Source organism: Serratia sp. BNK-4 (assembly GCF_048685115.1).
Classification (GTDB): Bacteria; Pseudomonadota; Gammaproteobacteria; order Enterobacterales; family Enterobacteriaceae; genus Serratia; species Serratia bockelmannii.
This window is the reverse complement of sequence record NZ_JBLQTM010000001.1, coordinates 228,823-285,510: the sequence shown is the minus strand read 5'-3', so window position 1 is coordinate 285,510 and position 56,688 is coordinate 228,823. Positions and strand designations below refer to the sequence as shown.

59 protein-coding genes (2 of these 59 cut by a window edge) are annotated in these 56,688 nt (G+C 56.3%); 29 read left to right on the top strand and 30 right to left on the bottom strand.

Annotation, left to right across the window (positions count from 1 at the left end):
- The 7 genes from ACMGGW_RS01360 to ACMGGW_RS01330 all read right to left on the bottom strand — a co-directional run.
- Positions 1–103 carry the 5' portion of an energy transducer TonB family protein gene (locus tag ACMGGW_RS01360; protein ID WP_049294785.1) on the bottom strand. The gene continues 644 nt to the left of window position 1, outside the view, so the window shows 103 of its 747 coding nt (coding positions 1–103); the start codon lies at positions 101–103; its stop codon lies off the left edge, out of view.
- A gap of 1 nt (position 104) precedes the next feature.
- Positions 105–515 (bottom strand): ExbD/TolR family protein, encoded by a 411-nt coding sequence (locus ACMGGW_RS01355; protein ID WP_025305164.1) that lies wholly within the window; start codon positions 513–515, stop codon positions 105–107.
- Positions 516–759: 244 nt separating this feature from the next.
- A complete protein-coding gene (locus tag ACMGGW_RS01350) occupies positions 760–1,083 on the bottom strand; it encodes a helix-turn-helix domain-containing protein (protein WP_049294784.1) in 324 nt (107 codons plus the stop codon).
- Entirely contained in the window at positions 1,046–1,426 is a 381-nt protein-coding gene (locus tag ACMGGW_RS01345) for a type II toxin-antitoxin system RelE/ParE family toxin (protein ID WP_033641319.1), read from the bottom strand. The genes ACMGGW_RS01350 and ACMGGW_RS01345 overlap by 38 nt, the downstream gene beginning before the upstream one ends.
- Positions 1,427–1,679: 253 nt before the next feature.
- Positions 1,680–2,600, bottom strand: a complete 921-nt coding sequence (locus tag ACMGGW_RS01340) for a L,D-transpeptidase family protein (RefSeq protein ID WP_025305160.1) — start codon at positions 2,598–2,600, stop codon at positions 1,680–1,682.
- Between the two features lie 232 nt (positions 2,601–2,832).
- Positions 2,833–3,708, bottom strand: coding sequence for a helix-turn-helix domain-containing protein (locus ACMGGW_RS01335; protein WP_197832128.1), 876 nt, complete (start codon positions 3,706–3,708; stop codon positions 2,833–2,835).
- Positions 3,709–3,718: 10 nt separating this feature from the next.
- A complete protein-coding gene (locus ACMGGW_RS01330; RefSeq protein WP_060434112.1) occupies positions 3,719–4,096 on the bottom strand; it encodes a hypothetical protein in 378 nt (125 codons plus the stop codon).
- 121 nt (positions 4,097–4,217) lie between these two features.
- Here ACMGGW_RS01330 and ACMGGW_RS01325 point away from each other — a divergent pair, with 121 nt between their 5' ends.
- Entirely contained in the window at positions 4,218–5,039 is an 822-nt protein-coding gene (locus tag ACMGGW_RS01325) for an AraC family transcriptional regulator (RefSeq protein WP_025305157.1), read from the top strand.
- A 34-nt stretch (positions 5,040–5,073) separates the two neighbouring features.
- Here ACMGGW_RS01325 and ACMGGW_RS01320 read toward each other — a convergent pair whose 3' ends face one another.
- The 7 genes from ACMGGW_RS01320 to ACMGGW_RS01290 form a co-directional block, all read right to left on the bottom strand.
- Positions 5,074–6,210 (bottom strand): porin, encoded by a 1,137-nt coding sequence (locus ACMGGW_RS01320; protein WP_025305156.1) that lies wholly within the window; start codon positions 6,208–6,210, stop codon positions 5,074–5,076.
- A 371-nt stretch (positions 6,211–6,581) separates the two neighbouring features.
- Positions 6,582–7,352 (bottom strand): 3-hydroxybutyrate dehydrogenase, encoded by a 771-nt coding sequence (locus ACMGGW_RS01315; protein ID WP_197832127.1) that lies wholly within the window; start codon positions 7,350–7,352, stop codon positions 6,582–6,584.
- Positions 7,353–7,364: 12 nt separating this feature from the next.
- Positions 7,365–8,759 carry a GntP family permease gene (locus ACMGGW_RS01310; RefSeq protein ID WP_197781138.1) on the bottom strand — a complete coding sequence of 465 codons (1,395 nt, stop codon included), beginning with the start codon at positions 8,757–8,759 and terminating at the stop codon, positions 7,365–7,367.
- A gap of 42 nt (positions 8,760–8,801) precedes the next feature.
- Positions 8,802–9,725, bottom strand: coding sequence for a 3-hydroxyacyl-CoA dehydrogenase NAD-binding domain-containing protein (locus tag ACMGGW_RS01305; RefSeq protein ID WP_197832126.1), 924 nt, complete (start codon positions 9,723–9,725; stop codon positions 8,802–8,804).
- 18 nt (positions 9,726–9,743) lie between these two features.
- Positions 9,744–10,928: an acetyl-CoA C-acetyltransferase gene (locus ACMGGW_RS01300; protein ID WP_049207783.1), complete on the bottom strand. Its 1,185-nt coding sequence runs from the start codon at positions 10,926–10,928 to the stop codon at positions 9,744–9,746.
- 14 nt (positions 10,929–10,942) lie between these two features.
- The gene (locus ACMGGW_RS01295) at positions 10,943–11,596 is read right to left on the bottom strand and encodes a CoA transferase subunit B (RefSeq protein WP_016929227.1); all 654 of its coding nucleotides are present in this window, start codon (positions 11,594–11,596) and stop codon (positions 10,943–10,945) included.
- 11 nt (positions 11,597–11,607) lie between these two features.
- Positions 11,608–12,306, bottom strand: a complete 699-nt coding sequence (locus ACMGGW_RS01290) for a CoA transferase subunit A (protein WP_033648567.1) — start codon at positions 12,304–12,306, stop codon at positions 11,608–11,610.
- 168 nt (positions 12,307–12,474) lie between these two features.
- Between ACMGGW_RS01290 and ACMGGW_RS01285 the strand changes: the two genes are divergently transcribed.
- The 3 genes from ACMGGW_RS01285 to ACMGGW_RS01275 are packed head-to-tail and all read left to right on the top strand — an operon-like array spanning position 12,475 to position 13,962.
- Positions 12,475–13,392: a LysR family transcriptional regulator gene (locus tag ACMGGW_RS01285; RefSeq protein ID WP_049272489.1), complete on the top strand. Its 918-nt coding sequence runs from the start codon at positions 12,475–12,477 to the stop codon at positions 13,390–13,392.
- The gene (locus ACMGGW_RS01280; RefSeq protein WP_193389596.1) at positions 13,364–13,564 is read left to right on the top strand and encodes a hypothetical protein; all 201 of its coding nucleotides are present in this window, start codon (positions 13,364–13,366) and stop codon (positions 13,562–13,564) included. Before ACMGGW_RS01285 ends, ACMGGW_RS01280 begins: the two co-directional genes overlap by 29 nt.
- A complete protein-coding gene (locus ACMGGW_RS01275) occupies positions 13,561–13,962 on the top strand; it encodes a putative T6SS immunity periplasmic lipoprotein (protein WP_072070302.1) in 402 nt (133 codons plus the stop codon). Before ACMGGW_RS01280 ends, ACMGGW_RS01275 begins: the two co-directional genes overlap by 4 nt.
- 15 nt (positions 13,963–13,977) lie before the next feature.
- Here the strand turns inward: ACMGGW_RS01275 and ACMGGW_RS01270 are convergent, their stop codons facing one another.
- A complete protein-coding gene (locus ACMGGW_RS01270) occupies positions 13,978–14,277 on the bottom strand; it encodes a hypothetical protein (protein WP_033651399.1) in 300 nt (99 codons plus the stop codon).
- Between the two features lie 236 nt (positions 14,278–14,513).
- Between ACMGGW_RS01270 and ACMGGW_RS01265 the strand changes: the two genes are divergently transcribed.
- The 9 genes from ACMGGW_RS01265 to ACMGGW_RS01225 all read left to right on the top strand — a co-directional run bounded on the left by ACMGGW_RS01265 (position 14,514) and on the right by ACMGGW_RS01225 (position 24,237).
- A complete protein-coding gene (locus ACMGGW_RS01265; protein ID WP_197832125.1) occupies positions 14,514–15,884 on the top strand; it encodes a glutamine synthetase in 1,371 nt (456 codons plus the stop codon).
- A gap of 32 nt (positions 15,885–15,916) precedes the next feature.
- The gene (locus tag ACMGGW_RS01260) at positions 15,917–16,327 is read left to right on the top strand and encodes a GNAT family N-acetyltransferase (RefSeq protein ID WP_043136244.1); all 411 of its coding nucleotides are present in this window, start codon (positions 15,917–15,919) and stop codon (positions 16,325–16,327) included.
- Positions 16,328–16,340: 13 nt separating this feature from the next.
- On the top strand, positions 16,341–17,030 hold the full coding sequence (locus ACMGGW_RS01255; RefSeq protein ID WP_197832124.1) for a trehalose-6-phosphate synthase: 690 nt from the start codon (positions 16,341–16,343) through the stop codon (positions 17,028–17,030).
- 482 nt (positions 17,031–17,512) lie between these two features.
- On the top strand, positions 17,513–19,234 hold the full coding sequence (locus tag ACMGGW_RS01250) for an ABC transporter permease (protein ID WP_238476084.1): 1,722 nt from the start codon (positions 17,513–17,515) through the stop codon (positions 19,232–19,234).
- Between the two features lie 15 nt (positions 19,235–19,249).
- On the top strand, positions 19,250–20,041 hold the full coding sequence (locus tag ACMGGW_RS01245; protein ID WP_197770864.1) for an ATP-binding cassette domain-containing protein: 792 nt from the start codon (positions 19,250–19,252) through the stop codon (positions 20,039–20,041).
- Between the two features lie 32 nt (positions 20,042–20,073).
- A complete protein-coding gene (locus tag ACMGGW_RS01240) occupies positions 20,074–21,156 on the top strand; it encodes a porin (protein ID WP_197833522.1) in 1,083 nt (360 codons plus the stop codon).
- Positions 21,157–21,741: 585 nt separating this feature from the next.
- A complete protein-coding gene (locus ACMGGW_RS01235; RefSeq protein WP_197819415.1) occupies positions 21,742–22,521 on the top strand; it encodes an ABC transporter ATP-binding protein in 780 nt (259 codons plus the stop codon).
- A gap of 111 nt (positions 22,522–22,632) precedes the next feature.
- Positions 22,633–23,325 carry an MgtC/SapB family protein gene (locus ACMGGW_RS01230; RefSeq protein WP_019453282.1) on the top strand — a complete coding sequence of 231 codons (693 nt, stop codon included), beginning with the start codon at positions 22,633–22,635 and terminating at the stop codon, positions 23,323–23,325.
- Between the two features lie 27 nt (positions 23,326–23,352).
- Entirely contained in the window at positions 23,353–24,237 is an 885-nt protein-coding gene (locus tag ACMGGW_RS01225; protein WP_197770861.1) for a LysR family transcriptional regulator, read from the top strand.
- Between the two features lie 4 nt (positions 24,238–24,241).
- On the opposite strand, the gene sfnG is transcribed toward ACMGGW_RS01225, so the two are convergent.
- Positions 24,242–25,336 carry a dimethylsulfone monooxygenase SfnG gene (gene sfnG, locus ACMGGW_RS01220; protein WP_025305137.1) on the bottom strand — a complete coding sequence of 365 codons (1,095 nt, stop codon included), beginning with the start codon at positions 25,334–25,336 and terminating at the stop codon, positions 24,242–24,244.
- A 436-nt stretch (positions 25,337–25,772) separates the two neighbouring features.
- On the opposite strand from sfnG, the gene ACMGGW_RS01215 reads away from it, so the two are divergent.
- From ACMGGW_RS01215 to ACMGGW_RS01200, 4 genes are all read left to right on the top strand, one after another.
- The gene (locus ACMGGW_RS01215; RefSeq protein ID WP_038630167.1) at positions 25,773–27,953 is read left to right on the top strand and encodes a carbon starvation CstA family protein; all 2,181 of its coding nucleotides are present in this window, start codon (positions 25,773–25,775) and stop codon (positions 27,951–27,953) included.
- Positions 27,954–28,173: 220 nt separating this feature from the next.
- On the top strand, positions 28,174–28,377 hold the full coding sequence (locus ACMGGW_RS01210; RefSeq protein ID WP_004953088.1) for a YbdD/YjiX family protein: 204 nt from the start codon (positions 28,174–28,176) through the stop codon (positions 28,375–28,377).
- A 21-nt stretch (positions 28,378–28,398) separates the two neighbouring features.
- Positions 28,399–29,361: a GTPase gene (gene yjiA / locus ACMGGW_RS01205; RefSeq protein WP_049207763.1), complete on the top strand. Its 963-nt coding sequence runs from the start codon at positions 28,399–28,401 to the stop codon at positions 29,359–29,361.
- Between the two features lie 56 nt (positions 29,362–29,417).
- A complete protein-coding gene (locus ACMGGW_RS01200; protein WP_197832122.1) occupies positions 29,418–29,840 on the top strand; it encodes a hypothetical protein in 423 nt (140 codons plus the stop codon).
- 150 nt (positions 29,841–29,990) lie between these two features.
- Here the strand turns inward: ACMGGW_RS01200 and ACMGGW_RS01195 are convergent, their stop codons facing one another.
- Positions 29,991–30,911 carry an HNH endonuclease gene (locus ACMGGW_RS01195; protein ID WP_313246177.1) on the bottom strand — a complete coding sequence of 307 codons (921 nt, stop codon included), beginning with the start codon at positions 30,909–30,911 and terminating at the stop codon, positions 29,991–29,993.
- A gap of 110 nt (positions 30,912–31,021) precedes the next feature.
- On the bottom strand, positions 31,022–31,942 hold the full coding sequence (locus ACMGGW_RS01190) for a WYL domain-containing protein (RefSeq protein WP_043136272.1): 921 nt from the start codon (positions 31,940–31,942) through the stop codon (positions 31,022–31,024).
- Between the two features lie 297 nt (positions 31,943–32,239).
- Between ACMGGW_RS01190 and ACMGGW_RS01185 the strand changes: the two genes are divergently transcribed.
- Positions 32,240–33,151, top strand: coding sequence for a hypothetical protein (locus ACMGGW_RS01185; RefSeq protein WP_420279146.1), 912 nt, complete (start codon positions 32,240–32,242; stop codon positions 33,149–33,151).
- A gap of 85 nt (positions 33,152–33,236) precedes the next feature.
- On the opposite strand, the gene ACMGGW_RS01180 is transcribed toward ACMGGW_RS01185, so the two are convergent.
- Both ACMGGW_RS01180 and ACMGGW_RS01175 read right to left on the bottom strand, forming a co-directional pair.
- Entirely contained in the window at positions 33,237–33,410 is a 174-nt protein-coding gene (locus ACMGGW_RS01180) for a hypothetical protein (RefSeq protein ID WP_154618042.1), read from the bottom strand.
- Positions 33,411–33,685: 275 nt separating this feature from the next.
- Positions 33,686–34,147 (bottom strand): hypothetical protein, encoded by a 462-nt coding sequence (locus tag ACMGGW_RS01175; protein WP_142590963.1) that lies wholly within the window; start codon positions 34,145–34,147, stop codon positions 33,686–33,688.
- Between the two features lie 872 nt (positions 34,148–35,019).
- Between ACMGGW_RS01175 and ACMGGW_RS01170 the strand changes: the two genes are divergently transcribed.
- Both ACMGGW_RS01170 and ACMGGW_RS01165 read left to right on the top strand, forming a co-directional pair.
- Positions 35,020–35,988: a hypothetical protein gene (locus ACMGGW_RS01170; RefSeq protein ID WP_420279145.1), complete on the top strand. Its 969-nt coding sequence runs from the start codon at positions 35,020–35,022 to the stop codon at positions 35,986–35,988.
- Positions 35,989–36,101: 113 nt separating this feature from the next.
- The gene (locus ACMGGW_RS01165; RefSeq protein WP_420279144.1) at positions 36,102–36,842 is read left to right on the top strand and encodes a hypothetical protein; all 741 of its coding nucleotides are present in this window, start codon (positions 36,102–36,104) and stop codon (positions 36,840–36,842) included.
- Positions 36,843–38,918: 2,076 nt separating this feature from the next.
- On the opposite strand, the gene ACMGGW_RS01160 is transcribed toward ACMGGW_RS01165, so the two are convergent.
- The 9 genes from ACMGGW_RS01160 to ACMGGW_RS01120 form a co-directional block, all read right to left on the bottom strand.
- Positions 38,919–39,884, bottom strand: coding sequence for a reverse transcriptase domain-containing protein (locus tag ACMGGW_RS01160; RefSeq protein WP_420279143.1), 966 nt, complete (start codon positions 39,882–39,884; stop codon positions 38,919–38,921).
- The gene (locus ACMGGW_RS01155; RefSeq protein ID WP_420279142.1) at positions 39,877–40,410 is read right to left on the bottom strand and encodes a fimbrial protein; all 534 of its coding nucleotides are present in this window, start codon (positions 40,408–40,410) and stop codon (positions 39,877–39,879) included. Before ACMGGW_RS01155 ends, ACMGGW_RS01160 begins: the two co-directional genes overlap by 8 nt.
- Entirely contained in the window at positions 40,407–40,892 is a 486-nt protein-coding gene (locus tag ACMGGW_RS01150; RefSeq protein WP_420279141.1) for a fimbrial protein, read from the bottom strand. Before ACMGGW_RS01150 ends, ACMGGW_RS01155 begins: the two co-directional genes overlap by 4 nt.
- Positions 40,889–41,422, bottom strand: a complete 534-nt coding sequence (locus ACMGGW_RS01145; protein ID WP_374930460.1) for a fimbrial protein — start codon at positions 41,420–41,422, stop codon at positions 40,889–40,891. The genes ACMGGW_RS01150 and ACMGGW_RS01145 overlap by 4 nt, the downstream gene beginning before the upstream one ends.
- Positions 41,415–42,065: a fimbrial protein gene (locus ACMGGW_RS01140; RefSeq protein ID WP_420279140.1), complete on the bottom strand. Its 651-nt coding sequence runs from the start codon at positions 42,063–42,065 to the stop codon at positions 41,415–41,417. The genes ACMGGW_RS01145 and ACMGGW_RS01140 overlap by 8 nt, the downstream gene beginning before the upstream one ends.
- A 27-nt stretch (positions 42,066–42,092) precedes the next feature.
- Entirely contained in the window at positions 42,093–42,836 is a 744-nt protein-coding gene (locus ACMGGW_RS01135) for a fimbria/pilus periplasmic chaperone (protein ID WP_420279139.1), read from the bottom strand.
- Positions 42,837–42,944: 108 nt separating this feature from the next.
- Positions 42,945–45,479, bottom strand: a complete 2,535-nt coding sequence (locus tag ACMGGW_RS01130; RefSeq protein WP_420279138.1) for an outer membrane usher protein — start codon at positions 45,477–45,479, stop codon at positions 42,945–42,947.
- Between the two features lie 128 nt (positions 45,480–45,607).
- A complete protein-coding gene (locus ACMGGW_RS01125) occupies positions 45,608–46,141 on the bottom strand; it encodes a fimbrial protein (protein WP_156866352.1) in 534 nt (177 codons plus the stop codon).
- Positions 46,142–46,220: 79 nt separating this feature from the next.
- Complete coding sequence (locus ACMGGW_RS01120; protein ID WP_082997631.1) at positions 46,221–46,748, bottom strand: fimbrial protein; 528 nt, start codon at positions 46,746–46,748, stop codon at positions 46,221–46,223.
- A 409-nt stretch (positions 46,749–47,157) separates the two neighbouring features.
- Here ACMGGW_RS01120 and ACMGGW_RS01115 point away from each other — a divergent pair, with 409 nt between their 5' ends.
- The 9 genes from ACMGGW_RS01115 (at position 47,158) to ACMGGW_RS01075 (ending at position 55,348) form a co-directional block, all read left to right on the top strand.
- Entirely contained in the window at positions 47,158–47,955 is a 798-nt protein-coding gene (locus tag ACMGGW_RS01115; protein ID WP_420279137.1) for a winged helix-turn-helix domain-containing protein, read from the top strand.
- Positions 47,956–48,720: 765 nt separating this feature from the next.
- Complete coding sequence (locus ACMGGW_RS01110) at positions 48,721–49,341, top strand: LuxR C-terminal-related transcriptional regulator (protein ID WP_420279135.1); 621 nt, start codon at positions 48,721–48,723, stop codon at positions 49,339–49,341.
- Positions 49,342–49,343: 2 nt separating this feature from the next.
- Complete coding sequence (locus tag ACMGGW_RS01105) at positions 49,344–49,736, top strand: hypothetical protein (protein ID WP_411750834.1); 393 nt, start codon at positions 49,344–49,346, stop codon at positions 49,734–49,736.
- Entirely contained in the window at positions 49,733–51,121 is a 1,389-nt protein-coding gene (locus ACMGGW_RS01100) for an FKBP-type peptidyl-prolyl cis-trans isomerase N-terminal domain-containing protein (RefSeq protein WP_420279134.1), read from the top strand. The genes ACMGGW_RS01105 and ACMGGW_RS01100 overlap by 4 nt, the downstream gene beginning before the upstream one ends.
- A gap of 450 nt (positions 51,122–51,571) precedes the next feature.
- Positions 51,572–51,856, top strand: coding sequence for a DUF3892 domain-containing protein (locus ACMGGW_RS01095; RefSeq protein WP_420279133.1), 285 nt, complete (start codon positions 51,572–51,574; stop codon positions 51,854–51,856).
- A 132-nt stretch (positions 51,857–51,988) separates the two neighbouring features.
- Positions 51,989–53,215 (top strand): SMODS domain-containing nucleotidyltransferase, encoded by a 1,227-nt coding sequence (locus ACMGGW_RS01090; RefSeq protein WP_420279132.1) that lies wholly within the window; start codon positions 51,989–51,991, stop codon positions 53,213–53,215.
- A gap of 1 nt (position 53,216) precedes the next feature.
- Positions 53,217–53,696: a hypothetical protein gene (locus ACMGGW_RS01085; RefSeq protein ID WP_420279131.1), complete on the top strand. Its 480-nt coding sequence runs from the start codon at positions 53,217–53,219 to the stop codon at positions 53,694–53,696.
- Complete coding sequence (locus ACMGGW_RS01080; RefSeq protein WP_060558103.1) at positions 53,686–54,240, top strand: 3'-5' exonuclease; 555 nt, start codon at positions 53,686–53,688, stop codon at positions 54,238–54,240. The genes ACMGGW_RS01085 and ACMGGW_RS01080 overlap by 11 nt, the downstream gene beginning before the upstream one ends.
- A 1-nt stretch (position 54,241) precedes the next feature.
- Entirely contained in the window at positions 54,242–55,348 is a 1,107-nt protein-coding gene (locus tag ACMGGW_RS01075; protein ID WP_420279130.1) for an SAVED domain-containing protein, read from the top strand.
- Positions 55,349–55,597: 249 nt separating this feature from the next.
- Here the strand turns inward: ACMGGW_RS01075 and ACMGGW_RS01070 are convergent, their stop codons facing one another.
- A protein-coding gene (locus tag ACMGGW_RS01070; RefSeq protein ID WP_420279129.1) for a primase-helicase zinc-binding domain-containing protein crosses the window boundary here: on the bottom strand, positions 55,598–56,688 show its final stretch. It continues 1,243 nt past the right edge of the window; 1,091 of the gene's 2,334 nt are visible here — the last part of the coding sequence; the start codon falls outside the window, past its right edge; its stop codon occupies positions 55,598–55,600.

Here is a 56,688-nt window from a genome sequence, read left to right as displayed (position 1 = left end):
GGATCTTCAGCGCCGCCTGCTGGCTGGCGAACAGCAGGCAACCGGCGACAATCAGCGCCGGCAGCCAGCTGAAAAGATGACGTGAGCGATAGAGCAGATACATGTCACAGCTTCCGTGTCGCGATGGAGACGGAGAAGAAACCGCCCTGGCGCAGGTTGTCCATGACCGCCACCAGCCGCTCGACCGCCACGCCCTTGTCGCTGTTGACGATGATGGTGGTGGTGGTCTGGTTGGCCTGCTGCTGTTGCTTCAGCGTAGTGACCAACGCGCCGAGCGCAATCGGCTGGCCATCCAGCTGCAGCTGTTCGTCGGCCCCCAGCGTGATGATCGCTTTCTTCTGCGGTTTCAGCTGCTGCGCGCTGCCGGCGGACGGCAGCTGCGTTTTCAGCCCGAGCGCCGGAATGACGTTCAGGCTAATCAAGACGAAAAACACCAATAAAAACATCATCACGTCGATCATCGGGATCAGTTCGATGTGCGCTTTGTTCTTTTTCGGTTCGTTCCAGTTACGCATGACACTCCCTCCCAAAAGCGAAGCAGCCAATATAGGAGGGGTATGTTTACCTTTTGTTACGCTTGTGTGATCTTATTTTCACAGTGTGGTTTTTTTGCGAGAATTTTTTCAATGGCAGGCGATAACGGAGAAGATATAACTTATTAATTAGCGATAGTTTTTATTGGAATAATTGCGATTCGGGCATTTCAGAGAGCCAAAGCCAGAGAGGATAATGTGAGAATAGTGACAACCCAAACGGTCACTACAACAAGACCTCAAGCCCGTGCTTACGTACAATCGAAAGCAGCTTAAGCGACACGCTGCCGGGCCGTTTCACTCCCGTCTCCCACTTCTGTATGGTCGACACGCTGGTATTCAGATAACGGGCAAAAACCGGTTGGCTTAAACATAGCTGCTCACGCAAGGCTTTGATCTCTTGGGGCTGCAACATCTCGACCGGAGCAAGGCAAGACTCGTCGAAACTGCGTAGGGTTTCCAGAGAAATGGCGCCAGTACGATGCAATCCTTCAGCCGCGCTGTGAATCGCCTCAAAGGCCGGACTCCGAAACGTTTTTTCCTTCTTCATGGCAAATCTCCATCCATTCGTTCTTTACGACCAAGGATTGGAGCATTTCGTCGCTCAACGCGCCAAAATGCACCGCCAACTTGCGAAAAGCTTGCAATTCCGCCCCAGAGATATTGGCCTGGACCTGCTTGGCAAACAAAAAAACATACACCCAATGCCGACCGTTTTTCGCTAATACCAACGCACGGTCCCGATTGTGATTAAGACGTTTTTTAAATACACCACCGCCTAAATCCACAGCCAAACCCCGTTGTACATCGTGTACCGCCCGACATAATGCCTTATCGGTAATGCCGTGCGCCTGAGCCTTCTTGCTAAACCAACGAGTTTTAAATGTACGCATTGCAATGACTTCCCCATAAAACATAGCACTGAGTGAAACACTTTTCCAGAGCATTCCTTCTCGCCAGCATCACCTCAAACTCGATGATGGCCACCATGGGAAACCCGATTTGCATGATGGCGCGCATCATGACTTCTTTCTGTGCAATGCTGAGGGCATCATTGCGAACGCACACGCAACAACATGTTTTACAAGCATAAAAAAAGACGCCCGCAGGCGTCTTCTTGGCATTTTCACTGAGACCGGAAGGCTTTCAGTTCACTTTCACCGGCATACCGGAACGGGCCTTGATCGCCGCGTCCACTTCGCTCTGGTTAACACCGGCGTCCATCAGCACTTTGCCGACTGGCGCGGAAATGGTCAGCGGCACCGGATCTTTCGATTGCAGCTGCTCTTCGTTGGCCGACAGCGGGTTGTGCACTTCCACATAGCGCGAGCCGTCCGGTTCGACGGTGGCTTTCATCGGTTCATTGATGAACTGCACGCGGGTGCCGACCGGCACGTTTTCGAACAGGTACTTGATGTCGTCGGCGCGCAGACGCACGCAGCCGTGGCTCACGCGCAGGCCGATGCCGAAGTTGGCGTTGGTGCCGTGGATGGCATACAGGCGGCCAACATACAGCGCATACAGCCCCATCGGGTTGTCCGGGCCGGCCGGGAACACCGCAGGCAGGATTTCGCCGTCAGCCGCGTATTCGGCGCGCATTTTGGCGGTCGGCGTCCAGGTTGGGCCGTCTTTCTTGCGCTGCACGGTGGTGGTCCAGTTCAGCGGGGTGTCTTTACCCAGCTGGCCGATGCCGATCGGCAGCACCACGACGGTGTTGGAACCTTTCGGGTAGTAGTACAGACGCATTTCGGCGCTGTTGATGATGATGCCTTCACGCGGCGCGTCCGGCAGGATCAGCTGTTGCGGGATGGTCAGGGTGCTGCCGGCCTTCGGCAGGAACGGATCCACGCCCGGGTTGGCCTCCAGCATGTTGCTCAGCCCCATCTGATACTGGGCGGCGAAGCTCTCCAGCGGCAGTTTGCTGTCTTCCGGTACGGTGATTTGGATATTCTCGCCCACCAAACGGCTGTCTTTTGGCGGCAACGGGTAAACGACGGCGAAGGCAGCCTGGCTGAAAGCAACCAGTGCCGTAAACAGGGTTAATAACGCGCGAATGCTCATTTTCATCTTCGTGTTGGTCAAGGCCACTGGCGATTAGGGATATCGGTTTCTACGGCCACTTTACCCCGTTGAATTTCAGCCGACAGCCAACGGCGCTGCGGCCTGAAAAGCCAGGGGGGTTTGACCGGATGCGCATTATATGTGCACATCAATCAAAGTGTGAACCATTACCGATGTAATATCGCAATTTTTTGTAACCTGACGCGCCACGAAGGCGATTTTTTGCGAGAACCGCCGCCTAACTGGCGGCGGCCAACGCTTCCACCCGCCGAATGGGGATCAGATATTCACAGCGGATCGCCGCGCCGCCGAGCGGGCAACAGCCCTCCTGCGCCGGGTAGAAACGCTCGATATCCTGCCCCGGCCGGCGGATGGCGTTCATCTGCGGCATGGCAGTGTCATACAATCGGACAATAAAGTTTTGTAACCCTTCCGCCTGCCCCTGATAGGTGAAACGGGCATACTCCCCCTGTTCGATAGTCACCCGCTCCCCCATCGCCCCTTCGTCCGGCAAAGCGGCGGTATACGCCATACGCGGGCAGCCCCGGCGTTGCCTGTCGACCTCCAGGCTGGTGAGGCCGTACACCACCTCCGGCAGCGCCTGCGGCCGCAGCAGTTGCCGCCAGGCATGGCGGCGCAGCTCGCACTTGGAGTCCGCCAACTGCCCCAGCGTGAAGCTGCGGCGCTGGGTGTTGCCCACCAGCTGCATGGCGGGCAGCGTCACGATGTCGGCCTGCGGCAACGGCGCCTCGGTCAGCCGCAGCGGCGGCTGCAGGCCATAGCTCGACCAATCCTGGCTGCGGCGATAGCTGGCCGGCGGCAGACCGAACTGCTTGCGAAAGCAACGGGTGAAGGTTTGCTGTGAATCGAACTGGTAAGTATCGGCGATGCAGGCCACGCTGGTGCCGGTCAGGCGCAGTTCGCGCGCGGCGGCGGTCAGCCTTCTGCGGCGCGCGTAAGTGCCGAGAATATGGCCGGTATGCTGCTTGAATATCCGCTGCAAATGCCACTTGGAGTAGCCGGACTTGGCGGCAATGTCGTTCAGCGTCAGCGGCTGATCCAGGCTCTGCTCGATCCAGGCCAGCAGCTGTTCAATCACCTGTTGCTGGTGCATGGTATTCCCCTTATTTGCTCAGTAATGTCTGCGCCAGCATCCGGCCTGTGGCTTCATCGGTGGCCACCAGTATCGGATAACCCCAGAATTTGGCGCCGTATTCGGCGAATTCTTCCGCCGCCGCGCGTTTGGCGTCGTCCGGCTCCAGCATGATCATGCCTTTCACCCACTGCTTCAGCGCCTCGCGGTTATCGCGTTTCCACAGCGCCACCAGGGTGCGGGCATCGCGATCGTGCTCTTCACCTTCATCGCCGACGCTGCGGTCGGTCATCAAGACAAAGGGTTCGGCGCGCGCCAACAGCGCGCTGAATTCAGCCAGCTCGGCCTGGGTATCGCGCCCGTTTCGGCGCATCCACACCAGCGGAAAAGTGGCGGTATCGAGTGACATAATCAGTTTCCTCGCGAAAGGGTTTTAGGACTGGCGTTTACTTTATCGGCACCGACGCTAGACCACATTGCGCAATCAGGACATAATACTTTTCAATTCCGCCAAATTGAGAATTGTTCTCATGAAAGTACAGATCCCTCGCCGCAATCTCGATATCGATCAGGTGCCACGCCCGCTGTTCGCCGTACAGAGTTCCACTATCGAACAGGACTGGGAAGTCGAGCCGCACCGTCATCAAAAGGCGCAGCTGATCTATACCGTGCGCGGCATGATCCGCTGCGAAGTGGAAAACGGCCTGTGGCTGGTGCCACCGCAGTGCGCGCTGTGGATGCCGGGCAACGTGTTGCACAACGCCCAAGGCGCCGGCTCAACGGAAGCTTACTGCCTGTTCGTCGATCAACACGTCGTCCCAGGCTTGCCGCAAAGCTGCTGCACGCTGTCGGTCTCGCCGCTGCTGCGCGAGCTGCTGCTGCAGGCCACCACCTTCGAGCCGCTCTATGACGAACAGGGCGCCGAAGGGCGCCTGACGGCGGTACTGCTGGATCAACTGGTGGCCGCGCCGATCGAGAATCTGCACCTGCCAGTATCAGACGACGCGCGCATCCGGCAGTTGACCGAAGGCATGCTGAGCTGCCCGGCGGACAAATCCACCCTCGGGCAGTGGGCGCAGCGCATCGGCATGAGCGAGCGCTCCCTCAGCCGCACCTTGCAACAGCAGATGGGCATGAGCTTCGGCCACTGGCGGCGCCAGCTGCACGTGATGCTGGCGCTGCAGCGCTTGACGCAGGGCGAGAGCGTACAGACGGTAGCGTTGGATCTGGGCTATGAAAGCGCCAGCGGCTTCGTCACCATGTTCAGAAAGGCGGTGGGCAAACCGCCGGCGCGTTATCTGGCGGAGCGCAACGCCTCCGGGCAACCCCTGGGCGGCGCGATCAGCATGTGAACGGCCGGCGTATGCCGGCCTGGCAAGAGGTGGATCAGAAGTCGTAGAACACCGTAATCCAGGTGGAGTCCGGCTCGTTGTCGCTGCTGTTGGCCAGCGTGCGCTCCACATACACCGACAGACCGTAACCAATGGTGGTGCCCGCGCCAAGGTAAACGTGGTTGGCGTGATACGCCTCGTCACCCTTCAGCCGCAGCGAGTCCGCCGCCACGTAAGGCTGGATCGATTTGAGGAACGGCTTGTCGATATTGAAGGTGTAACCAACAAAACCTTCCAGCCCGTAGCCGTCACCGGCGAAGAAGTGCGACAGTGTGCGCTGGCGGGTGCTCGGCACATAGTCTTTGTAATAGCTGGCGGTGCCGACGATGTACCAGTTGTTCGGCTGCCAGGTCAACGCGGTGCCGGACAGCTGCTGGTGATAATCCTTTTCGCTGTACAGATTGTCTTTGATCTTCGCATCGGTATAACTGTAGGCCGCGCTGAAGGTGAAGTCTTTCGTCACCTTGTAATCGAAGCCCAACCCACCTCCGCCCTTGCGGCGGTAAATCAGGTTATCCGCAGTGTGCAGATCGTCTTCCGGCAATAAATAGTTGGCATACAGCGTCACCGGCCCGAAATCATTGGTGTACTTGATGCTGTTTTTCGGTTTATTGCCGCCGTCGTAGTCGCCGGAAATACCGATACCGGTGCCGCCCGCATGGCCATCGTTATCCCAGACGTCGCTTTTGATGCCGACCACCGAATAATAGATGCCGTATTGATGGCCGTAGGTGAGGGTGCCGTAACGATCGTCCTTGAAACCGGCGTACAGCTGGCGCTGATAGTCGCGCTTGCCGTCTTCGTTATAGTGCCCGTCCCAGCTGAGCGCGTGCGCAAGATCCACGCCCCACTCGTAATAGCCGATGATCGAGGTGTCCTGCGTCAGCGCATAGTCGCCGCTGAAGCGAAAACGCGTGCCGCCGTCGTGGCCGTTTTTGTCATAGCCCGGCTCCGGGCCGTTATTGAAGATCCACTCGGGGCGAATGCTGCCGCCCACCTTTAAACTGAGCGGCGCCAGCAACACATTACTCTGCGGGTTTTTATCCAGAATGGTGATCTCGGCCTGTGCGCCGGCGGATAACGCCGACAGCAAGACGCCGCCAATGAATATTGGCGTTGTATTTTTTCTCATTATTACCCCTGCCCGAAAAAATTATTGTTATAAACACGGTGGTCTTAAGCCACGCGGAAATAATTACCCGATGTAAACAGCGCACGCAAGATATAAAAATTCACGTCATAATCTGCCATTATTCCAGGTTGGCTTTATTTTCAGCATAAACGTGTTCATCTGTAACGCGAAGAAAAACAATGTAATAACCGCAGCACGAAATAAACCAATCCGCATCTTTTATCCAAAATAACCCGGCGTGATTATCCGGGAATAAAGATAGCAAATAACAAATAAATATTATTGCCGCAGGTAAACCGTCACGCAGGGGAATTAACTAAAGGCGGAAAATAACGACGGAGCGCGTTGCGCGCTCCGGGAGAGAGAATTCACTACTGCGCCAGCCAGCCGCCGTCCATGTTCCAGGCAGCGCCGCGCACCTGCGCCGCCGCATCACTGCACAGGAACAGCGCCAGCTCGCCGAGCTGCTCAGGCGTGACGAACGCTTGCGAAGGCTGCTTCTCCGCCAACAGCTCATCGCATGCCTGCTGCGGATCGGTCCCGGCGGCAATGCGTTTGTCGATCTGCTGCTGCACCAGCGGCGTCAGCACCCAGCCGGGGCAGATGGCGTTGCAGGTGACGGGCGTGCGCGCGGTCTCCAGCGCCAGCGTCTTGGTCAGCCCCACCACGCCGTGCTTGGCCGCCACATAGGCCGACTTGTCTTTCGACGCCACCAGCCCGTGCACCGACGCCACGTTGATGATGCGCCCCCAGTTGCGCTCGCGCATCCCCGGCAGCGCCAATCGGCAGGTGTGGAACACCGCCGACAGGTTGATGGCGAGAATGGCGTTCCATTTCTCCACCGGGAACTGATCCAGCGGCGCCACGTGCTGAATGCCGGCGTTGTTCACCAGAATATCCACGCCGCCGAACTCGCGTTCGGCATAGTGCATCATGTCCGCTATCTGGCCCGCATCGCCGAGATCGGCGCCGTGATACCCCGGCACGGCGCCCAGCTGCGCGACCTGCGCTTGCGCCTGCTCCACGTCACCTAAGCCGTTGAGGATTACGCGTGCGCCGGCGGCGGCCAGCACGGATGCTATCCCGAGGCCGATGCCGCTGGTCGAGCCGGTCACCAGCGCGGTTTTGCCTTGTACACTCATGGTATCGCTCCTTTAAACAATGCCGGTCAGGTAGAACACGCCGATCACGAACAGCACCGCGGCGCTCTTGATCAGGGTGATGGCGAAGATGCCGCCATAGGCCTGCCGGTGGCTGAGGCCGGTGATCGCCAGCAGGGTGATCACCGCGCCGTTGTGCGGCAAGGTGTCCATGCCGCCGCTGGCCATCGAGGCCACCCGGTGCAGCACCTCCAGCGGAATGTGTGCCGCATGGGCGGCGGCCACGAAGTTATCGGCCATCGCCGCCAGCGCGATGCTCATGCCGCCGGAGGCCGAACCGGTGATGCCGGCCAGCAGGGTGACGCTGATCGCTTCGTTCAGCAGCGGGTTGGGGATTGCCGACAGCGCCTGCGACAGCACCAAAAAGCCCGGCAGCGCGGCGATCACCGCGCCGAAGCCGTATTCGGAGGCGGTGTTCATCGCCGCCAGAATTGCGCCGCCGACCGCCGTCTTGCTGCCTTCCGCCAGCCGGCCGCGAATATTGCGAAAGCCGAACACCACCACCAGCAGAATACCCGACACCAGCGCCGCTTCCACCGCCCAGATGGCGGTGATCTTCGCCACATCGGTGGTGATGGGCTTGGCCAGCCCCGGCAGCGTCAGCTCATGGCTGGCGCCGTACCACTGCGGGATCCAATGGGTGAAGCCAAGGTTGAATACCCCGACCAAAATCAGCGGCAGGATGGCGATCAGCGGGTTCGGCAGGTTGATGTCGTCCGGGGTTTCCGGCTCGTTCAGCAGATCGGTACCGTAACCCTCCCCCTTCAGCTGCGCCTTGCGCCGCTGGCGTTCAAGATACAGCAAACCGACCGCGATGATGAACAGCGAGCCGATCAGCCCCAGCCAGGGCGCAGCCCAGGCATTGGTGCCGAAGAAACTGGTCGGGATGATGTTTTGGATCTGCGGCGTGCCGGGCAAGGCGTCCATGGTGAAGGAGAAGGCGCCGAGCGCTACGGTGGCCGGGATCAGCCGCTTGGGGATGCCGCTCTGGCGGAACAGCTCGGCGGCGAACGGATAGACCGCGAACGCCACCACGAACAGCGACACCCCGCCGTAGGTCAACAGCGCGCACACCAGCACGATCACCGGAATGGCGTGGCGTCGGCCGAGAATACGGATCGCCGCCGCGACGATCGAACGGGAGAAGCCGGACAGCTCGATCAGCTTGCCGAATACCGCCCCCAGCAGGAACACCGGGAAGTAGAGCTTCACGAAGCCGACCATCTTCTCCATAAACAGCCCGGTGAAGGTCGGCGCCACCGCGCCGGGATCGGTCAACAGCACCGCGCCCAGCGCGGCGATCGGGGCGAACAAAATCACGCTGTAGCCGCGGTAGGCGGCCAGCATCAGTAATCCCAGTGCTGCCAGGGCAATCAAAACGCTCATCAGGCACCTCGCTATCGTTGTTATTGTCAGGTACGGCGTGCGAAATTACGGTTTCAGCGCAAAGCGCAGCTGATGCGCCCGTCGCCGTTGAATGCGTTCCCTGCGCGCTTCATCCCAAAGATAAAATCCCCGGCCGCTGCGCTGGCCGGTATCGCCGCGCCGCAGCCGCTGTTCCACCAGCGCCATCATCTCGTCGCCGGTCGCCAGTTCCGGGAACAGGTGGCGAGCGATGTCCGCCACCGTCGCCAGCCCGGTCATGTCGGCGGCCTCCAGCGGGCCGACCATGGCGTAACGCCGCCCCAGCGAGGCGCGCATCACCTGATCCACCACCTCGGCGCTGGCGATGCCGCTGTGGACGATGTGCAGCGCCTCGCGCAGCACCGCAAACTGCAGCCGGTTGCCGACAAACCCCGGCGCGGCGCGCTCCAGCAGCACCGCCTCCAACGCCATCCCGCCGAGCAGCGCCTGCACCGCCGCCAGATGGCGCGGATCGGTGGCGCGGCCGGGCACGATCTCCACCAGCGGGATCAGGTGCGGCGGGTGCCAGAAGTGGGCGATCAGCAGGCGCTGCGGATGGGTCATGCGCGCCGCCAACTCGTCCGGCGGCAGGCCGCTGGTGTTGCTGGCAATCACCGCGTCGTCGGCGATCAGCCCTTCCAACTGCTCATACAGCGCGTGCTTCAGCTCGAGCCGTTCCGGGATCGCCTCGATAAGCAGCCGGGCGCGCGCCACGCCATTCAGATCGCCGGTCACGCGCAGGCGCGCCAGCACTGCTTCGCGTTCGCCGCGATCAAACTGCCCGACGTCGCTCAGCTCGGCCAGAATGCCGCTCGCTACCGCCGGCGCTTCCGCCAGGCGCTGCGGATCCGGGTCATACAGCAGCACCTCATGGCCGTGGCGGATAAAGTGGGTGGCGATACCCACCCCCATCAGCCCGGCGCCCAGTACCGCATAGTCAGATGACTGCATGGTGCCCTCCTCGGTTGTTTACGGGCGCTCTACCGCCAGCGCCACGCCCTGCCCGCCGCCGATGCACAGCATCGCCAGCCCCTTGTTCACCTCGCGGCGCTGCATTTCGTACAGCAGCGACACCAAAATGCGGCAGCCGGACGCGCCGATCGGATGCCCCAGCGCGATCGCCCCACCGTTGACGTTGACCCGCTCTGCCTCCCAGCCCAGTTCTTTGCCCACCGCCAGCGCCTGCGCGGCGAAGGCTTCGTTGGCTTCGATCAGATCGACGTCCTCCAGCCGCCAGCCGGCTTTCTCCAGGCAGCGGCGCGCGGCCGGCGCCGGGCCGATGCCCATGATCGCCGGATCGACGCCCGACGACGCGTAACCGGCGATGCGCACCAGCACCGGCAAACGCAGCGCAGCGGCTTTTTCCGCGCTCATCAGCAGCACCACGGCGGCGCCGTCGTTGAGCGACGAGGCGTTGCCGGCGGTCACCGTGCCCTCTTTGCGAAACGCCGGGCGCAGCCGCGCCAGCGCCTCCAGGCTGGTGTCGCGCGGCTGTTCGTCGCGCTCTACCCGCAGCGCTTCGCCCTTCGGCTGCGGCACCGTCACCGGCGTGATCTCCTGCGCGAAACGCCCGGCCTGCTGCGCCGCCTGCGCCTTCTGCTGCGAGCGCAGGGCGAACCTGTCTTGTTCTTCCCTGCTGATGGCGTATTTCTCCGCCAGGTTCTCGGCGGTGATGCCCATGTGGTAGTCGTTGAACGCGTCCCACAGGCCATCGTGGATCACGCTGTCCACCATCTGCGCGTGCCCGAGGCGCAGGCCGGCGCGCGCGCCGGCCATCAGGTAAGGCGACTGGCTCATGCTCTCCTGGCCGCCGGCGATCACCGCGTCGGCGTCGCCGCTGCGGATCGCCTGCACCGCCAGATGCACCGCCTTCAAACCGGAGCCGCACACCTTGTTGATGGTCAGCGCCGGGATCGTCACGGGCAGCCCGGCGTTCAGCGCGGTCTGGCGCGCCGGATTCTGCCCGCAGCCGGCGGTCAGTACCTGGCCGAGGATCACTTCATCGATCTGCTGCGGCGGCACGCCGCTTTGCGCCAGCAGCCCCTGCACCGCCGCCGTGCCCAGTTCCACCGCCGTCAGCGGCGCCAGCGCGCCGTGAAAACTGCCGACCGGCGTGCGCGTCGCCCCCACGATCACCACTTCACGTTGTTGCACATTCACCTCCCGTTTCAGAAACGCATTTCCGGCACTTGCTCTGGCACGATCAGCCGGCCGGCGGTTTTGGCGACAATCTCCGCCACGCTGACGCCGGGCGCGCGTTCGCGCAGCACGAAGGCGCCGTCTTCAATTTCCAGATAGGCCAGATCGGTCAATACTTTGCGGATGCAGCGGGCGCCGGTCAGCGGCAGCGTGCAGCGCGGCAGCAGCTTGGACTCGCCGCCTTTCGAGGCGTGGGTCATCACCACGATGATGTTCTCCGCCCCCGCCACCAGATCCATCGCGCCGCCCATGCCCTTGACCATCTTGCCGGGGATCATCCACGAGGCGATGTTGCCCTCGACGTCCACTTCAAACGCCCCCAGCACGGTCAGATCGACGTGGCCGCCGCGGATCATGGCGAACGACTGCGCCGAATCGAAGATCGACGCGCCGAGGCGTGCGGTGACCGTCTGCTTGCCGGCGTTGATCATGTCGGCGTCCAGCTGCTGCTCGGTCGGGAACTCGCCCATCCCCAGCAGGCCGTTTTCCGACTGCAGCATCACGTCCATGCCCGCCGGCACGTAGTTGGCCACCAGCGTCGGAATGCCGATGCCCAGGTTGACGTAGTAACCGTCCCTCAGCTCTTGCGCCACGCGCTGCGCCATTTGTTCACGGGTAAGCATGCGAATTCTCCTTATGCCCGCAGGGTGCGTTGTTCGATACGCTTTTCGAAGGTGCCCTGAATCAGCCGATCGACGTAGATGCCGGGGGTGTGGATCGCCGCCGGATCCAGCTCGCCCGGTGCGACGATCTCTTCCACTTCCACCACCGTGATGCGCCCGGCGGTCGCCATCAGCGGATTGAAGTTCTGCGCGGTGTGGCGGTAGATGACGTTGCCGAAGTAATCGGCCTTCCAGCCTTTCACGATGGCGAAATCGCCGGTGATGGCGGTTTCCATGATGTAGGGGCGGCCGTTGAACTCGCGCACCTCTTTGCCTTCGGCGATCGGCGTGCCGTAACCGGTGGCGGTGAAGAACGCCGGGATGCCGGCGCCGCCGGCGCGGATCTTCTCCGCCAGCGTGCCCTGCGGCGTGAGATCCACCTCCAGCTCGCCGCTGAGCGCCTGCTGCTCGAACAGCGCGTTTTCGCCGACGTACGATCCCACCACCTTGCGGATCTGATGGGTTTCCAGCAGCCGCCCGAGACCGAACCCGTCGACGCCGCAGTTGTTGGAGACCACCGTCAACCCGCGCACGCCGCGCCGGCGGATCTCTTCGATCAGATTTTCCGGGATGCCGCACAGGCCAAAGCCGCCCGCCAGCACCGTCATGTTGTCCGTCAGGCCTGCCAGCGCTTCCTGGTAGCTGCCGACGCGTTTGTCGAGCCCTGCCATATCGTTGCCCCTGCATGTTGCGGCGCAGGGCGAAATGCCCTGGCTTGCGTGAGGGCATCTTCAGGTCACAAAAATGATTTGTTAATTTTGTTTTTATGCCGCATTCATTTAGAATTTTTATTAATCAGTCGTTAACCGACAATTAACAAAGAGTTAACGAAAGCCAAAATGAAAATGAGCATCAAACAGTTACGCGCGTTTTTAGCGGTAGCTCACACTCTGAATTTCGCCCAGGCCAGCGAGCGGCTGAATATTTCTCAGCCGGCGCTCAGCCTGGCGATCCGTGGGCTGGAAGACGCGCTGGGCGGGCCGCTGCTGCTGCGCACCACCCGCCGGGTGACGCTGACGCCGGAGGGGGAAACCTTCTTCCCGATGGCGCGCCAGCTGCTGGCGGATTGGGACAACGCGGAAGAGGCGATGCGTCAGCGCTTCACCCTGCAGATGGGCAAGGTGGCGATCGCCGCCATGCCGTCGTTCGCCGGCAACCCGCTGCCGCCGATCCTCAAGGCGTTTCGCGATCGCTACGCCGGCATCAACGTGGCGGTGCACGACGTCATCAACGAACAGGTGTTTGAAATGATCCGCGAAGGGCGGGTAGAGATGGGCATCGCCTTCGAGCCGGAGCCGAGCGACACCCTGCACTTCACCCCGCTGTGCCGCGATCGCTTTCTGGCGGTGGTGCCGAAGGATTCGGCGCTGGCGCGCAAGGCGCAGGTGAGCTGGAAGGAGCTGCTGACGCTGGATTTCATCACCCTGCAGCGGCCATCGGCGGTGCGGCTGCTGCTGGAGCAGGAGCTGGCCCGCAGCGGGCGAACGCTGGAGGTGGCGTTTGAAAGCCACCAGTTGGTGACGGTCGGGCGCATGGTGGCCAATGGCCTCGGTGCCAGCGCGGTGCCGGCGCTGTGCGAGAAACAGATGGATGAGCTGGGGGCGGTCTGCGTGCCGCTGATCGGCCCGATCATCGAACGGCGCGTTGGCCTGATCCGCCTGGCGCAGCATCAGCTCTCTTCCGCTGCGCAGGCGCTGGCGACGGTAATCGAACGGGAGATGGCGGGGAGTGGCGGGCAGCCTGCGCTTAAACCGTAAACCCGACGTGCTTGCCGCCCGGCAGTTCAATGTCCAGGCGCAGCGTGCCGCCCATCGCTTCCACGTAGCCACCAACTACAGCGGCATTATTGGGCCAGACATCAAAAAACGCTATGAATGGGTATTGCGAGCTTTCCTGAAAAATCCAAAGAACCGGAACACCTTATTATGACAAGACGTTATCTCTCTTTGCTGTGCGTACTGCTACTGAACGGCTGTCAATCCACTCAGCCCTGGTACCATCCGTTGGATGTCTCGCTCAAAGACAATCAACCTTGCTTTGCCGTGCCTATCAACAGCGTTCGCAGCGGCGACAAACTGCAAAACCGGGGAGTGATCGTCTCACGACAGGAACAACAGCAATGGCATATCGTCTGGACCTCACCAGAAATCACTCCGTTGCCTGACCTGAAACCGGGACAATGCGTCACCTATCCGCAAGTAAACTGGGCAGCGGGAGAATACTCAGTCTTGCTCGGCATCTCGATGAATAACGACACGGAAAGGCGTAAATACATGAAAAAATTCAACTTAAGAATTAATCCCAAGGGAGAAATACAGCTACAGTAAGGAGACTGGGATTATTTATTCCCCCTCCACCGCCTGCACCGCCGCCTTCTGCGTGGCGCGCTGATATAAGCACAGCTCCCTGCCCGGCTGGTTTTTCATAAACGGCTGCGGGTAGCGCCCACCGATAAACAGCGCCGAATAGCCGACGTCGTCACCGTAGTGAATAATCTCCCCTTCCACCCTGGCGTTTTTTAGCCCGCTGGCTTTCAGGCAGGCGGCGCGCATCGCCCGTTCGCTCTCGGCCCACGCCTGTGGGGAAGACGCGGTGGCGTGGAACGCGGCCAGCGCGGCGATAAGCAGCCCTATTCTCTTCATCGTTATCTCTCCTTCTACGGCCCATCTCGCCAGTATAGACCGTGCCGCCCCGGCCAACCCGCCGCGCTCTTTACGGCATTTTTATTCCGCGCCCCGTTAACGTTACGGCGTTTTTACAGACAGTTTTTGCCGCCGCAGATACCCTTTTCACATCGCCGCTATGGCCTCACAAGAGAGTTGTCTCATGCATTTATCCCTGCCTCTGGCCGTGACCGGTCTTCGTTCTGGAGCGCGCCATGCATTCTAATATCATCGGCTTCAATCCTCTGCTGGCGGAGCTGCCCACATCGCCGACGCGCACCTTCCGCAAAGAGCTGGAACACTACCTGCAGCGCTATCCGGATACCGAACAGCTGGATATTTATCTGCACGATCTGAACGGCCAGCTGCGCGGCAAGCGCCTGCCGATCGCCGAAGCCTTTGGCCTGGAAAAAGGCTGCTACTTCCCGCTGTCGATCTACGCCCTGGATCTGCACGGCCGGGTGATTGAAGAAAGCGGGCTGGGGCAGCGGGCGGGGGAGCCGGATCGGCTGTGCCTGCCGGTGCCCGGCACGCTGCGCCCCTGCGCGCGCGATCCCGAACGCCACGCCCAGCTGCTGCTGACGATGCAAAACGCCGACGGCGGCGCCTGCGAGCTGGAGCCGCGTGTGGTGCTGCAACGGGTGCTGAAGCGCCTGCACGAGCGCAACTGCTTCCCGGTGGTGGCGGCCGAACTGGAGTTCTACCTGCAGGATCCGCAGCGCCCCGCCGAGGCGGAAGCCTGCCCGACGCAGAGCTTCGCGGTGGATGCGCCCGAGCGCCACCATGCGCTGCTGAGCGACATCGAACGGCACGCGCGGCTGCAAAGCCTGCCGCTGACCGGCGTGGTGGCCGAAGCCGCTTCCGGCCAGTACGAGCTGAACCTGCATCACAGCCGGCGCGTGCTGGAAGCCTGCGACCAGATCATGGCGCTGAAACGCCTGACGCGGCAGATTGCCGAGCAGCATCACCAGCACGCCTGCTTTATGGCCAAGCCCTGCGCCCACGCCGCCGGCAGCGGGCTGCATGTCCATATCAGCTTGCAGGACGAGCACGGCGAGAACCTGCTGACCGGCGCGCCGGGCGAACTGAGCGATAACATGCAGCAGGCGATGGCGGGCATGCTGGCGCTGATGCCGGCATCGATGGCGATCCTGGCGCCCAACATCAACGCGTTTCGCCGCTTCCGCCCCGGCATGCACGTGCCGCTGCGCGCCTCCTGGGGCCACAACAACCGCACGGTGGCGCTGCGCCTGCCCTGCGCCGACAGCGCCAACCAGCGTATCGAATACCGCCTGGCCGGCGCCGACGCCAACCCTTATCTGGCGCTGGCGGTGATGCTCGGCGGCCTGTTGCACGGGCTGGAACACCCGCTGCCGCTGCCGCCCGCCGCCAACGGCTGCGAGAGCGATAACGCCGCGCCCTTGCCGCTCGGCCAGCAGGAGGCGCTGGCACTGTTCCGCCACAGCGATCCGCTGCGTGAGCTGCTCGGCCCGGCGTTCTGTACCCTGTGGCACACCTGCAAAAGCGCCGAGCTGCGCCGCTTCGAGGAACAGGTCACCGCCGCCGAACTCGGCTGGATGCTGTAACCGACCTCCGATTCGTTAACCTAAGGATAATCATGAACATGCAACCGCAACGGGCGTCCGTGCAGCCGCTGCTCTGCTGGCGCAAAGGCGTTTTTCATATCAGCACCGATCGGCAGTTGTTGGATATCGACGCGATCCAGCGTTTCCTCAGCCTGCAGGATCGGGCGGCGGCGGAGCGCCTGGTACACCACGGCCTGTGCTTCGGGCTATACCGCAAGCGCCACCTACTCGGTTTCGCCCGCATGGTGACCGACTACGCCACCTTCGCCTCGGTGAGCGAACTGTTCGTCAGCGCCGAGTACCGCGGCGTCGGGCTGGGAAGCTGGCTGACGCGCTGCTGCCTGGCGCACCCGGCTTTGCGCGGCCTGCGCGTCACGCTGCCCGCTCTGCAAGCGCCCTGGCGCGCCGATGGTTCGGCGCACGCCCTGCGTGCCCTTCACTGATAAGGAGACCCTCATGTCTCGTTTGGTGCTGATTTCCAACAAGCAGTGCGACGGCAAGGATCTGGCCTGCGCCGGCCAGACGCTGGCGGCCGACGCCGAACCGGGGCTGTGGCTCGGCTGGAACGGCGACGTGCAGAATTTCGCGCAGCGCCCGATCAGTTGCCGCCAACGTGCCGGTTATGATCAGGTGACCTTCCCGTTGTCGCTCGAAGAGTTCCGCCGCCACTATCAGGGCTACTACCACGACGGCCTGTGGCCGGTGTTCCACAACCAGCCGGAGAAAGCGCACTTCACGCCGGAAAACTACCGCGCCTACCGGCAGCTGAACCGCCGGTTTGCCGATATCGCCTGCGAGCACCTGTGTCCGGGCGACATCGTCTGCATCGACGACTACCAGCTGCTGCCCTGCGCGCAGGCGCTGAAGGAACAGGGGCTGCTGAACGCCTGCGCGTTCTTCTTCCACCTGCCGTTTCCGTCGGCGGCGCTGCTGCGGCGCATCCCGGAACATCGCCAGTTGATCGCGTCGCTGCTGTTCTACGATTTGATCGGTTTTACCACCACCGACGATCGCAACGCCTTTCTCAGCTGCCTGGCGGGCGAATTCCCGCTGGAGATGCTGCCCGACGATCAGATCCAGGCCAACGGGCATCTGTTCGCCACCGGCATTTTCCCCGCCGGCATCAACGGCAGGCAGATTTATTAATGTTACGGCGCGCGGTATTCAGGCGCGCCGTTTTATTTCGCCGTGATTTATTTTCACCGTATTTACCGCCATCAAAATAGGTTATTTCATTTTCTGAATATAGCGATTAAAAAATAAATATTCATCCTGTTACATATCAACCGTAAAAACCCTACACCGCCAATTGCTTTTTATTAGCAAAACACATTACCCTCTCCGGGCCATATTTAAACCGAGGAGGGCCCTATGGGCGATGAAAGTTTTAGTTTTATGCTAATGCTATTGGGCACCTTTCAGTAATGCCATCCACGTTGCATTCTGAAAGATACGGAATGCGGCAACCGCTCCCCTTCTGACGGCCTTTCCCGCTCTGCCTGCCCGCCCATCGCCCCGCTGCGAAAACAACGTCTGTCTCAACCGCTACAGCGGTATTTATCTGGTGTCGCCGGGCCTATTACCCGAGCGGCGACGGATTTCTTATGGGAAAAATAAGGTATTGCGTTATGCAAAATAACCGGGGTACATCTATTTTCAGAAAGTCTTATTTAAATGACTTTATCGTTATCGCCATCGGCGTTTTCTTCATTGCCTTTTTTATTCGCGCGTGGGGCGACATGCACGGCGACTTCAATGAACAAAACGTCTCTGCCATTAGTCTCGATGCCTGGAACCTGCTTTATTATTCGCTCAGAACCAGCATGCGTTTTCTCCTCGGCATGGCCTGGTCGCTGCTGTTTTCTGTGGTGTTCGCCGTGCTGGCCGCGCGCTATGCGCCGCTGCGCCGGGTGATCCTGCCCTTCGTCAACTTTATGGAGTCGGTGCCGCTGGTGGGGTTTCTGACCTTCACGACCGTGTACTTTCTCAACCTCTACCCGCACAGCGTGATGGGGCTGGAGTGCACCGCTATCTTCGCGGTGTTTACCGGCCAGGCCTGGAACATGATGCTGACGCTGTATCAGACGCTGCGCATCGTGCCCAAGGAGCTGGATGAAGCCGCCCGCAGCTTCAATTACAACCCGTGGCAACGCTTCTGGCGGCTGGAGTTCATCTATTCGGTGCCGGGCCTGCTGTGGAACGCCATGGTGTCGCAATCCGCCGCCTGGTTCGCCCTGGTGGCCTCCGAAGCCATTCCGGTCGGCGATCGCTCGGTCGAACTGCCCGGCGTCGGTTCCTATATCGCCGAAGCGCTGGCGCAGCAGAACGTGCCGGCGATCCTGTATGCGATCGTCGCGCTGGCCGCCAACATCGTGCTGCTCGATCAGCTGGTTTTCCGCCCGCTGGTGCGCTACACCGCCCGCTTCAAATACGAAGACGTCACCGCCAATCGCCCGCTCGGCAATCCGTGGTTTTACAACAGCCTGGCCTTCTCGCACGTCGGCGCGGCGCTCGGCCGCACGCTGCGCGCGCTGGCTGACCTGTGGCTGTTCAAGCTGCCGCGGCTGTGGTACGCCCTCGGCCTGCACCGCCTGTTCAGGCTCGCCGCCAAGGGGAACTGGCTGTGGCGCAGCCTGTGGTATCTCGGCGTGGTGCTGGCCTGCGTCTGGTTCGGTTACCGGCTGTGGGAATACTTCCCCAAACAGTACTTCGCCATGCTGCCGGAATGGATGCTGCTTACCACCGCGCGCGTGGCTGCGGCCATGCTGCTCAGCGTGGCGATCTTCACGCCGCTGGGGGTGTGGATCGGCCTGAATCCGCGCCTGGTGAAGATCTTCCAGCCGATCATCCAGATCCTGGCGGCCATTCCGCCCAACATTTTCTACCCGCTGATCGCCGCCTTTATCGCCATTTATCATCAGGATCTCGGCTGGTGGGCCATTCCGATGATCATGCTGGGCACCCAGTGGTACGTATTGTTCAACGTGATCGCCGGCGTTTCCGCCATTCCGACGCAGATCACCGAGGTCAGCGAAACCTTCGGCCTGCGCCGCTTCCGCTGGTGGCGCTACTACATGCTGCCGGCGATCTTCCCCTACATCGTGACCGGCATCATCTCCGCCGCCGGCGGCGCCTGGAACAGCGCCATCGCCGCCGAAGTGATCCAGTGGGGCAGCACCACCCTCAGCGCCACCGGGCTGGGCGCGTTCATTTCCGTCGTCACCGACGCCGGCAAGAACCCGGAGTCAGCGCTGGGCTGCGCCGCCATGTGTGCGCTGGTGGCGCTGTGCATCATCTTCGTCTGGCAACCGCTGTATCGCATCGCGGAAACCAAATTCAAATATGACTGATCAAGGGGGAACCACATGCTGACTCAAGAGGTAATTATCAGCGCCCGCCGGCTGAACAAGACGTTTATCGGCGAAAATAAACGCCCCAAACCCGTGCTGCGCGACGTATCGCTGACCGTACACGCCGGCGAGTTCGTCACCATTCTGGGGCAATCCGGTTCGGGCAAGTCCACGCTGCTGCGCATGCTGGCCGGGCTGATCCCGCCGGACAGCGGCACGCTCACCCTGGCGGGCAAACCGATCAATGGCCCGAGCGCGAACGCCGGCATGGTGTTTCAGTCCTACGCGCTCTATCCCTGGCTAACGGTGTACGACAACATCGCCTTCGGGCTGCTGGCGCAACGGCTGCCGCCGCAGACGATCGCCGAGCGGCTGGGGGCGCTGCTGCGCCTGGTGGGCCTGACCGGCTATGAGCACGCCTGGCCGCGCGAGCTCTCGGGCGGCATGCGCCAGCGCGTGGGCTTCGCCCGGGCGTTGGCGGTAGAGCCCGATGTCTTGCTGCTGGACGAGCCCTTCTCCGCCCTCGATATCTTTACCGCGCAAAAACTACGCAGCGATCTGCTGGCGCTGTGGGGAGACAACCGGCTGCGCACGCGCGCCATGGTGATGGTGACCCACGACGTCGAAGAGGCGGTGCTGATGTCCGATCGGGTGCTGATCCTGGACGCGACCAGCAAACGGATCGATGGCGAATTCAGCGTCAATATCCCGCGTGCGGCGCGCAACCGGGAAAGCCTGCGGCACCTCACCGATCGGATCCGCAGCTGCCTATACAAAAAAATCGCGCAAGCGCAATCGGCCGGTTAACGGCCCTGTTTTCATCCACTTGGGGAACTGAAATGAACCATAAAAGCGTGCTGATGACGCTGATCATCCTGCTGCCGGCCGCCGCCGCCGGCGCGGAAATCATCAATAAAGACGGCAATAAACTGGATCTGTACGGCCAGCTGAACGGCGTGCATTACTTCAGCAGCGACGCCGACAATAACGGCGACCGCTCCTATACCCGCTTCGGTTTCAAAGGCGAGACGCAGATCGCCGACGGGCTGACAGGGTATGGCCAATGGGAATATCAGGCGGGGCTCGATCAGCCGGAAAGCGCCGGGCCGGGCAATAGCTATACCCGGCTGGGCTTCGCCGGGCTGACGTTCAGCCGCTGGGGCAGCCTGGACTACGGCCGCAACTACGGCCTGCTGTATGACGTGGCCGGCTGGACGGACGTGCTGCCTGAATTCGGCAACGACAGCTACGAAGCGGCCGACAACTTTATGACCGGACGCGCCAACGGCCTGCTGACCTACCACAACCGCAGCCTGGGCGGCCTGGTCGACGGCCTGGATCTCGGCCTGCAATATCAGGGGAAGAATCGGGGGGACGACGCTCTGCGGGCGAAGGATATCCAGACGCAAAACGGCGATGGCTACGCCTTTTCCGCCACCTACGACACCGGCGTGGGGCTCAATGTTGGCGGCGCCTACGCCAACTCTGCGCGCACGCTGGCGCAACAGCGCTTCGGCCTGGCTGACGGCGATCGCGCTCGGGCCTGGACCCTGGGGCTGAAATACGACCAGGACAACCTCTACCTGGCGGCCAGCTACGCGCGCACCGAGAACATGACCTACGTCGACGGCGATCGCTACGCCGGCTTCGCCCCCCGCGCGGACGCTATTGAGGCGGTCGCGCAGTATCACTTCGATTCCGGCGTCACGCCCTCGGTAGCCTACCTGCAAACGCGCGGCCGTAACCTGCCCGGCATCGGCGACGCCGATCTGGTCAAATACCTGGATCTGGCGCTGAACTACAGCTTCAACGCCAATATGTCGACCTACGTGGAGTACAAGCTCAACCTGCTGCAACGGCAGAACGCCGTCGGCGCCGGCGCCGACGACATTGTCGAAACCGGCATCATGTATCAGTTCTGACCCGATACCGGCCGCAGCGCGCGCTGCGGCCGGTTCATTATTTGTCTTGCGCCCGCCCTGTTATTCTCTCGTTTAATTCAGGTTTATATTTCCATAAAATAGCGCCTATATTCACTCTCATGATTTTCGTTGACGCCCCGTTTAATAAATAAAGAAAAACTTTCCCGTATTCATATTAAATTACATTTTGCCGCGATAATTCCGCCTAACCACATTGAATCACAGGCAATATCACGCGTATTATGGCCACACGAAAAATAACGGGGAAATGATATGGACGGCGACAGTTGGTTGTTTATTTTATTGTTGGAATCGCTGAGGTCACAGGAGCAATAGTCATCCCATTGCATCCTGAAAGTGTCAGGATATGCGTCAGTTACCACATCCCTTCGCTTTACCCCTTCAGCACATGGCCTCCGCGTACGCCGCTCCGGCGCGCCTGACAGGCTAATCCTTCCAGCATACGCTTATTAACAGTCCGATAACGCTCAGGCTTATTTGCGCTCGCATTTATTTTACCCCTGCGCGGCGATAACTATCGGCCATTTTTCCATGCTCATATTTTTAATTGAGTGGAGAAACATCATGATGGTAAAAAAAACCACGTTGCTGACGGTTAATAACGTCAGCAAAAGCGTTCAGCCTACCGGTAAAGAAAAACGCCTGGTGCTGAATGAAATCAACCTGCGCCTCTACGATAACGAGGTCGTCAGCATTTTGGGGCAGTCCGGCTCGGGCAAATCCACCCTGCTGCGCATACTTTCCGGCCTGATCGCGCCGGATCTGGGCACCGTGATGCTGGGGGATAAAAAAGTCTCGGGGCCGAATCCGCAGATCAACATGGTGTTCCAGACCTTCGCCATTTTCCCGTGGCTGAACGTCTATCAAAATATCGCCTTCGGGCTGCAGGCGCAGGATCTGCCGCCGCAGGTGGTCGAAACCCAGACGCTGAAAATGCTCGATCTGGTCGGTCTCGCGCCCTACCGCGACGCCTACCCGCGCGAGCTTTCCGGCGGCATGCGCCAGCGGGTCGGCTTTGCGCGCGCGCTGGCGGTAGAACCGATGCTGCTGTTGCTGGATGAGCCCTTTTCCGCGCTGGACGTCTATACCGGCGAACACCTGCGCAGCGATCTGCTGCGCATCTGGAGCACGCGCCAGATCAAAACCCGCTCCATCGTGCTGGTGACCCACAGCGTAGAGGAAGCGGTGATGATGTCTGATCGCATCCTCCTTCTGGACGCCGGCACCCTCGACGGCTGCTATCACATCGCGCAGCGCCGCGAGACGCGCACCCGCGAGGGGATGCAGCCGCTGACGGACAAAATCAGCGAGACGCTCAGCCGGCAGATCGCCGCCGCGCACTGAGCGCCGCCCTGGCCTGGCGGGACGGATCCCGCCAACTTAACTACCTGTTTATCAAGAGTTACCCCGCCACGGGTGGCTCATGATAAGCGGATAATACATCGAGTTATTATCATGCATTTCATTCATACACTGCTGACGCTGCTGACCGCGTCCGTTCTGGGCGCCGCCATCGGCTACGAAAGACAATTCCGCCAGCGCACCGCCGGGCTGCGCACCAATACGCTGGTGGCCACCAGCGCGGCGATCTTCGTCCACCTGGCCATGACCATCGACGGCAGCGGCGGCGCGGTGCGGGTCATCTCCTACGTGGTCTCCGGCGTCGGCTTTCTCGGCGCCGGGGCCATCATGAAAGAAGGGATGAACATCCGCGGCCTGAACACCGCCGCCACGCTCTGGGGCTCCGCGGCGGTTGGCGCCTGCGCCGGCTGCGGCCTGTACGGCGATGCGCTGGCCGCCACGCTGTTCGTGCTCGCCGCCAACACCCTGCTGCGCCCGCTGGTCAATATGGTCAACAAACAGCCCTTCAATGACGTTAACGGCGAATCCACCTACCAGATTTGCGTCATTGCCTTCGAGCATGAACAGCGTGAAGCGCTGGCCAAATTCAAACAGGTGCTGCAAGGAGAAAACTGCTTTATCTCGCATCTGGATATCGAACCCTTTGGCGACGACGACGTGGAGATCACCGCCACGCTGATGCCGGCCTCCGTCACCACGCCGGTGCTCGACCAGACCATCAATAAACTGCTGAACGACAGCATGATGAAACAGGCCTATTACAGCCGCATCGCCGGCTCCGGCTAATGCCGTTCACTTCCAGGGAGATCCACCATGAAAACCATGCCAAAACTGGCTCATCTGACGATGTTCAAAGACATCGTTCACTGCGGAAGTTTGCACGATGCCGCGAAAAAACTGGCCGTCTCGCAACCGACGCTAAGCCGGGTGCTCAAAGAGCTGGAAATGTCCATCGGCGCGCGGCTGCTGGAGCGCAGCAACCGCGGCGTTCGCCTGACGGCGGTCGGCGAGCTGTTTTACCGGCGGATAGACGCCGCCACCAATCAGTTGCTCAGCGCGTTTGACGAGCTGCGCGGCCTGAGCGCCGGCGGCGAGAAGCGCCTGCGGGTGGGGATGAGCGTCGATCCGCTGCTGTGCTACCTGCCCCAGGTGCTCGAAGGCTTCAACCGCCGCTACCCGCATACCCGGGTGACGGTGGTGGAAGACGGCCCGGAAGGCCTGCTGGCCCGGCTGCGAAACTGCGAGCTGGATTTGGCGGTCAGCAGCCTGAACGGCGCGGCGGGCGGCGCCGATCTGGCCATGCAGGCGCTGAAGAGCGAGCGCTTCTCGCTCTATCAAGGGGGCGACCTGACCGCCGCCGGGCAGCCGCCGGCCGAAGCCAAATGGGTGGTGCCGCGCTCCTGCTCGGTGGGGCACGCCGCCATCCGCGAGATCGCCGAGCGTTACACGCCGCACGGCCAGATCGTCGAGACCGACTCCTTTCTGGCGACCTGGTGCCTGGTCAGGCAGCAGGGCTATATCGCGCTGCTGAGCGATCGGGTGGTCGCGCACTACGCCCCGCAGCTGCACCTGCAGAAAATCCCGACGCACGAGATCGACATCAGCGCGCGCTTTTACGTCTTTACCCGCCATGAGCCGGCCACGCCGCCGCTCAGCGCCGCCTTTATCCACCTGCTACAAACTCTGCAAACGGGTTGAACGCTCAGGCCGCTGCCCGCTGGCGCTCCAGTTCGCGCACCAGCGGGATCACTTCGCGGCCGAAGTACTCCACCTCTTCCTGGAAGTGCAGAAATGCCAGCAACAGCAGATCCACCCCGGCGTCTTTCAACGCGATGATGCGCTCGGCGATCTGCTGCGGCGTGCCGATCAGGTTGGTTTTAAAGCCGTCGTTATACTGCACCAAATCTTCGAAGGTGGACTTGGCCCAGTTGCCCTCGCCCTCGGGCGAGGCCGCCCCGGCGTTTTTCACCTCGTGCCCGAAGCCCTGCACCGCCTCCGGGTTGGCGTGATCGATGATCTCCTGCAGCACCGCCTGCGCCGCCTGTTCGCTCTCGCGGGCGATGACGAAACCGTTCACCCCCACCTTCACCCGATGGTGATTGGCCTGCGCCTTGCTCTGGATGTCCTCCACCTGCCGGCGAATGCCCTCCACGCTGTTGCCATTGGTGAAATACCAGTCCGAGACCCGCGCCGCCATGTCGCGCGCCGCGCGTGAGCTGCCGCCCTGGAAAATTTCCGGCAACGGCGCCAGCGGCTTCGGCTTCAGCGAGTAGTCGCGGAAACGGTAGAAATCGCCGGCGAAGGTGAAGCTGGGCTCAGTCCAGATGCCGCGCAGGCAGCGGATAAACTCTTCCGAACGCAGGTAGCGCTCCTCATGATCCAGCCACGGCTCGCCGATGGCCTTGAACTCGCCGCGGAACCAGCCGCTGACAATGTTCACCGCAATGCGCGCGTTGGAAAGATGGCTGATGGTGGCGATCTGTTTGGCCGCCAGCGTGGGGTTCCACGGCCCCGGCAGCAGCGCGGCGATCACTTTTAGTTTCTCGGTGGCGTCCAACAGGGCCTGTGAGAACGACACCGATTCGTGCTGGTTTTCCGCGCCGTAACCGGCGGTGAAGCGGATCTGGGTAAGCGCGTAGTCGAAACCGGCGCGCTCGGCGATCTGCGCCAGCTTGCGGTTATAACCGATGTCCCAACCGGTGCGCTGCGGGATATTGCTGATCACCAGGCCGCCGGAAACGTTCGGCACCCAGTAGGCGAACTGAATCGGCTGCTGCGAGTGGTTTGCTGCTGACATGCTTCTCTCCCTCTGACCGTCGGCGCCGTTATGCGGCGCGCATATAACCATTATTGACTTCCAAATATTGAAAACATTGTTTTGGTTATAAAACCGATAGCAGGATGCGTGCCAACCGCCGCATTAAGGCATCTGGCTGAAAAACCGGGAGTTTAAAGCCAGCGAGTTCGGGCGGGTGCTGCATTGGCAACAGCGGCTGACGGGCGGCTGTTGGTTATGCAACAAACCGCTTACCCCGCCAATCCAACCGTTCACCCGGCGGATCTGACCGCTGACCGAAATACGCCTGTCTTCCCCCCTTACCCCCGGCGATGATGAGCTGTTCCTAAACCCGCCTTACCTCGGGAAAGACGCTACGGCTCACCGCGCCACTCTGACATCTCTTACAAGCGGATGAGTTCATTCATATTTTGCAGACTGGAATTAAGGATACCTCATGAAACGAGAGGGGATTTTAAAGCACATTCCGTGGATGCTGCTGGGGATACTCGGCGCAGCCTGCCTCGGCGTGGTGGCGCTGCGCCGCGGCGAACACATCAGCGCGCTGTGGATCGTCGTCGCTTCGGTGGCGGTGTATCTGGTGGCCTACCGCTACTACAGCCTGTACATCGCCACCAGGGTGATGAAGCTGGACGCCGGCCGCGCCACCCCGGCGGTGGTCAACAACGACGGCCTGAACTACGTGCCGACCAACAAGAACGTGCTGTTCGGCCACCACTTCGCCGCCATCGCCGGCGCCGGGCCGCTGGTGGGGCCGGTGCTGGCCGCGCAGGTCGGCTACCTGCCCGGCACGCTGTGGCTGCTGGGCGGCGTGGTGCTGGCGGGGGCGGTGCAGGACTTTATGGTGCTGTTCATCTCCTCGCGCCGCAACGGCGCCTCGCTCGGTGAGATCATTAAAAAAGAGATGGGGCCGATACCGGGCACCATCGCGCTGTTCGGCTGCTTCCTGATCATGATCATCATCCTGGCGGTGCTGGCGCTGATCGTGGTGAAAGCGCTGGCGGAAAGCCCGTGGGGCGTATTCACCGTCTGCTCCACCGTGCCGATCGCGCTGTTTATGGGCATCTACATGCGCTACTTGCGCCCCGGCCGCGTGGGTGAAGTGTCAATCATCGGCATCGTGCTGCTGGTGGCCGCCATCTGGTTCGGCGGCGTGGTAGCGCACGATCCGTACTGGGGCCCGGCGCTGACCTTTAAAGACACTACCATCACCTTCACGCTGATCGGCTACGCCTTTGTCTCCGCCCTGCTGCCGGTGTGGCTGATCCTGGCGCCGCGCGACTACCTGGCCACCTTCCTGAAAATCGGCGTGATCGTCGGGCTGGCGATCGGCATCGTGATCCTCAACCCTGAGCTGAAAATGCCGGCGGTCACCCAGTTCGTCGACGGCACCGGCCCGGTATGGAAAGGCACCCTGTTCCCGTTCCTGTTCATCACCATCGCCTGCGGCGCGGTCTCCGGCTTCCATGCGCTGATCGCCTCCGGCACCACGCCGAAGCTGCTGGCCAATGAGACCGACGCACGCTTTATCGGCTACGGCGCGATGCTGATGGAGTCCTTCGTCGCCATCATGGCGCTGGTGGCGGCTTCCATCATCGAACCGGGCCTGTACTTCGCCATGAACACCCCACCGGCGGCGCTGGGCATCACCATGCCGGATCTGCACCGCCTGGGCACCGAAGACGCGCCGATGATCATGGCTTCGCTGAAGGACGTCACCGTGCATGCGGCGGCGGCGGTCAGCTCCTGGGGCTTCGTCATCAGCCCGGAACAGATCCTGCAGACCGCCACCGACATCGGCGAACCTTCGGTGCTGAACCGCGCCGGCGGCGCGCCAACGCTGGCGGTGGGCATCGCCCACGTGTTCCACCAGATCATTCCGGGCGCCAACATGGGCTTCTGGTACCACTTCGGCATTCTGTTCGAGGCGCTGTTCATCCTGACCGCGCTGGACGCCGGCACCCGCTCCGGCCGCTTTATGCTGCAGGATCTGCTGGGCAACTTCGTGCCGTTCCTGAAGAAAACCGACTCGCTGGTGGCCGGCATCGTCGGCACCGCCGGCTGCGTCGGGCTGTGGGGCTACCTGCTGTATCAGGGCGTGGTGGATCCGCTCGGCGGCGTGAAGAGCCTGTGGCCGCTGTTCGGCATCTCCAACCAGATGCTGGCCGCCGTGGCGCTGGTGCTGGGCACCGTGGTGCTGATTAAGATGAAGCGCACCCAATACATCTGGGTGACCGTGCTGCCGGCGGTGTGGCTGCTGATCTGCACCACCTACGCGCTGGGGCTGAAGCTGTTCAGCGACAACCCGCAGCTGGAAGGCTTCTTCTTCCTGGCCGGCGAGTACAAGCGCAAGATCGCCGAAGGCGGCGCCGAGCTGAGCGCCCAGCAGATCGCCAACATGAACCACATCGTGGTGAACAACTACACCAACGCCGGACTGAGCATTCTGTTCCTGCTGGTGGTGTACAGCATCATCTTCTACGGGGTGAAAACCGCGATGGCGGCGCACAAAAACCCGAAACGCACCGACCAGGAAACGCCTTACGTACCGGTGCCGCAGGCCGCGCCCGCCGACGGCGTAACTGAGGGGGAGGTCAAAGTTTCGACCCAGCATTGATGTGATTTAACGGATACCCTGCATAATAAACGTTAAGTAGTACCCAAAGCCGCACGGCCTGCGTATCGCAAGATGCCAGGCGTGCGGCGCGATGCAATCGAGATACCCGGGGCGACCCGGAGGTGGGGGGCATCCCTGCGGGAACCCCATCCCCCGGCTTCCCCTAATATCAGGCTTAAGCAAGCGCTGTAGTGATGCAGGGTAAAGTTGGAGAAGGCTTATGTTCGGAAATCTCGGCCAGGCGGGGAAGTACCTCGGGCAGGCGGCGCGCATGTTGGTGGGCGTGCCTGACTACGATACCTACGTCCAGCACATGAAAGACAACCACCCGGACAAACCGGTGATGACCTATAAAGAATTTTTCCGCGAGCGCCAGCAAGCGCGCTACGGCGGCGACGGCAAAGGCGGCATGCGCTGCTGTTAACCCGCAGTCACAAGGACCCGTATGAAACCCATTGCAGTCACCATCCTGACCGGCTTTTTGGGCGCCGGCAAAACCACCCTGCTGCGCCACATCCTGAACGCCGAACACGGCTATAAAATCGCGGTCATCGAGAACGAGTTCGGCGAAGTGCCGATCGACGACGCGCTGATCGGCGATCGCGCAAGCCGCATCACCACCCTGAGCAACGGCTGCATCTGCTGCAGCAAGTCCAACGAGCTGGCGGACGCGCTGCTGGATCTGCTGGACGGCGTCGACAGCGGCCAGCTGGCGTTCGATCGGCTGATCATCGAATGCACCGGCATGGCCGATCCCGGCCCGATTACCCAGACCTTTTTCTCGCACGAGATCCTGTGCGAGCGCTTCCTGCTGGACGGCATCATCACCCTGGTGGACGCGGCGCACGCCGACCAACAGCTGAGCCAGTTCAGCATCGCCCAGGCGCAGGTGGGCTACGCCGACCGCCTCCTGCTGACCAAAACCGACGTGGCGCCGGACTGCGAGGCGCTGATCCAGCGGCTGCAGCGGATGAACGCCCGCGCGCCGGTGTACAAGGTGACGCACGGCGACATCGATCTGAGCGTGCTGTTCGACATCGAAGGCTTCACGCTGAACGACAAGCTGAACCTGACGCCAGCCACCCCGCTGTTCCGCCGCATCCCGCAGCCGCAGAGCGACATCCGCTCAATTGTCGTGACGCTGGAGCGCCCGCTGCCGCTGATGCAAATCTCCGACGTGATGGAAGGCCTGCTGCTGGAATACGCCGACAACCTGCTGCGCTACAAAGGCATTCTGTCTATCGAAGACGAGCCGCGCCGCCTGCTGTTCCAGGGCGTGCAGCGGCTGTACAACGCCGACTGGGATCGGGAATGGCTGCCTGAGGAAGAGCGCAAGAGCACGTTGGTGTTTATTGGCGTGGATCTGCCGGAGGAGGAGATTCGGGGAAGGATTGGGGGGTTGGGGTAAGATAAACCATTTCCCAGGCCAACACGGCCCATATCCAGCAAACTCAAGGATGAACGATGGCAAACAACGTGATGATAGTAGGATTAAAGGCGCTTAACCTGTGCGCGAGCGCCTATATCGTCATCAAACTGAGCACGGTGTTAGCCATCGGCATCATGTTTCTTATTGTCTCTTACGCCGGCGTAGAGGACGTTGGGCTGTCCAATCTCCTCGCCGGGGCGCTCATCATTCTGCCGCAGTTGGTCGTCGTCGGTGGCCCCCTTATCGTCTGCGCCGTCGCCGCCTATCTCAACCTAAAGGCGCCCTATCGTAAAAAAGCGCTGTTCTTTAGCCTGCTGTTGGGCAGCCTCTCTGCGGTTGGCCTGCTGCTGCCCTACACGCGCGAGTTCGCGCTATCCACGGCAGCCGCCAGCGCCCTGGCATTGGGCAGCGCGCTGGGGATTTTTGCTTTATCGAGGAGGTGTGTTCAAGCGTTGTAGTGTCTGAGATGGTCGAGAAGGCGCTATTTAAGAATGGCTAGTTCAATTTCCAAGTAAAACCTCATCATATAACTCACGCAAATAGGGTATTTCTTGCAGTGAAGAAGACTGCATAACTACCGTCTTCTTTTTTGAACTGAAAGATTAGCGCTATACTTTCTGCCGCTCAATCATTTCTCTAAGCTCATCAATAGAAAGCGTTTTATCTTTTTTACGATGAATGATGCTATGGCAGTTAGCGCAAACGGGCACCAGATCGGTTTGAGGATCTACTGTTTTCTTTCCGCCAAATTCCGAGACCGGCACCACGTGGTGGATATGGATAAACCCTTCAGCATAGTCCCCGTAAAAGGCCTCAAAGTTGAAACCACAAGCACAGCAAGTTGAACCGTGTAACTTCAGGGCTGCACGTCTTAACTTGGGATTACGCTCATATTTGGTGGTGAAATAACCAATCTTTGCCCCTTCTTGAGGAGTGTCCGCAGATTCTAGACTTTGGTTGTAATCCTCTTCTTCAATCACAGACTCAATCACCGGGCCAAGTACCGCCTGTGCCACAATTGCCTGATAAATGTCCTTAGTGATTGGCCGCACGCCATCACGCCAATAGTTCGATTGGCGACTTGCCGGGATCACCTCGAAATAACCTGTGGCGGTCTTTGCCAACAGCGGTTTAGTGAAAGGCTGAAAATCCTCGACTATCGCGTATAATTCCCCATTCTGCGCATTTGGATCGGAATAAACATAGGCAATAGTAGCTACCGCAAAGTAATGCGGTTCATCCGTCATTCGTTCATCTCGGTAGAGCTTATCTCTCAACTTACCTTTGTAGTAAACCACTCGAGTACCAGGAGTAAGCATAGCGGTGTAACGCTTAGGGAAGTGATACTCCTCACCGGGCTTATCATCCCACTTTGACTCATCCATTTCTGCGATTACGGTAAACGGCATACGGATATCCACATAAAAAGTAAACCATGTGAATATATCCAAATCCATTGATTTATTAAATATTTTAAGAGATGAAATATTTTTCAGATTAAATATTAGAGAAACCAATAAAGATAACAACCAACATTATTAGCCGTGAAATAGTAATAGGCAGTTACAATGCGGTTGATTATTCAGCAAAAACTCTGAGGGTATTCAAAATATCAACCGCATTGGGTCTTAAAGGAAATCTATTCCTCCATGGAAAAATCTCTGCCAGTAAGTTTGAAATAGCACCCCTGCAAGACCAAATCATGGCGATTTTTTAGTACCAACGGATGTAACAACGGATTTTCCCTATGTTCCCCGGTGAAATTTACCTGCAAACGCTCCAAAGCATAATGAAGCAAAGGCATCCGCTGAGTAATCAACAAATGCCCATCTCTCATCGCATAATCACTGGCAATAATCGCGCGTTGAGCAGCATTCAGCTCTGGATTCGGTACGACAATGGCTGTCACAAAAGTGTTCCATTCACTATCTTTATCCCGCCCTCTGTCCGAGGCATCAAGCAACTCAGGAATACCGCGAAAACGGCTCATGACGAAGTCCAAATAATTCCCTTTTTTCTCACAATAAGCTCGAACATGCCAACGAATCCCATCATAAACCAATGTGTGCGGAACAATGTTGCGGCCACTTTGCTCCCCAGAGTTGAGGGAAACATAATCAACATCCACTCTCAATTGATAACGCGCCGCCTGCACCAATCCGCGTACCATTATTGGGTTAACATGACGAGTTGGGACGCTCAAGATTTCGATATGACCATATCGAAGATCCATTAATGGCAGAGTAGCTCCCTTATCAAAGCATTCATTCGTCTGCTGTTTTTCCTGATGCAGCAGCATCAGGTATTCATCAACTTTCCCTTCACTGAACTTTGGTACAAATTGCGCGGTCGGCCTGAATCCCTTTAGCTTAGAATCATACTCTACGCCGTTCAGCGCATAATTATTTATATACCAATTGATATCTCGTGATGCCTGTTGGCGGCCTATATTAAAAGCAGTACAAAGGTGGTTAGTCGTCAACCGCCCCTCCCATTGCAACACGATCTCAAGCAAGCGAAAACGTAGAGTCTGATCCCAAGTTAGCCCAACCATAGCCATATATGCTCCGAAATGCGACATGTTCAACTAACCAGTATCGGAATATCTTTCAACATCTAATATACTGGTTCTATTCACAACATTCAGGTTAGAAAAAACAATGTGTTATATAACTTCAACAAAGAAATCTCACTTTACCTTTATCGACTGGATTTTGGAATACCTTTGTAGAGACATAAAATTGCAACTTTGTGAAACTAAATCAAGACGAATCATGTTTATACAGTGATAAACATCTACAAGCATGCGATGCGAAGAGAGAACAAAGTATAATCAACCTTCAAATTAGGATAATGCATGAGAATCGAACGGGCTTATAGCATTGAATTAGGAAAAGATATTACAGCAGAAGAGGCTGACAAATTATTCGCTGAAAAGATCGTAGCATCAAAGCATCTATTTAAATGCCCTGAAAAAAATTGCTTAGCTCAAGTCACATGTGCCAACCTGGACAGACCAAAACGACTGCGCAAACGCGATCCTTATTTTAAGTTTGTTTCCGAGCATAGCCCTGGTTGCCAACTTGAAGCCGAAACGGACGAAGACCTACGACGAGTAAAATCAGTCAGAGAAGACCCTGAAGCCCTTCCTTTTATACGAGATGATATTGTTGACATTGACTTGTCTCCACTAAATATGCGTTTTATTCGTGATACTCCCTCTTCAGGGGATGAAGAAGACATAACAAAGCGTCAACGAAAAATAGCGGGTGAGGAGCAAGAAGATAATAACCAACGTCGTCACTCCAGAAAACGACTTTCTGGTTTGGTTAATTCGTTTATTGCAAAAGAGAATTTCTTCCTAAATACAGCTGAAGGTAAGCTCCACTTAAGGGATTTCTTCATCAGTATTAATAACAGGAAAGACTTAAGCACATATATCGATGAGCCACGAATTTACTATGGTAAAGCGTGGATTAACCGTAAAGATGACTACTACTTGGTCCGTTTCGATAATGAGATGAAAGCAGGAATGATAAAATATAAACCAACATTTTTTATCCCTTCTCGCCTTGTTGATAGCTCCGAATACCGTAGAACCTCACGAGAGAAGCTGGATGAGCTTGCGATGGCCACGCCACCAAGACCTCTATATTTATTTATTTTTAGCGAGTTACCGCCCGTTAAAAGCAATGTTGGTGATTATATCAATTTCAAATTAGACGATTTAACCTATTTATATTACCTTCCATGGGGAAAGAAAAAATAAAACAAGAAAGCGTAAGCTCTCTTACTGGCACTTCCCTCATGAATAAAAAGATGCCGCACTTCAGGATCCTAGCTCGCATAATTTTTTATATACGGCCCAACTCCCCGTGCGAGCTCATCGCCGTGTACTGATTCTGCAGCCCAAAAACAGGTAGCACCACCACGCTCAGATAGAAAATAGTGTTACCAAACGCTGAACGCGCCAGGTTGACTTCGCCCGGCGTTAACGCCCGCGTGATCTCTTTCTGTTGTGGCTCCATCCTGGAACTCCTTGTTCTGAAAGATTTCAATGAAATGCAATTTTTTCATTTAATGTCAATTATATATGCGTTATGAAAGCATCAGGACGATCTGGTTTTTACTAAAGTGAAAAGCGCATCACCCCGTGGCTGATAATTGAAATGAGCCATACAGGGCAAATCCCTAACACAAAAAACCACCTACCGGTGGCTTCTTGTTCGCACTGTACTAACGCTGCCAGATGATGAGCTACCGCCCTCATCTTCACTGACGTAGTCACACATTCAGCGTGTTTTTAAATATCGCGCCTGAAGTTGCAAGCCGTCTTATCTGTGCAAATCACCGACGGTAAGTATTTGTCCTCTCGCACCTTGGTTGGGATAACCGCACACTGTTTGCTCAGTTCTAGCCTGCGTGTTGCCCTAACGGTCATCGACTTATCCTGGGGAATAACGAAATTAACTTCAATTTTTTCTGGCTTGTCTCCAAACCACAAGCCAATCGTACCTTTGGCCTGTACCATCTCCTCCCCTTTCTCATCAAAAACATAGTAACTGCCAGTGCCACTACGATTTTCTAGTATACGGATTGGACCGCTGGGATAATTATTGGCAATGGCATCATTCTCCCACAAGTCTCGTACACAATATGCCATTCCTGCTGTACCCGGTGTTCCCGAAAAAGTATCCACGACTTTATTCGTACTGCAGGCTGACAAAGCAAGAAAGGACATAAAAAATAGAGGTTTAATAGACATTTAATCAAAGCATCCCTGGCTTTATTTTGGAAGTGCTTATCATATCACTGATACACTTTATTGAGAATGAATATCAATATCACATGAATGATGCATCTCTACACGAATTTGCCAACTGATGCGCTAGATAAGCTATTTCATCAGATCGATTATGAGCCCTCTCACTGGGCAGCAATCATGCCAGTCGCATCAGCAAATCTCGGTCAAATCAGTCTCAATGGCACTGAGCCAAGGCGTATCGCGATATATGAATGACCCCAAAACACATAACTCTACTTATGAGTTAGCAAGGAACAAAGGCAGGGGACTGTTCGCAACCAAATTCCAGGCACAAAAAAACCACCTTTCGGTGGCTTCTTGTTCACGCGGTACTTAATGGTGCGAAGGCCGGACTCAAATCACTAATCAATACACTGAAAAATATAATATTATTAAAAAAAAGCAAGATTATGCCCCCTTTTGTGCCCCCAGTATAAATTTCGTGAAACGCTGGAGGATTAGACTATTGCTCTGAAAACAGCATAAAATTCAACCATACAAAGAACTTGGTTAGGTTCCGTGTCACGAACCCAAACCAAAAATTATTGTTACGCATAAATTTACTGTCTCTATTTTCTGATCGCAGCTTTATTTCTTGGACTCACAGCCACAAAAAAAAGATTTATAGAAAAACTGTTCACCCTATACATCTTTTTATTTTATCCTTTTATTTCAATGCATTGATGGGTGTATAGCTACCTTCTCGGTGTACCCCCCTGTTCACCTACAGGGTGAACAGCCTGAACCGCAGGCACAAAAAAACCGGCCTGAGCCGGTTTGGGGAGCGCTTGTCGTTATGATATTGGCCGTTCAGCGGCCGATAGGATGCCCTGGTGTTGCTGCGTGTATTAAGGTCCCTGCCAATATGGCAACCGGTGACCGCTCCAGGGTTGCTCTATTGGAGCGAGGTTCCATGGGGGCCAAATGCCCGCAGCAAGCCCAGCTATAAGATTTATTTCGAGGTCATCCTTGGCGTCATCGCTCTCGACAAGGCGACGGACGAGCTGGTCAAGGTTTTTGGCGAGGATGAGGAGCGTTCACGCCCGGACGGTAAGAAAGCGGCCATCGGTTCGATCCTGATCGACAAGGAAGGTTATGTGCTTGAGGACAAAGGCGTCGCTTTTTCCAGTTTTGCCTGGGCACTCAAGCAGGCTCTCGATCTGAAGATTGGGAGCTTAGGGAAATGGCCGAATGTTGAGCCGCACATTATCGAGTATCTGGATCGAATGGTTCGCCGTCACAACGAGGATGGAGAACCCATACCGATCGATTTGGATGTCGTTCTTAACGCTTATAAATGGCTTGTGTCTCAGTTCGGTGTACCCAAGCATTTGGTTGAGCCACCCACATTTGCGATTAAGGTGTTTCATCATTTCAAAGCCAAGACGCCGCCTGAACCTTCGTTACTGAATTCTTTCTATCTTGAAGATCTCGATGAAGCAACTAAATTGCTCGAGACGGGCAAAGCCGGAACCAGTTTGCGCCGCTACATGGGAATTGGTAGGCCTGACCAGAAAATCGACGTGCTTTCGCCCATTTCCGCAGTTGAGCCGTTCGTCGCACCGTCGCTCATGCCGCAGGCTCGTTGGCCTTCGAAAGGCGGCCATCCATTGGTGCTGCTTCAACAAGCTGCCGTGAATGCGGCACGTGCTGAGCTGAATGATGCTCCAGGTATCATCGGCGTCAATGGGCCACCGGGTACCGGAAAGACCACTCTTCTGCGGGACATCGTCGTTGGGTGCATTCTTGATCGGGCCACGGCGATGACATCCCCTCCGATCCTATCGAAACCTGGGGACTGATCGCCGCAGCACTCGGCAAGAGCAGCAACCGAGGAGCGTTCCAGCAAGGTTTCTGGTGGAATGAGGACGGCGGTTTCCTTACCTACCTGAAAGCAGCTCGCGGCATAAACGTCATGCGTGAGATAAATGACGAACGAACTGGCGCAATCATTGATCGCATTATGCCCAGCGTGGTCATCAATGAGCGGCCCAGCACAAACGAAACGGATGCTGCTTCGGCTTGGCTGCAAGCGCGAACCGCATTCCTTAAACTCAAAGAGACGGTAGACGCCGAAATCGCAAGCATTGAAGTGATGCGCCGGGATATCCGGGCGCTTAAGGGGGCGGCCAACGAACTTCAAATATTGAAACAACGCCGTCCGAGCCTGAATGAAACTATCGAAGAGGCTCACCAGATTGCTGAATCCTGCCAACGAGAGCATGAGAAGGCAAAATTGCAGATCGAGCAGGACAAGATCATGCTCGACAGCCATCTTGCTTGCCGCCCAGGTTTCTTCTCCCGTTTGTTCGCGACTGCGGCCTGGAAGTCGTGGAGATCGACATTGCAAAAGCTCTCTGCGACCTTGCAGCAATCAGTCTTACGAGCGCAGGGGACGAACAGTGCCCTGGAGCTTACAAGAACTGAGTGGAGCAATACTGAGTCCCAGTTACAGCAACTCGACCAGGAAATTTCCAGCAAATGTCAGGCTGTCTCGAAATTGAAGGCGGCCGAGGAACAGGCACGAAACCGCATGGGAGACAGGGTCGTTGATGAGAGATTTTTCGAGCTCGAGCACGAGGCTATCCACCTGACTGCACCATGGCTTCCGATCACAGGAGTGATAATTTTAATTTATCATATTGATATTAAATAAATTTTAATCAAAAAATTGTTTTTATACACCACACTATACACAAACACCTCCACGAAGAATTTTTACTCAACCTCTACAAATCGGCACTGACATGAAAAAGATTTATCGAAAAACAGGTCACAGTAGTCACTGTTTATAATGTGATTATAAATCAGAACATTATATAGGGAATGGTTAGTTCAATGTATGCATAGCCGTTCACTTTTAGAGAGTTTCCGACATACGTTCCTGAGGTGATCTCTCCTAAAATCAGATCCACCGAGCACCAGCTCATCGCCATTCTGATTCGGTCAAAACCAGTCGTACCGGCATGTCACCCGAATCCGCGGCGGGACTCACATACAAACTCAACAAATTGAAAAAAATAACAGTAATTTATCAAAAGAATGCACATGCCCTTTTTTATGCCCCCAGTGAAGTTTTTCTCCAAGTACAGGCAAAGTTCCAACCTGCAATTAGGAGCATATTTACAATCTCGGTTTACTATCCGGAGCAGAACTGAAATTTAAATGCATACCCGTTCCGAACACTTCTTTTAACAAATTTACACCACACTCTCGAATTTACTTCTGCAAGAAAGATTTACGGGGAAACTATACGCACTGTTCACTCATGAAAAATATATTTTTAAAACAAACAGTTAATCAAAAACCGCTCATCACTCGACTAAGCATCACTATGCATGTTATGTGAATGTTCAGAATCCATAGAACTAACAGCAGTCCATTATAGGTTATAGGGCAAGACTCAAGTATTATCACCATGACAATCGACCCAAACATAGGATTAATGTATGGGTATCTCATCGAATATCTAGTATTTCCTATACTACATCTCCTATCAGCCGAGTGGAGCATTGCGAAGAGATTATGGGTAGAGCGTCGGTTAGTTGAACATGTACCGGCACGGTATCCGCGGGGGTTTCTTTTCTATCATTCGTCCGGTTATCACATTGTACTTCGAACAGGCTGATTTGATTTGTACTTACTATTGCGACCGTCTATGGGATGTTCAATTAAGGCCGAACACTTTTTTAGCCACCCGCGTGCCGCGCGTACCCCCCCCCCCTCCACCGCACGCCCATGGTCGGCGACACAGGCACTGCGTACCGCCCCGCGTAGCGCCGCTACAGGGTCAGTCCCATGTCACGAGTACTACGCTGCTCCCCGAATAAATACCCCCAACCCCGCTGGCAGGGGTTTGCACAACACTGATCAGGCTCACTTCGCTGATTGGGTCCGCAGTGGTTGTGACACTTCCTTTACCGATCGCTCCTACGTTCATCGTTGACGCTATAGTATGACCCCGATACGACAGATCGACGTCTTTGTCCATTACACCGACGGTAACCGTAGCCGCCCGGGAGCATTCGACCCGGGCGGTGGCAGTTATCATAGATGGCCCCCCTCCGGTCATTTTGACCCCATGGTCGATCGTCGCGGGTGCTAACACCTTGCAGTCGACGGGTTGCGTGGGACCCCCATTCACGGTGCACACACCACCACGGTTTTCCCCAGTGGGATAATACCCCACTTCTATTTGGGTTACGGACGGTCCGTCAGATATTTCCTTGTAGATACCACACAACCATCCAGTATTCCCTAATCCCCTCACACTCCTTATATATTTCACAACCGGGAGCTGGGTGTCTTGCCGCCCAATGCGGGCTAGGGCGTCGAGCCACTCTGGAGTTCGTGTATGGCTATTCTTGGCGTCGCCCTCCGGGTTTTGAACTCCCTCGCAGAAATCATGCGGAAATCCTTTTATCGGCACTCCCCCCTGCCCGGTAGTGAGGTTGTTGGCCGTACCCCTCCACACTTTCGAGACCCCTTTATACTCAGGTTCGATCAGGACGCCGTATCCCTGGCATGTATAATAGACCCCTGAGTTTGTGTAGCGCCTAGCTCCCGTACCCGAGAAACTCATCGTCATGTTGACGGGAGTGGTTCCTGATAGCGACATAGATACGGACGCCGTGGAACCAATTCCATTTTCTGCACACATAAAAACACCGATGATCGCCCAACCACATTTTCTCTTCATGTTGATCCATATTTGTAGGTGCTATAAACCGGGTCAGGAATTGACGTTCAGACCCTGCGCCCATAATGTCCACCGAGTATCATACGCCCGCACCCGTGACTCAGAGTCTGCTATTGACAGCCCCTGGCGACGGGCCTGCTCGTAAAGCCGCAGGCGCTTTATTCGGTGATTTTCTAACGCGCGTGGCGAAATGGTGGTCCCCGTGGGGGTAAACCACACGCCCAGCCAATCAAATCCATGTTCAATTCTCCCCAATTGGGTTTTATCCGGGTGCGTTTCAAAGCCCGCCAGATTGAAATATTGATGTAATTGCTTAACGCAGCGCCGCAGTTGCCAGCGCGTGCGGGCCAGCAACACAAAGTCATCCATATACCGCACATAGTAGATCCCCTGCTGCGCGGCAAAATGACTGTCCACGTGGTGCAATAAACTGGCACCAATCAGCGGACTAAGCGCACAACCGCGACAAATACCCTGCTCTGGGGTAAAAATCTCGCCGCCATCCTCAACGCTGTAATACAAATACTGTGCAATAAGGCCGGTCAGTACCGGATTATCAATGTGCTGTTGCACGAGGCTCAGCACCTGCGCTTTGTGGATATGGCGGTAATACCCGCGTATATCCGTCCGATAAACAAAGGCGTACTCACCCAGGGTGAGCGCCTGCCAGACCTGCGCTACAGACTGCCTGCCCCCACCGCGCCCTTTTAGGTGTACGCAACGCGGATGGGTAGGCAAGTGCTCTTCCACCTGCAAAGTGACCCATTTCAGCACCAGCGCATCTTGTGCGCTCCACTGTACCCAGCTTTTGTCGTGATGGCGGTACAACTGCATAGGTTGCAAGCGGTACTTGCCGCTGCGCACTTGCAGATACAACGCCTCACCATGTTCCCGCCAATGAAACCGCAGATGCCAAACATCCGCGTTGGGCGGCGCATGTCGCCTTCGTTTTCCCAACCAGCTATAGGCTTCAAGCCAATCGCGTTCAGCCTTATTCATATTCCAGGCTAAAGGTGGCGACGGCGCTGAACGGCCCACGCACAATACTGCGTTGGGCAATCGCCTCCGGCTCACCCTGCACATAGGCCAGCACCGTCAGGATGTTGTTGCCATCAACCAGGCGGTAGCCCTCACCGGCCTTGTTCAACGGCAAGGGTTGGCCACCCTGGGTCTCCATACCGATCGCTATGCCGGATGCCCGACTGACGCCGTCAATCGCCAGTAACCCTTTGAGGCTTGAGTTTTCCGGGCCTCGGAAGGTCACTTTCACCGTTTTCCCCAAACTCAGGTCGCACTCTCCCAGGCGTATATCGAATGCCTGCCCGTGGGTGCGCTCATTGGCATACAGGTATTTATCGATCACCGTTCCAAAATCCAGCCGCACGTTCTCATCCCCTGGCGCAATCACGCAGGGTTCGGCGACCAATGCACCGTGCAAGCGAACGTTGTCGGCCTGCGCCAAACAGCTAAATGCCAACACCCCGGCGATCAAAGCCGCATGAAAACCGGCCCCGAACCCGCTCATTGATAAACCGCCTTCAGAGTGGCCGTCGCCTCAAACGCCCCTTCTTTTAACGTCGACCCTGGCCGTTTCACCGGCACCGCCTCCAGCTGCGGCGGATTATTCAGGTTGATGGCTATCGGTTTGTTCAGCTCGAAAGGAACGCCGTTCTGCCGGATCTGGATCGCCAAATCGGTGACATTGGTGACAACGCCCGCTTTATCGTAACTCGCCGCTTTTCCGGCGATCTCCAGCGTCATCTGCCAGGCGTTGGCATTGGGATCACAGATGATCTGGTAATTCATCGGTTGCAAATAGTTCACCCCATCCACCTTTTTGACCCCCACCCGATTGCCGAAATCAACGTCAACATTCCCGCCGTTATTAATGGTGCAAGCCGGGGGCTCGACCAAGGTGCCGAAGAATTTCATGTTCTCCGCCGCCTGCCCCGGCGAGCTCAGCGCACCAAAGGCCAGCAACCAGGCAATACCTGAATAGCGTTTCATTGGTATTCCACCCTCATCGTCGCCCCGGCGGAAAACGCCCCACCGCTCAGCCTGGTGCCGCTGCGCTTCACCGGTACCGCCTCAAGCATGGGTTGATTAGGATAAGTAAAGTTCGACCAGCCGTTGATGGGAAAGCGTTTGCCGTTATTCAGCAGCGCAATGCCAAAATCCGCTTTGTCGGTTTTCAAAACCCCACCGTCAAACGAAGCCCCCTGGCCGTCAATCCGCATCCGCACCGCATTGGACGCTCCCCCCTGGCATTGCAGCGTGTAGTTGATCGGCATTTTTTTGTACTCGCCGTCCACACGGGTCGTCATTACGTCATTGCCGAAATTCACTTCGATCAGGTTATTGTTATTGACCTCGCATGGCGGCGCCGTCAGCGTAATTTTAACCGTCACCGTTGCGGTGGCCGTTTTCGCCAATACAGGGAAACATCCGCCCCAGAACATGAGCGCCAGACCCGCCGCAACACATGCCGGGTTTGATCTGTATGACTTATCTGCCCCCATGGCACCCGCCTTAGTCATAATTGAGCCTGAAATCCACATGGGCCGAATAGGCCCCCGCCTGCAACGCTGCTCGGGTTCGTTCCGGCGTCACGATATACTCCAGCATGTTCTGGCCCACGGCCAGCATCAGCGGCGCCCCACGGCTACCCAGGCGAATATCCCTGCCTTGGGTGTCTACCATACGCAATGCCACACCGGATGCCCCACGCACCGCGATTAACTGCGGGTTGTCCGCGTCCGCCGGGGCGACAAAACTGAGTGACACCGCAGGTTGATGAGCACTCCACAACAGATTACCGCTGCGTTCATCACGATTATTCGCCGGGCTGCGCAGGCAATCCTGCAAACGCAACTGAACCGCCACCGGCGTACCCTGCGCCCCGACTTTCGCCAACCTGGCAGTACCGGTTTCCCCCAGCCACACATCCTGATAAGCCGAGGTCATTTCCAGGCGGCAGGCGCTTTCGGTCAAGGCACCATGCACATGCAACACCCCATTGGCACCGTCTACGTTCCAGTTATCTGCCACACAGGTCGCAGGCATCAGCGCCAGCATGCTGCCGATCACAATCGGCACCATCAGTACCGCTGCCACTCGGGCCAACAGGTATTGCCGCTCAGGGCAAGACAGGAAGCCGTTCCTTTGTTTTTGTGGTTGCATGTTCAGTTCCTTGTTTACAGCCGGAGATCAGCTTGGCTTGACGGGGTTGGCCTTGCACTCCACTCCGCTGCAGTTGAACTGCAACTGCGGGCGACCACCATAGTCATTGACATACGTCAGCACCGGCGCATTGCCCAACGCCGATACACCAACGTTTAGCATCTCTTTGCCTTTCGGCGCGACCATCACCGGTTCAAACCCCTTGGCGCTCACCGCCCCCGGTTTATTGCTGGCATCTACGATGGTAATGTAATACGGCGTTGGATTATTAACCTGGTATTTGTCGCCCATTTTGGTCAGCGTCAGTTGCTCCTGCCAGGGGGCTGCACCCTCGGTACTGCTCAGCGCTTTTGGCCGATAAAACAGTTTGATGCGTGTCTGCAGTGCCAGCTGCAACGTGTTGGGCTTCTCGCTCTTTGGCGGGATCTCACGCAGGTTGAAATAGAACAGCGTCTCGCGATCTTGCGCCAACAGGTTTGCGGCCGGTAAGGCCTGTACCTTGATTTGACTTTTTGCCCCCGGCTCCAGGCGTTGCAGTGGCGGTAACACCGTCAACGGCGTGGTGATTTTATTGCCTTGAGCGTCCTCTACCCAGCCTTGCGCCAGGTAAGGCAGCTGTTTGTTTTCATTGCTGACACTCAGACTGGTCGATTTATCGCCACCGTTAAAAACTACGCGGGTGCGATCCAGCGCTATCGCCGCCTGAGCCTGCTGAATACCCAGCACGCTAGCCAGCAGGCCGCCGATCAGCGGAAAAAAGGATTGTTTCATTAGGTTCACCGTTAATTTCTCACTTCTTTAAATTCAATAAAATGGCCGGAGAGGTAGCGAAGCAGTTCCGGCCTGCCACTGTGGCTAAATACGTTTTCGTTTCCGCTGTTATTCCTCTGTCGCGTCCTCCGGCAGTAGGCGGCACGGCAACAGCAGGTTGGCCACATCGCCTTGCGGTATTTGCGCCGGTAAGGTCAGCGCACACTGCGCCCGCCCATTCCATCGCACGGTCATATCCTCGTTCGGGTTAATGCCGCTCAGGTACACATTGCCGTCGTCGTTTACGATGCCCACATCCTGCTTTTTGTGGTTTTGCACCGTGGCACCAAACGGCGGCGTGGAGCCGTCTGCCAGGCGGATCACCGCCATCGCTTTCTCACCGGCGATCACTTCAAATCGGCGGTAGCCAATCGCCCCTTCTGTCAATGTGGCCTGTACTACGGAGCGTGTCGCTTCGGCATTCTCCGGCAGCTTGTTCACATCTATGCTCACCCGGTTGCGGTAGTAGCTGCTGACGTCGGTCACCACCGCTTTGCCGAAGCGGTTGGTACGCGTCACAGCCCCATAACCGCCGATGGGGATATCCGCCACGCCGCCGGTATCCACCATCATTCGGGTTCCGCCTATCATCCCTGACCGGTGCAGCGCCGCGCCTTTCAGGGTGGCGGTCGCGCCTCCTTGCAGCGACAGACCGGCGGACGAATAGCGCCCTTCCTGATAACTGGCGTTGGCGTTAACCTGCGCGATATCGCCCTGATGGGTGTAATAACCGCTTGCCGTTCCACCGTTACGGGTGATGCCGCTGCTCAACTGATAGCTGTCGCCATTGTCCAGCCGATCGTAATACCCCACCTGGTGGGTGTTGTCGTTGCGGTCGAAACTGCCGCTGTAACTGAGCGACCCACTGCCGCCCCACGGCATCGACAGCGAGAGATACATGCCGTCATCGTTGACGCCGTTATACTTATTGCGATACCCCGTCACCGACAGACTCAGGTTCCTGAACTCACCAATATCGAAATTGCGCGACAGCGTCAGGGTGTATCGATCGTTGGCCGCGCTGTTCCAGTAAGTCTGATGGTTGTAGTTCAGGTAGGCACTTAACCCGAGATCACGGAAGTGCTGGCTGAAATTGATGGTGTACATCTCTTTACTGTTCTGGTTACGCGTACCGTAGGTACGCGCATCCAGGTATTCGCTCATCGACATGTAGTTCCGTTCCGAGAAACGGTAACCGGCGAAAGTGACCTGGCTGTCATACTCGTCGAAGTTTTTCGAGTAACTCAGCCGGTAGGAACCGCCTGTCAGGGTACCGTCTTCCAGTTGCGGCAAGCGTGCCCGCGACTGAGTCACGTCGAACGACAGCGCACCGAACATCATCAGATCCCGCCCGATACCGACCGCAAGGGCGTTGTAATCTCCGCCCGCGACACCGCCACCGTAAAGTGACCAGCCGTTACTGACGCCCCAGGAGAACTCACCGGTCGCAAACAGCGGCCCGTTGGTGCTGTGCTTCCAGTCCGAAGGGCGGCCGCTAGCCACTTTGTAGCGCACCGTCCCCGGTCGGGTCAGATACGGGATGCTGGCAGTGTCGATACGAAACTCCTGTACGCTGCCGTCCTGTTCTTCCACCCGCACATCTAACTGCCCCGAAACCGCATCGTTGATGTCCTGAATGCGGAACGGGCCGGATGCGACCTGAGTTTCATATAGCACCCGCCCCTGCTGGCTAATCACCACCTTGGCGTTGGTGCGTGCCACCCCGGTGACCTCGGGCGCATAGCCACGCAGGTTCGGCGGCAACATGCTGTCGTCGCTGATCAGACTGGCGCCGGTAAAGCGGAAGCTGTCAAAGATGTCGGAATATAGGTAATTCTCCCCAACCGACAGCTTTGCCCCCAAACGCGGTATTGCGCGATAGGCGTAATAACGGCTCCAGTCCCAATTTTGGCGCGTGCCCACGCCGCTACCGGTTTGATGATCCAACCGCGTCTGCCAGTCCGCTCGCAGACGCCATGCCCCCAGATTAGCGCCAACCGTGCCGTTGCCGCTGAGGTTATACCCCTGCTGACCCCGTTGTTGTTGCCGTTGGGTCTGTGCGTTGAGGTAATAGTCCAGCAGTAAACCCGGCACGCCTTCATCCCAACGCGACGGCGGATCCCAGTTATCGGCGGCATATTCCAGATAGGCCTGCGGTATGTTCAGGATCAGGTTGGCGGAACCCAAATCGGCACGCGCCGACATGCCCGGCAGGCTATCCAAAGATAGGCATTGGCCCTTATGCCACCAGGTGAGCTTTTCTTTCATGTCCGGTTTCAGGCCAAACTGCTCCACCACTTCCGGGCTGATACACGCGGCACTGTCGTTAGCATCCGCTTCCGTCGCATAAAAAATTACTGATTGCTCTGGCAGCTCCTGCTTATTAATGCGGATCAACATCATATAATCGCCCGGCATGATGTAACCGCCACGCGAGAATTGGCCCAGGTCAATATTTTCGCGGTCTTTGACATCCAGAACATCGGTATTGAACTGTACCTCTTCCGCACTGGCGTAATACCCAAAAAAACCCAATGCGCAGGCAATATAAACACCCATGACACGCGGACGGAAGGGTAATAAAGACCAGTTCGGCATAATCATTCTTGTCAATCCCTTCATTCTTATTTTTACGCCAAGGCTATCAATCCAAACCCTTTTATTTCCATGAAAATGGAATAAGCCAAGGGCATACCCTGCAAGTTAAAATTTAACGTGTCGTTAGAATTCACTCAGTAATAGTCCATTTTAAATCTAATACTCGAGGTGAACTCTCCACTGCGCAATAGCTGTTGATTACTGACCAACCGCAGCGAGTAATTTAATTCTCTGTTACCTGCGGTAATATCCATCAATGGCGTTGGGTTGCCTGGCGAAACTATATTGCCTTCGCTGTCGGCAAGTTGGAGAGCAACACCACGCGCTTGCCCATCGACACCGAATAACCCATTATCCACCCGGCCATCGAACGTCACCTGAAAACGATGCCACTTCGGTAAATTTTCGTCTATGCGCTCCAATACACAATTAACCAAACGAATACTGAATGCGCGCGTAGCCCCTTTCCCATCACGTATTATTTGGCTCAACGGCGCTATGGACATATCGATAGTCTGATCGCGGCTCTCGGTATCAATGGCACAGGCCGTTTCTATTACAGCACCTTGCATGTTAACCCGTCCCCAACCTGCCGCAGCAAGGCTGCTCTGCATCGGTAACAGCATTAACAGGCAAAATGCCGAATAACACCTTTTTGGCGATTTCATCTCATCATTCTCCTGTACGCCGACAATAATGCATGCGGGGCATCCCCGCATGCATGATTAATCCGTTTAACAAATCAAATTATTTGTAGTTCAGGATAAAGTTAGCCACGCTCTGGAATTTACCTGGAACGATAGATTTATCATCGCCGCCATCGCCTTTCAGATAGGCGCTGAAAGCCAGAGTCGCTTCGGAAGCACCGGCGCTGATAAGCTGGCCAGCGCTTGGTTTGCCCAGTTCAATGACATTATTGCTACCATCGGTAATCGCAATGCTGGCGCCTTTGGCATCGCCAGTCATACCCAGCAGGCCATTTTTACCCGCCGCACCGTCAAAGGTGGTGGTTACAGTTTTCGCTGTTTCCAGGCTGCATTTTTCCAGACGGATTTCAAACGGTTTCGGATCAGAGTTACCGCCGTTAAGCAGAGAAACGTTTGACACTGCCCCCAGATCTACAGTCTGATCAATAGACTTCGGGTCAATTGAACAAGGTGCATCAATAATAGATCCGGTGAAGGTTACTTTACCGTGCCCTTCATCAGCAGCTTGTGCGCCAGAAATAGTGCCAAATGCCAGTACGGCTGCCATCATGATTTTATTCAATTTCATTTCCACTTTATCCTTAATTAAGGTCTATCCCATTTCGTGAAGTCGCCATTATTTCGGCACCTACCAGTTAACAGTTAACTTGCAACGTTACGGCTGCCGGCAACTGGTGAACATAGTAATCACAAAAAATAAAAAAAGATAAGTAATCTATTTAATAGCAAAAAATTAGATAAAAAAACCAAAAAAAAACACAAAAACCAATAAAAATAGATTTTTAATTCAAAAAACACCAATTTGTTAAATTGTAATTCTTATTGATTTTCAAACACATTGGCAATAAAAATGACCAGCATAAAAACAAGTTGACGGAGAGCACTTTCATCCAATAAGTTTTATAAATCCCTAAACAAGACTATTCTTAACGTTAGTTAAATTAAAGCTTCAGCACCAGGAATAAAAAGATAACACCATGAAATACATAATAAATCTAATCATTACCTTCGATCCGGACAGCCGGCTATTAATGCTCAGAAACAATGACCAAATTACTATCGGGTTATCCAAGCCAGCCACCCGATTGTTAATCGAGCTAATAAAAAACAATAAAAATGAACTAACGCGTGAAACGTTGATCAAGCACGTCTGGGAGGATTATGGGTTCTCTCCGTCGAGCGCCACATTGAGCAACCATATCAGTGAGTTGAGAAAAGCATTTGAGGCGTTAGGAAGCAGCAAAGACATTCTGATCACGGTGCCGCGGGTAGGCTTTAAAATGGAAGCAGAAATTCACCCCGAAACCAAACTACCGAAAGAAGATACTTCCGTTGAAATGATTGAGCCCACGGTTGCTGCTAGTGAGCCGGCAATACAGGATAATGTAACGCCTAACTTCACAGATTCGGGCCACAAAACAATGCTGCGCCGCATGCTGAAGCCAAGCCTGGCGCTTGCCCTTGGTTTATTAGCCATTACTGCGGCAATAAAGCTGATTACTCTGAACAGAGATGACGAACCTATGCCCGTAGGTGTTCAGGATAAATGCGAGATTTATACTCCTGGGGATAATAAGAAAAATAATGAACAATCTGTTCGTGCACGAAAAATGCTCTACAATGAAAAGATAGACTGCATGCACGAAAATCATGACATCTACTATATTGAAGCGCGCCCTGCCAATGACTCATTGAAAATTAAGTTTATGGCGGTTTGTAATCAAAGCGCCGATATGAACTATAAAAACTGCAATAACTATAAACTGGTTGAGTAAATTGATATGAACAGAGTAATTATCTGGATGTCTATTCTTACCGTCATCGCCGCGAGCCTGTTATTCTTCTATCTGAACAGTATCAGCTGGAAACCGTTCCGCTGTAACACTCAAGTGAGCGCAGATATGGCAACAAAAAACAGTAACAGAATTAAGTTCAACGTGAATATAAATGTTATTGCCTTTCATAAAGACTATAGTGAAGTTCTCGTGATAGGCACCCTTAAAGTGAATAGTGAAAGTTACGCTGTCTATAGGAGGGTATTTGTCACCCATAAACCCTCTGATATTAATGGTTATAGTACAACCGTGATTACGAATGAGAAACGCCATCCTAAAGACAACGTACCCGATACACTCTGGCAACATTACATATTACCAGAAGTTCCAGGCGTCCCATTCTACGTAGAAACAAAAAAATTAAGGAAAAACTTAATCCTTTATAAAGGACTAGATAATCCAATATTTACGTGCACCATAACGAAACAGTGACCCTCACCACGATTTAATCGCTTGCCTACAAGCGATTAAATCCCTTCCGTTCTAATTGTACTCCAAAGCCCCCATATTAATCACCAAACCATTAGGTTAAGCCCCTCGCATGACGATACAAAACACCTTAAATCAATAAAGTTGAAAAATTAAATCACAAAGAACACCAATGAAATTGATTAAATTGCATGCCGCATGGCTGGTTGGCTAGTCTGCTATCGTAAAAAGCAGTGAAGTTTTATCAACCCTAAAAAAGCACGAAAAAATGCAATCATGAATAAAACATTGAACATCGTTATCCTTGATGAGGATAAATTTTACACCGCTGGATTAGCGATGATGTTGACGATGTACTTAAAAAACCGAGGCCAGAAAGCAGAGTTCTTTTCTAATCACACTTTAGGAAAAACGACAGATATTGTTTTTCAGGCAATACGCTGCGGCACGTTCATCGCGCCTCACAGCTCAACCTGTACGAACAACGATAAGCCCCTGTATGTCGCCATCGCTGAAAGAAAGGATGCACATTTGCAACACTTATACCGCAACGTTAATAAATCCAACATCCTTTATCGACACCAATCGGTGAGCCTAATCTTGCAGCTTATGGAAAACATCATGATTTCTCTACAGAAAGCATCGGAGAAATCCCCCCCCTCTTCAGCAACGTTGCTTCCTAACCCACTTACACAGCGAGAACGCGAAGTGCTGCATCAACTTAAAGAGGGTAAAACACCTGCCTGCGCGGCAACCAGTCTGGGGATAAAGGTCAAAACCATCAGCTCACACAAACGCGCTGCTATGAAAAAGCTGAATTTTAAACGAACCAGCGAACTGTTCCATTGGATGATCCAGGGTGGATTAACCCACCACCAACCGAGAAAAGGAAATTGAACATGAGCTATTCGTCTCTATCCATCACGGCGGTATTGATGGGCGTACTGTTGGTCAGCGGTTGTCAGTCCCCCAAAACGCCGCAGATAAAAGCCGCCTCGGCCAGCGCATTGCAGGATGAAAAGGCCAAGCGTGAAACCCAGGATTTAAAGCAGTGCCAACAGAATTTAAACGCACTGGGGACGCTGAAAACGGCGGATTACCCGGCTAAAAAACAGGTGTTCGACAACCTGATGTCCGGCGCTTCGCAATATGCCGGTGTGCGCACCCAGGTCAACGAGCGCATGCAAGAGACCGTTGATGCCCTCTATCGTTATCAGGTGAGCTATCAATGCGCCGAGATTAATCAGGCATTACTTACCGAACTGGCGAAACGCGGTGGTGCGATAAAATGATCGTCTGGAAACGGCTGACCTACCGTTTTTTGGCCTGCCTGGTTGGGGGGATGATGCTGCCAGCGGCTTCATCAGCGCCAAACAAGGGTAATGCCGATATTCCGGCTTTGCTGCAATTTGCCGAGCAGTACAGCGAAAAAAGCTATGCGGCAGAAAAAGCCCCTGCCGCGCGGGATAGCCCTCGCACTGAAAAACGCCCAACCCAAGCTGCTGAGAAAGGTAAGCTCTATAAAAAACCGGCACCACAGCGCGAAACCTGGCGAATTAAGGATAAGGAGATCCAGCAACAGCGCACGGAAATCGCCCAGCTAAAATTACAGATAACCCGTCTGCAGCAAAGCGCCGTAACGGCAAGGGTTACGCCCGACTGGGCTGCGCTATCCCAACTGGCGCAAAGCTTGCGCCAGGCGCTGGGGATGACTCAGACAGAACGCCAGGCAACAGCCAACCTATTACAGATTCAGCAGCGGTGGGAGCAGGATCGGGCGGTATTACAGCAACAGTTGTCTAAAGCAAAAGCAGAAAACCAGATCTTATCAGCGGCAGCCAACCAGCAAAAAAATTTGCTGCTGGAAGCAGAAAAGCGCGAGGCGGCGCAGCGGGAGCAACAGGCTGAATTGCGCTCGCAGCGCCAACTAATGCAAGCCGAGTTGGATGATGCCGTCAAGAAACTGGCAGATACGCGAGCCGACATGGCTTCTTTGCAAGCGCGAAGCCCCCGTCTGGTGACAGCCGATGCGCTCAAAGGCGCACAACAGCGTGAGGATTACGCCGCAGGCGTTTCACTGGGAGAGGAAATTCTGCAAATGCAGGAAGAACGGCAGCGTTGGGGAGTAAAATCGGAGAAGGGAATGCTCTTGGCCGGCATTGCAGATGCCTTTGCGGGCAAGCGGATGTTGTCGGATGATGAACTCAATAACACTCTGGCCGCCGCCGAGGAAAAGATGGTATCCGCAAGAGAAAAAATCAGTGTAGCCCAACAGCAAAAAGGCGCGGCCTATCTATGGGAGTTCAAGAAAGATAAGCGTGTTCACCAGGCATCGTCCGGGTTCTGGTACCGTATCGACTATGCGGGCGATGCGCAGATCCCCGCTACCGCCTCGGTGGATGTGGTGGTAAAAGAAACGCTGGTCGACGGCACCGTAGTGCAAGATATGGAAGCGACTGGTGCCACGCTGTCGCAACCGGTGGCAGATTTCCCACCGTTGTTTAAAGAGGCAATTTCGCTGCTGAAAAATCACGGCACGATGACCCTGGTGGTTCCTCCAGAGCAGGCTTACGGAGAGAAAGGCTATCCACCTAAAGTTCCCCCCAACGCCACCATGATCTACACCTTGCGCATAGCGGAGGTATACCCAACCGCTCAAGTTAAAACGCAGCCCTAGCCCCACTAGCCCTGATATCTCTCATGAGTTTAATAGGGATATCCAGCTAATGTGCACCCTATCAATGACAGATAAAACCCGGCATATCGATTAAATTAAATTAAATTAAATTAAATTAAATTAAATTAAATTACGAACATAAACACATTCAATTCAGAGTCGCCATCAACATATTATCAAATCAAATATAAATTAAAAAATTACATGGTAATGAATTAAAAAACCATCCTATATTATTGACTTTAAGGAGAGCAAAAAACATGATTAACGCGACAGATAGTTATAAACCTCATTACCCATAATAGACTGGCTATTGAATGCACCACTATTAGCCGGCTATACATTTATAGCAGTGATTTCACCCCAGGTTACGTAAACGGATATCCAGGCCCATGGTTTCTGTTTTCCCTTACGCCTATGCGTAAATATTCCCCTAACCAAGGAGTTGTTATGTCGGACCATCAAGTCACCTGCATCAAAAAATCCGATCGCCAAAACGCGCATGAGCGCATTCAAGCTATTGGCGGCGTCAATGCCGATGGCACACGCAGGTCACTGCCCCAGGCAGACGCCATTGCCGGTCTAGAGGCAGGCACCTGGCGTTTTTGGGTCACTGCGAATGGCCATTCCGTCTGGGTGATTGTCTCAACCAGCGCGGCGGGCAATAAATACCTCAAAACGCAAAATGACGGTGAACAGCCTAATAACCTGCTGAGCCTGCCGGAATGTCCCTGACGTCACCCGAGTTTCATGATTGATGCGGTTTGTGGGCCCGCTAGCGGCCCATCGCTTCGCCTCTTTTATTATTGGCCGCTGTGGCGTTTTCACGCCCGCAGTACAGCGGCCCCCATAGCATAAGGAAATACTATGTACGGTTCCGCCACCGCCAGAAATCTGCCTGCAGGGAAAAAACAGCGTATTGCCGATTTATTATCGCAAATTATTGAAACGCTGGATCTCACCAAAACCCAATACGCCAACATCGAAAGCGCCTATAACGGGGTCGGCACCTTCCTGTCCGAAGGCGACGATCCGCTATTGCAAGATGCCGTTATTTACCCGCAGGGCAGCGTGCGGCTCAACACCACAGTTAAACCCAAAAATGAAGAGCAATACGACATTGACCTGATTTGTTATCTGCCCCATGCCACCCAGGCGGATTATACCGGCGTGATATCGGCCATTCGCCAGCGGCTGGAATCACATAAAACCTACAAAACGCTATTAAGCGAGTTACCGCGCGGGTTTCGCATCAATTACGCCGGAGATTACCATCTGGATATCACACCGGGCCGCAATCATACCAGTGCAGCAGAACGTTTAGGCCAGCCGCTATGGGTCGTGGATGCACAAACCGCCTGGAAGGAGTCCAACCCCAGCGGCTACGCCGAGTGGTTCGAGAGCAGCGCCAGCGCGCAGCCCCTGCGCTCCATTCTGGTCATGGATTCCGCCAGCCGCGTGGGCACAGAGGCGCTGCTCCCGCTGCCGGACAGCAGCGATAAAAAACTGCTTAATCGCATCGTGCAAATTCTCAAACGCCACCGCGACGAATGGGCCGTCGAGCAGGATGAGGTCCGGCAGCGCTGCCGCCCGATTTCGGTCATCATTACCACGCTGGCGTGCCATGCCTACAACCACATCATTGCTGACAGGCGCGCCTACGACAACGACCTGGATATCCTGTTAGACGTGCTGGAACTGATGCCGGATTTCATCGTGTCGACACAGGGAGAAATACAGGTCAGCAACCCGCACATGCCGGAGGAAAACTTCGCCGAGAAGTGGAACCGTTCAGAGCAGGATGAGGGTCCTCAGCGCAGCGAAGCCTTTTACCAGTGGCATGCCGCGGCCCAGGCGACGTTTAACACCATCGCCGCCAGCGTGGGGGAAGATAACCTGTTCCTGAGCCTCGAAGACAGCTTCGGCAAAGACCCGGTCGATGTCGTCAGGCAACGTCTGATGGAGCATATGCAGTCAGCCAGAGAACAAGGCAGCCTACATCTTGATAAGAAAACCGGCGGGCTGATTGCCACCGGCCTCGCCGGTACGGCAGCCCATGCCGGCGTGCCTAAAAACACCTTCTACGGTGAATAACGTGGTTATCAGGCATCACTGCAAACCGCTGACCATCGCTCAGCAATATCGCGCGTTGAAAGCCGGCGGCCCGTATGAACGGCTGCGCATTATCCATCACGACCGCACCCTGCTTTGGGAAGGATGGTTGCAACCCTCACTGTTCAGCCGCCGCTACAGGGTCGCGATCCGGTATAGCCTCGGCACCCCACCGATTTGCGTGGTGACAGAACCGGATCTCTTCACGCTGGCTGGCACACGAGCCATCCCGCACCTGTATCCCGCCGACAAGCATATTCCCGGCGCCAGGCTGTGCCTGTTTTTGCCCCGTTCACAGGCCGACGACGGGCTCAGCGAATGGCGCGCCCAGTTAAAAATCAGCGACACCCTCATTCCCTGGGCGTCGCTCTGGCTGTTTTATTTTGAACAGTGGCTGTACACCGGCCACTGGGAAGGCGGCGGCAAGCACCCACGCACCAGCGAGGTAAAAAATGAGCGTTGAACATGAAAGCTTTATCTCGGTCGATATTGAAACCGCCGGGCCCATACCCGGCGTGTGCAGCCTGCTCTCTATTGGCGCCTGCGTCATCGACCGCCCGGCGGAACGCTTTTACATTGAAGTGCAGCCGCTGAATCTGCATTACGAGCCTGAGGCGCTGGCCGTCACCGGTTTCAATCTGCAGACCCAAATAACGCGCGGCATCGACCCGAAAGAGGCCATGCAACAATTTGCCCACTGGGTAACTTCCGTCACCAACGCCACGAGCAAACCGATTTTGGTCGGTTTCAATGCGGCGTTCGACTGGTCATTCATCAATTACTACTTTCACGTTTATCTCGGTCACAACCCGTTTGGCTTTGCCGCCCTCGATATCAAAGCCCTGTACATGGGCGCCACCGGCTGCGACTGGCAGGACACCCGTTCCAGCCGTATCGACGCCCGATTTAATCTCAAAAACCACGGCAGCCACAACGCGCTGGATGACGCGCTGTATCAGGCTGAGATGTTTGTGAAAATCAACGCATACATGAGGGAAAAGCACTGACATGGAAACGGTAAAATACATTCTGATTAAGCTGGTCGACTGGAAAACGCGCCAGCGGAAAATTCAATACCTCATCATGCTGCTCGGCGCCGGGATCCTGAGTGTGAATAACTCGCTGGGAAAGGCATTAACGCTGGAGAAAGGCGATGCCCGCTTCTCGCTGGCCGTCTCGGAGGGGAATGTCATCACGGACTATTTCGTCAATTTCGTGGCTGCATCCATCATCCTAGGGGGATTTGTCTGGTTGCTGGTCGACGCCTACCGGGAGGCTAAAATCACGGTGCGCAAAAAGGGGGTGGTTATCGAAGGGAGAGCGCTGCGCAAAGTCGCGACAACGCCGCTGCATAAAACGGTCTCCCGTCATTTCAACGGAAAGATAGACGCATTAACCCTCGATATGACGCAGCGGATGCGGGATGGCGCAATCAGTCACCCGGAAGAGGCCTTTGACGACAATATCAGCACGCTGGCCAGCAATATCGCCACCCGCATTGACGGTATCGACCATCAGGATTTGACGCTGGTGTACGGCGGGCAGTTGCCGGTTCCGTTCACCTTCTACATTGGCGCCATTCTCGATGACAATGGCCCGGTCTGCGTCTATGACTGGGACAGAACGCAAGAGACCTGGCGGTTGATTGACAACAATGCCGATGATGACCGCGCCAATTTTACCCTGATGGAAAGCCTCGTCACCTCAGCGGCCAAAGATGTGGTGTTGGCGGTCTCGGTGTCCTACCAGGCCGACATTACGGCCATACGCCAAACCTTCCCCGCCTACCCGCTGTCGCATCTCTCGCTGAACGCCACAACGCTCGGTAATCACTGGTCGCTGTCCAAACAAACCCGGCTGGCGCTGCAATTTATCGAACAGGTCAAAATGCTGACGGCGTGCGGCGCCGAACGCATCCACGTGATTCTGGCCGCCCCCAGCAGTATTGCGCTCAATTTTGGCCGCCGTTATGACAATCGCAATCTGGCGCAGCTCATTGTTTATCAATACGAGAAAGAACAGCAACCGGCCTATCCCTGGGGGGTGGTGATGCCGACGCAGGGGCAACGCCGGGGCGCGGTGGTTAAGCCTCCCGCCGCTCCCTCATCCGACTGACTGTCGGGCTGTCCTGCGACTCAGTACAGCGTCAATAGGGGGGCGAAACGAGGATATAAAAAAACCGGCCTGAGCCGGTTTGGGAGTGCTTGTCGTTATGATACCGGCCGCTCTGCGGCCGGGGTAATGCCCTGGTGTTGCTGCGTATTTTTCACTGTCACTATAGGCGGCGCGGCGAGTGAGCGTCCAATGGGTTCGGCAGATCAATAAAGGCCTATTGATCGGCCCGGCCGATCGTCCTGCTCATCGTCACAGCGCCCCACATTTCGGCAGCCAGTCCGCTTCGCACTCTTCACTCAATATCACATTGGTCTGCATCCCCAGCCGGGTTTTACGCTTGAGCAGGGTTTTCTCATACTCCCTTAACGTCTGCGGCACCGCCAAACCAAAGGCCGTCAGGTTCATCACGTGCTGATAGCCTCGTGCCGCCATAAACGACAGGTAGGCGTGATACAGGTAGCGACGCGGGTTGGCCGGGGTGATGTTGGCGTTGCCTATCATCATCCCTTCCGGCGTACCCAGCACCGTCAGGTAACCGCAAAAATCAACCAGTGGGTCGGCCTGGCGTTTGATGGTCAGCGCCTCGTCCGAGCTTTGCTGCGCCTGGAGCAGGGTACGGGCCTCGTTCGGGTTGGCGAAGCGCTGCATCAGGTGACGCACGATGACGGCCAGCTCATTAGTAATTTTGTCCAGCAGCTGCGGGTCACGTTCGGCCAGCGGTATCGCGTCCGGGAAGGTGATAATCACCCGCCGCCGGGAGACGCCGCCGCTGCGGTCGCTGAACTGCATCGGGTTGTTGTTGACCGCCAGTATCACTGCCGGGATGTGGGCGGCGTAGGCGTCGCGGTATTTGGGGTCGATAGCGACCGCATCACCGCCGGTGATGGCCTTGATACCCGCGCCGTCACCGCTCCACTTCTCCTGGTCAGGCAGGAGTATCAGCGAGTAGCCGACCACCGAGGCACGTTCGCGCGCCGACTCCAGGTTGTCGATGGTGGCCGAGGTGGTGTTATCACTTCCTGCCAACAGCCGGGCGATGGCCGCCATGACGCTCTTGCCGCTGCCGCCCGGGCCGGTCACTTCAAGGAACAACTGCCAGTCGTAGCGGTTGGCCAGCACCATAAAGAGCGCCGCGAGGATGCGCTCCTGCTTGTCGTGATTGCTCCCGGCGGCCCGCGTCAGCCACTGCCAGAAGTGCGGTGCATGGTCGGCCAGGTTCTCCCCGGCGCGCGGCGGCGTGTAGTCCACGCTGTTGACGGTGCGCAGCCAGTGTTCTTGCCGGTGGGCGCTGAACTGGCCGCTGACGGTATCAAACACCCCGTTACGAAAACCAATCAACC

Bases quoted from the DNA above. Each gene is read 5' to 3' on its own strand.
- ACMGGW_RS01355 (WP_025305164.1), bottom strand. From the start codon at position 515: ATGCGTAACTGGAACGAACCGAAAAAGAACAAAGCGCACATCGAACTG.
- ACMGGW_RS01350 (WP_049294784.1), bottom strand. From the start codon at position 1,083: ATGAAGAAGGAAAAAACGTTTCGGAGTCCGGCCTTTGAGGCGATTCAC.
- ACMGGW_RS01345 (WP_033641319.1), bottom strand. From the start codon at position 1,426: ATGCGTACATTTAAAACTCGTTGGTTTAGCAAGAAGGCTCAGGCGCAC.
- ACMGGW_RS01340 (WP_025305160.1), bottom strand. From the start codon at position 2,600: ATGAAAATGAGCATTCGCGCGTTATTAACCCTGTTTACGGCACTGGTT.
- ACMGGW_RS01335 (WP_197832128.1), bottom strand. From the start codon at position 3,708: ATGCACCAGCAACAGGTGATTGAACAGCTGCTGGCCTGGATCGAGCAG.
- ACMGGW_RS01330 (WP_060434112.1), bottom strand. From the start codon at position 4,096: ATGTCACTCGATACCGCCACTTTTCCGCTGGTGTGGATGCGCCGAAAC.
- ACMGGW_RS01325 (WP_025305157.1), top strand. From the start codon at position 4,218: ATGAAAGTACAGATCCCTCGCCGCAATCTCGATATCGATCAGGTGCCA.
- ACMGGW_RS01320 (WP_025305156.1), bottom strand. From the start codon at position 6,210: ATGAGAAAAAATACAACGCCAATATTCATTGGCGGCGTCTTGCTGTCG.
- ACMGGW_RS01315 (WP_197832127.1), bottom strand. From the start codon at position 7,352: ATGAGTGTACAAGGCAAAACCGCGCTGGTGACCGGCTCGACCAGCGGC.
- ACMGGW_RS01305 (WP_197832126.1), bottom strand. From the start codon at position 9,725: ATGCAGTCATCTGACTATGCGGTACTGGGCGCCGGGCTGATGGGGGTG.
- ACMGGW_RS01295 (WP_016929227.1), bottom strand. From the start codon at position 11,596: ATGCTTACCCGTGAACAAATGGCGCAGCGCGTGGCGCAAGAGCTGAGG.
- ACMGGW_RS01290 (WP_033648567.1), bottom strand. From the start codon at position 12,306: ATGGCAGGGCTCGACAAACGCGTCGGCAGCTACCAGGAAGCGCTGGCA.
- ACMGGW_RS01285 (WP_049272489.1), top strand. From the start codon at position 12,475: ATGAAAATGAGCATCAAACAGTTACGCGCGTTTTTAGCGGTAGCTCAC.
- ACMGGW_RS01275 (WP_072070302.1), top strand. From the start codon at position 13,561: ATGACAAGACGTTATCTCTCTTTGCTGTGCGTACTGCTACTGAACGGC.
- ACMGGW_RS01270 (WP_033651399.1), bottom strand. From the start codon at position 14,277: ATGAAGAGAATAGGGCTGCTTATCGCCGCGCTGGCCGCGTTCCACGCC.
- ACMGGW_RS01265 (WP_197832125.1), top strand. From the start codon at position 14,514: ATGCATTCTAATATCATCGGCTTCAATCCTCTGCTGGCGGAGCTGCCC.
- ACMGGW_RS01260 (WP_043136244.1), top strand. From the start codon at position 15,917: ATGAACATGCAACCGCAACGGGCGTCCGTGCAGCCGCTGCTCTGCTGG.
- ACMGGW_RS01255 (WP_197832124.1), top strand. From the start codon at position 16,341: ATGTCTCGTTTGGTGCTGATTTCCAACAAGCAGTGCGACGGCAAGGAT.
- ACMGGW_RS01250 (WP_238476084.1), top strand. From the start codon at position 17,513: ATGCAAAATAACCGGGGTACATCTATTTTCAGAAAGTCTTATTTAAAT.
- ACMGGW_RS01245 (WP_197770864.1), top strand. From the start codon at position 19,250: ATGCTGACTCAAGAGGTAATTATCAGCGCCCGCCGGCTGAACAAGACG.
- ACMGGW_RS01240 (WP_197833522.1), top strand. From the start codon at position 20,074: ATGAACCATAAAAGCGTGCTGATGACGCTGATCATCCTGCTGCCGGCC.
- ACMGGW_RS01235 (WP_197819415.1), top strand. From the start codon at position 21,742: ATGATGGTAAAAAAAACCACGTTGCTGACGGTTAATAACGTCAGCAAA.
- ACMGGW_RS01230 (WP_019453282.1), top strand. From the start codon at position 22,633: ATGCATTTCATTCATACACTGCTGACGCTGCTGACCGCGTCCGTTCTG.
- ACMGGW_RS01225 (WP_197770861.1), top strand. From the start codon at position 23,353: ATGAAAACCATGCCAAAACTGGCTCATCTGACGATGTTCAAAGACATC.
- sfnG (WP_025305137.1), bottom strand. From the start codon at position 25,336: ATGTCAGCAGCAAACCACTCGCAGCAGCCGATTCAGTTCGCCTACTGG.
- ACMGGW_RS01215 (WP_038630167.1), top strand. From the start codon at position 25,773: ATGAAACGAGAGGGGATTTTAAAGCACATTCCGTGGATGCTGCTGGGG.
- ACMGGW_RS01210 (WP_004953088.1), top strand. From the start codon at position 28,174: ATGTTCGGAAATCTCGGCCAGGCGGGGAAGTACCTCGGGCAGGCGGCG.
- yjiA (WP_049207763.1), top strand. From the start codon at position 28,399: ATGAAACCCATTGCAGTCACCATCCTGACCGGCTTTTTGGGCGCCGGC.
- ACMGGW_RS01200 (WP_197832122.1), top strand. From the start codon at position 29,418: ATGGCAAACAACGTGATGATAGTAGGATTAAAGGCGCTTAACCTGTGC.
- ACMGGW_RS01190 (WP_043136272.1), bottom strand. From the start codon at position 31,942: ATGGCTATGGTTGGGCTAACTTGGGATCAGACTCTACGTTTTCGCTTG.
- ACMGGW_RS01185 (WP_420279146.1), top strand. From the start codon at position 32,240: ATGAGAATCGAACGGGCTTATAGCATTGAATTAGGAAAAGATATTACA.
- ACMGGW_RS01180 (WP_154618042.1), bottom strand. From the start codon at position 33,410: ATGGAGCCACAACAGAAAGAGATCACGCGGGCGTTAACGCCGGGCGAA.
- ACMGGW_RS01175 (WP_142590963.1), bottom strand. From the start codon at position 34,147: ATGTCTATTAAACCTCTATTTTTTATGTCCTTTCTTGCTTTGTCAGCC.
- ACMGGW_RS01165 (WP_420279144.1), top strand. From the start codon at position 36,102: ATGCGTGAGATAAATGACGAACGAACTGGCGCAATCATTGATCGCATT.
- ACMGGW_RS01160 (WP_420279143.1), bottom strand. From the start codon at position 39,884: ATGAATAAGGCTGAACGCGATTGGCTTGAAGCCTATAGCTGGTTGGGA.
- ACMGGW_RS01155 (WP_420279142.1), bottom strand. From the start codon at position 40,410: ATGAGCGGGTTCGGGGCCGGTTTTCATGCGGCTTTGATCGCCGGGGTG.
- ACMGGW_RS01150 (WP_420279141.1), bottom strand. From the start codon at position 40,892: ATGAAACGCTATTCAGGTATTGCCTGGTTGCTGGCCTTTGGTGCGCTG.
- ACMGGW_RS01145 (WP_374930460.1), bottom strand. From the start codon at position 41,422: ATGACTAAGGCGGGTGCCATGGGGGCAGATAAGTCATACAGATCAAAC.
- ACMGGW_RS01140 (WP_420279140.1), bottom strand. From the start codon at position 42,065: ATGCAACCACAAAAACAAAGGAACGGCTTCCTGTCTTGCCCTGAGCGG.
- ACMGGW_RS01135 (WP_420279139.1), bottom strand. From the start codon at position 42,836: ATGAAACAATCCTTTTTTCCGCTGATCGGCGGCCTGCTGGCTAGCGTG.
- ACMGGW_RS01130 (WP_420279138.1), bottom strand. From the start codon at position 45,479: ATGATTATGCCGAACTGGTCTTTATTACCCTTCCGTCCGCGTGTCATG.
- ACMGGW_RS01125 (WP_156866352.1), bottom strand. From the start codon at position 46,141: ATGAAATCGCCAAAAAGGTGTTATTCGGCATTTTGCCTGTTAATGCTG.
- ACMGGW_RS01120 (WP_082997631.1), bottom strand. From the start codon at position 46,748: ATGAAATTGAATAAAATCATGATGGCAGCCGTACTGGCATTTGGCACT.
- ACMGGW_RS01115 (WP_420279137.1), top strand. From the start codon at position 47,158: ATGAAATACATAATAAATCTAATCATTACCTTCGATCCGGACAGCCGG.
- ACMGGW_RS01110 (WP_420279135.1), top strand. From the start codon at position 48,721: ATGAATAAAACATTGAACATCGTTATCCTTGATGAGGATAAATTTTAC.
- ACMGGW_RS01105 (WP_411750834.1), top strand. From the start codon at position 49,344: ATGAGCTATTCGTCTCTATCCATCACGGCGGTATTGATGGGCGTACTG.
- ACMGGW_RS01100 (WP_420279134.1), top strand. From the start codon at position 49,733: ATGATCGTCTGGAAACGGCTGACCTACCGTTTTTTGGCCTGCCTGGTT.
- ACMGGW_RS01095 (WP_420279133.1), top strand. From the start codon at position 51,572: ATGTCGGACCATCAAGTCACCTGCATCAAAAAATCCGATCGCCAAAAC.
- ACMGGW_RS01090 (WP_420279132.1), top strand. From the start codon at position 51,989: ATGTACGGTTCCGCCACCGCCAGAAATCTGCCTGCAGGGAAAAAACAG.
- ACMGGW_RS01080 (WP_060558103.1), top strand. From the start codon at position 53,686: ATGAGCGTTGAACATGAAAGCTTTATCTCGGTCGATATTGAAACCGCC.
- ACMGGW_RS01075 (WP_420279130.1), top strand. From the start codon at position 54,242: ATGGAAACGGTAAAATACATTCTGATTAAGCTGGTCGACTGGAAAACG.